Consider the following 55,766-nt stretch of genomic DNA (forward strand, 5'->3'; position numbering starts at 1 on the left):
CACCGGCGGCGCCGGCGGCACCGGCGGCCGCCACCGCGGCTCCGGCGGGGGAGGCGCTCCCCGGCGCGTCGTCGGCCGCAGCCGTGGTGCGGTCGGGGGCCGGGGTCTCGACCCGGGACACCCGGACCAGGCCCGACAGCACGGTCATCGGCTCGGCCGGGGCGGGCGCGTCGGTGTCGTCGTCGGCTCCCGGCACCTCGAGCACGGTCGCGGTGACGCCCGTGACCGTCCGCTCGACCCAGGTGCCGGCGCCGGCGGCCCCGACCTCGACCGGACCGTCGGCGGTCTCGAACGTCGCGCGGGCGGCGCCGCGGACCACGACGCGGGTCGCGTCGTCGGTGTCGGCCACGAGCAGGAAGCCCGGGAGGTCGCGCAGACCGGTGGCGATGAGGGCGTCGAGCACCTCGTCGAAGTCCGCGCCGTCGTCGAGCAGCTCCCACAGGGCCGCCACCCGTCGCTTCTCGGTCGGCGGCAGCAGGACCGCGGCGGCCTCGCCGAAGATCCCGAACCACGCGCCCGGCAGGTAGGAGCGGCGTCCGCTCTCGTCAACGCTCACGGCAGTGCCCCCAGCTTCTCGTGCAACGACTCCCGCTGACGCTCGGCGTCGTAGGAGCCCTCGTCGTCGTCCCATCCCACCACATCGACGACCACCGCCGTGGCGTTGTCCGTGCCTCCCGCCTCGACGGCGGCGGCGACCACCCGGTCGGCCGCGTCCCGGGGGTCCTCGGCGGCGAGCAGGATCGCCTCCAGGGTGGCGTCGTCGATCAGGCCGCTGACCCCGTCGGAGCACAGCACCAGCCGGCGCGCGGCCCCGAGGGGCAGCAGGAAGAAGTCGGGCTGGAGCGGCTCGGGCCCGCCGAGCGCGCGCGTCACCACGTGCCGCTCGGGGTGGCGGGCCGCCTGCTCGTCGGTGAGGCGCCCGGCGTCGATCAGCTCCTGCACCACGGAGTGGTCGACGCTGACCTGGTCGAGGCGCCCCTCGAGGAGCTTGTAGACCCGCGAGTCCCCGAGGTTGGCCAGGAGCCACTTCGGGCCCTCGTCGTCCTCGACGACGAGGGCCACGACGGCGGTGGTCCCGGCGTACCAGGGTCCCGGCACGTCGGCGCGGGCGCCGTAGTCGCGGATCCGCTCCTGCGCGGCCTGCAGGGTGTCGCTGACGGCGGCGGCGCCGCGGCGCGGGTCGTAGCCGGCGTCGGCGAGCCGCTCGAACTCCTCGACGACGATCCGGCTGGCCACGTCCCCGCCGGCGTGACCGCCCATCCCGTCGGCGACGACGAACACGGGCGCCGCCGCGAGGTAGGAGTCCTCGTTCACCTCGCGGACCAGCCCGACGTCGGTGGCGGCGCCGAAGTGCAGCCGCACGCCGCTCACGTCGGCCTCGCTACCGTGGTGAGGATGTCCACCGAGCCCCCGTCAAGCGCCGGCCGCACCCTCGCGGACCGGCTGCGCTCCTGGCCGCCCGAGCGGCTGGCGCGGCTGATGGGCGAGCGCACGGACCTGGGGACCCCGGTCCCCGCGGACTCCGGCCAGCTTGCGTCACGGGCGGCCACCCGAACCTCCTTGCTGCGTGCGCTCGACCTGCTCACGTCGGCCGAGCTCCTGGTGCTGGATGCCCTCGTCGTGCTCGGCGAAACCTCCGAGGACGACCTGGTGGCGACCATCAACGCAGATCCTGCCGCGACACGGGCGGCGGCGCACCGTCTCGAGGACCTCGCCCTGGTCTGGGAGGCCCCCCAGGGGCTGCGTCCGCTCACCGCGGTCGTCGAGCTCGTCGCGTCCGGCGCGGCGGGGCCGGGCAGCGGGCTGCTGCCCGTCTCTGTCCCCCGGACCCCGCCCGCCGACGTCGAGGCGGCGCTGGCCGGGTTGTCCCCCGAGGCCGACCGGGTCGTCCGGGTCGTCGACGCCCACGGCGGGCGCGGCACCACGCAGGGTGCGGGCACCGGCGGTCCGACCGACGAGGACGGCCCGGTCGCGGAGGCCCTGCGGGCCGGCGTCCTCCGCGTCGCGGCCCGGGAGCGGGCGTCCGGCACGGTCGAGCTGCCCGGCGAGTACGGGCTGGCCCTGCGGGGCGGTCGGACCACCACCTCGCCGGTCGACGTGGTCCCGGCGCTGGACCTCGGCGAGCGCGAGCAGCGCCTCGTCGACCGGACCGCGTCCGGTGCCGCGGCCGAGTCGGTGCGCCTGGTGGAGGCCGTGCTCGAGGCCTGGGGCACCGACCCGCCGTCGGTGCTGCGCAGCGGCGGCCTCGCGGTGCGCGACCTGCGGGCCACGGCCCGCGACCTCGGCACCGACGAGACCGTCACCGCCCTGCTGCTCGAGGTCGCCGGGTCCGCCGGCCTGCTGGCCCAGGGCGCCGACCGCGGCGGGGACGCGGCCTGGCTGCCCACCCCGGCGTACGACGCGTGGACGGCGCGCACGACCGCGCAGCGCTGGTCCGAGCTCGCCGCGGCCTGGCTCCGATCCTCGCGGGTGCCGGGGCTCGTCGGCTCCCGCGACTCCGCCGGCAAGGCGTGGAACGCGCTGGTGCCGGAGCTGTCCAGCAGCCTCGCCGTCGAGACCCGCCGCGCCGCGCTGGCCGAGCTGGCGGCCCAGGACGAGGGCGCCGTGCTCGTCGAGGTCGAGACGCTGGTCGCCCGCGTCGGGTGGCTGCGCCCGCGCCGGCCCCGCCTGCGCGAGGACCTCGTGCGGTGGACCCTCGCCGAGGCCACGACCCTCGGCCTGTGCGCCCTCGGCGGGATCGCGGGCCCCGCCCGCGCGCTGCTGACGGACGGCCCCGACGCCGCGGCGCGCGCGCTCGACCCGCTGGTGCCGCCGCCGGTCGAGCAGGTGCTGGTGCAGGCCGACCTGACCGCCGTCGCGCCCGGCCCCCTCACCGCCGAGGTGGCCCGCGACCTCGGGCTGGTGGCGGACGTGGAGTCCTCCGGCGGCGGCGGCGTGTACCGCTTCACCCCCGCCTCCGTGCGCCGTGGCCTCGACGCCGGCTGGAGCCGCGACGAGGTGCACGACTTCCTCGCCCGCGTCTCGGCGACCGGGGTGCCCCAGCCGCTGTCGTACCTCGTCGACGACGTCGCCCGCACCCACGGCCGGGTGCGGGCCGGTCGCGCGTCGGCCTTCCTGCGGGCCGACGACGAGGCCACGCTCGGCGAGCTCCTCGCGCTCTCGCGCACCGCCTCGCTCGGCCTGCGGCGGATCGCGCCGACGGTGCTGGTCACCGACGTCGAGATCGACGAGCTGGTCCTGACGCTGCGCGACCTCGGCGCCTCCCCCGTCGTCGAGGCCCACGACGGCACGGTGCGCGTCGTGCGTCCCGACCGCCAGCGGGCCCGGGTGCCGCGGACCCGCCCGGCGGGTCAGGCGGGCTCCCCCGGGGCCGGCGCCGCGCCCGGGGAGACCGACGCCGTCGCCGAGCGCGAGCGGTGGGAGGCGGCCGCGCAGGCGGTGCGGGCCGGTGACGCCGCCGCGGCGCAGCGGCCCGCGGGGGTCGCCCCGCTCTCGCCCAGCGGGAGCCTCGCCGCGCTGCGGGAGGCCCTCGAGGCCGGGGTGTCGGTCCACATCTCCTACGTCGACTCGCACGGCGCCAGCACCCAGCGCCACGTCCGTCCCCGCAAGGTCGAGGGCGGCACCCTGACGGCCTGGGACCACCGCGTGGCGGCGCCCCGGACCTTCGCGGTCCACCGGATCACCGCGGTCGCCCGGTCGCGTGAGGACGCCGCGCCCAGCGGTTCGTAGGCTTGGCGGGTGAACGACGGCCCCCTGATCGTCCAGTCGGACAAGACGCTGCTGCTCGAGGTCGACCACGAGCGCGCGAGCGAGTGCCGCAAGGCGATCGCCCCCTTCGCCGAGCTCGAGCGCAGCCCCGAGCACGTGCACACCTACCGGCTGACGCCGCTGGGCCTGTGGAACGCCCGCGCCGCGGGCCACGACGCCGAGCAGGTCGTCGACGCCCTGATGGAGTTCTCGCGCTACGCGGTCCCCCACGCCCTGCTGGTCGACGTCGCCGAGACGATGGCGCGCTACGGGCGGTTGCGCCTCGACAAGCACCCGCTGCACGGTCTGGTGCTGACCACCACCGACCGGCCGGTCCTCGAGGAGGTGCTGCGCGCCAAGAAGGTCGCCGGGATGATCGGCGAGCGCCTGGACCCCGACACGGTCGCGGTCCACGCCTCGGAGCGCGGCAACCTCAAGCAGGCGCTGCTCAAGATCGGCTGGCCCGCGGAGGACTACGCGGGCTACGTCGACGGCGAGGCGCACCCGATCGCCCTGGAGACCGCCGACTGGCAGCTGCGTCCCTACCAGGAGGAGGCCGCCGAGTCCTTCTGGCACGGCGGCTCGGGCGTCGTGGTGCTGCCCTGCGGCGCCGGCAAGACCCTCGTGGGCGCGGCCGCGATGTCGCGGGCCCAGGCGACGACCCTGATCCTGGTCACCAACACCGTCTCCGCGCGGCAGTGGAAGGACGAGCTGGTCCGGCGCACGACGCTCACCGAGGACGAGATCGGCGAGTACTCCGGCACCGTGAAGGAGGTCCGTCCGGTCACGATCGCGACCTACCAGGTGCTGACCACCCGCCGGAAGGGCGTCTACCCGCACCTCGAGCTGCTCGACGCCCGCGACTGGGGCCTCATCGTCTACGACGAGGTGCACCTGCTCCCCGCGCCGATCTTCCGGATGACGGCCAACTTGCAGGCACGCCGACGCATCGGCCTGACCGCCACCCTGGTGCGGGAGGACGGCCGCGAGGGGGACGTGTTCAGCCTGATCGGCCCCAAGCGCTACGACGCCCCCTGGAAGGACATCGAGTCGCAGGGCTGGATCGCCCCGGCGGACTGCGTCGAGGTGCGGGTCTCCCTGCCGGACGCCGAGCGGCTGGCCTACGCCACCGCCGAGCCGGAGGACCGCTACCGGCTCGCCGCGTGCACGGCCCAGAAGACCCGGGTCGTCAAGGAGCTGGTGGCCCAGCACCCGGCGGCGCCGACGCTGGTGATCGGGCAGTTCATCGACCAGCTCGACGAGCTCGCCGCCTCCCTCGACGCCCCCGTCATCAAGGGCGAGACCTCGGTCAAGGAGCGCCAGCGCCTGTTCGAGGCGTTCCGCTCCGGCGAGGAGCGGCTGCTGGTGGTCTCGAAGGTCGCGAACTTCTCCATCGACCTGCCCTCGGCCGAGGTCGCCATCCAGGTCTCCGGCTCCTTCGGCTCGCGGCAGGAGGAGGCCCAGCGCCTGGGCCGGCTGCTGCGCCCCAAGACCGACGGGCGCACCGCCCGCTTCTACACGGTCGTCTCGCGCGACACCGTGGACGCGGAGTTCGCCGCCAACCGGCAGCGTTTCCTCGCCGAGCAGGGCTACGCCTACCGCATCGTCGACGCCGAGGACCTCCCCCGGCTCGAGCAGTAGCCGCCCTGGCAGGATCGCGGCATGGCGCTGGGTGCGGTGGCGGTGTTCTGCGGGTCGAGCCCGGGCACGGACCCGGCGTACGCCGAGGCGGCCCGGCTCGTCGGCCGGACCCTGGCCGAGCAGGGCACCACGCTCGTCTACGGCGGCGGCCGGGTGGGTCTGATGGGCGTCGTCGCCGATGCGGCCCTGGAGGCCGGCGGCGAGGTCGTCGGGGTGATCCCGGGCGGGCTGTTCGCGGCCGAGGTCGCCCACACGGGTCTCACCCGCCTGCACGAGGTCGGCTCCATGCACGAGCGCAAGCAGCTCATGGCCGACCTGGCCGACGCGTTCCTCGTGCTGCCCGGCGGCGCCGGCACCCTCGACGAGGTCGCCGAGCAGTGGACCTGGGCCCAGCTGGGCATCCACGACAAGCCCAGCGGCTTCCTCGACGTCGGGGGCTTCTGGCGGCCGTTGCACGCCATGCGCGAGGCCATGCTCGAGGCCGGCTTCGTCGCCGCCGACGCCGCGGGCGTGGTCACCTTCGACGCCGACCTGACGTCGCTCCTGGCCCGTCTCGCGCGCCCCGCCCGCGGTCCGGTCTAGACCGTTCCGCTCCTCCGCGGATCCGGTCCCATCCGATGACCCGGGTGGCTCCGAATGCCCTGTGGCCCGGATCACCCACCACCCGTGCGCGCGTGCGCCCGGAAGACGGAGGAACCATGAGCGACACCAGCAGGAGAAGCTTCATCGCCGCGGGGGGTGTGGGCGTGGGAGCCCTCGCCATCACCGGCGCCGGCGCGTTCACCGCGTCCGCGTCCGCGTCCGCGACCCCGAGCGCGGACCGCGCCAAGGAGCGCGTCGTCGCGTTCGTCCCCGACCACACCACCGACGAGCTGCACCTGCTCGTCGACGAGCGCGAGGTCGTCGTGCACGACCGCGACCTCGTCGTCCGCCTCCTCAACGCCGCCGGGAGCCGCTGATGTCCAGCCACCGCGAAGCACCGGAGATCAGCCAGGACCCGGCCGCCGACAACACCGACGTCTACGCGTTCGTGTCGCCGGACAAGCCGGACACCGTCACGATCATCGCCAACTTCCTGCCCCTCCAGCAGCCGTACGGCGGCCCGAACTTCTACGAGTTCTCCGACGACGTCCGCTACCGCATCCACATCTCCAACCAGGGCACGGCCCAGGGCGACCTCATCTACGAGTTCCTCTTCGAGACCACCGTGCGCAACCCGGACTCCTTCCTCTACAACACCGGGCCGATCGAGACCCTGGACTCGGAGAACTGGAACCGGCCCCAGACCTACACGATCACCAAGATCGAGAACGGGCGCCGCAGCGTCCTCGGTCGCGGGCTCCCGGTCCCTCCGGTCAACGTCGGTCCGCGCAGCACCCCGAACTACGGGGAGCTGGCCCGCTCCGCCCGCCGCCTGCGCAACCGGACCTGGTTCTTCGCCGGCCAGCGCGCGGACGCGTTCAACGTCGACCTCGGCAGCATCTTCGACCTCGGCGCGCTGCGTCCGTTCAACGAGGCGCACCTGATCCCGATGGCCGCCATGGACGGCGTCAACTCCGTCCAGGCGACCAACGTGCACTCGATCGCGATGCAGGTGCCGATCGACATGATCACGCGGTTTAAGAACCAGCCGACCAACCGGTTCAGCCCCCACGCCACCGTCGGCGTCTGGGCCACCGCGTCACGCCGCCAGTCCCGCATGCAGGACCCGGCGACCGGCACGTCGGTCGGCACCGGCCCCTGGGTGCAGGTGTCCCGGCTCGGCAACCCGCTGGTCAACGAGGTCCTCATCCCGATGGGCCAGAAGGACCGCTGGAACGCGGGCCGTCCGGCGGCCGACGCGGCGTTCCGCGAGTACGTCGACTCCCCGGAGCTGGCCCGGCTGCTGCCGGTGCTCTACCCGGACGTGTTCCCGAACCTCGCGGCCTACGACAAGCCGCGGGCGGACCTGAACGCCATCCTGCACACCGGCATCCCGCGCGGGGTGGTGCCGGAGTTCCAGAACTTCACCGGCGCCACCCAGGCCGACATGCTGCGGCTCAACGTGGCCATCCCGCCGACCCAGCCCGAGGACCAGAACCCGTTCGGCGTGGTCGGCGGCGACCTCGCCGGGTTCCCCAACGGCCGTCGGGTCAACGACGACATCGTGGGCATCGAGCTGCGCGCCGTCGCCGGGGTCACGATCCCGCTGGTGGACCCGGAGTACACGCCGGACGAGACCGCCTCGCAGCTCACGGACGGCACCCAGTCCGCGGCGCCCGGCACCGACTCGTTCCCCTACCTGCAGGACCCGAGCGGGGGCTACCAGACCCGTCCCGGGACGGTCGACGAGGGCGAGAACTGATGTCCGGCGCCGGCGCGGTGGAGAACCCGCACGCCGGCACCGGCTCGGTGCTGCTCGACATCGGTGGGGACGTGGGCGCGCTGGTCGTGCACGTGCCGGAGTCGATGACCGGTGACGAGATCGAGATCCACCCGGCGGGCACCGACCTGGCCGCGCTGCGCGAGCCGCACGACCACGGGCACGGGCACGGGCACGGCCATGACCACGGGCACGCGCACCACCAGCCGCACGTCGCGGTGGTGCAGCGGCCGACGGCCTCCGGGCCCCGGCCGAGCCTGGTCTACCCCGAGGTCACCGAGGGGTCCTGGGTGCTGTGCCCGGTCGGCGGGACCGAGGCGGTCCTGACCGCCGAGGTCCGCGGTGGTGCGGTCACCGAGGTGAGCTGGCCCGCCTGACGGCGGGCCGAAGGCTGCGGACCCCCGCCCGGGTGGGGCGGGGGTCCGTACGCTCGGACGACATGGACGCGATGCGCGACCGGCTCGGGCGGATGATCTTCGACCGCGTCGCCGGACCCGACGGACCCCAGCAGCGATCACGGATCCACGACACCCCCGGACCGCGGTGGTTCGAGCCCGGCAGCCCGATCCACCAGGTGCACGGCGACGCCTCGATGTTCATCGGCGGCATCCGCGCCGTGCTCCTGCAGACGATGCACCCGGTCGCGATGACCGCGGTCAGCGAGAACTCCGGCTTCCGCGTCGACATGTGGGGCCGGCTGGCCCGGACCAGCACCTTCCTCGCGGTCACCACCTTCGGCCCGGCCCGCCACGCCGAGCAGGCCGTCGCCGCGGTGCGCCGCATCCACGACCGCGTGCGGGGCACGATGCCCGACGGCACGCCGTACGTGGCCTCCGACCCGCACCTGCTGGCGTGGGTGCACGCCGCCGAGGCCGAGAGCTTCCTGCTGGCCCACCAGGTCTACGGCGCCGAGCCCCTCGACCAGGCCGGCCGCGACACCTACGTCGCGCAGATCGGCGAGGTCGGCGCGCGGCTCGGGGTCGTCGACCCGCCCTCGACCGAGGCCGAGCTGACGCAGGTGCTGGCCGACTTCCGCGGCGAGCTGCGCGGCACGACCCACGCCCGGGAGGCCGTGCGGCACCTGATCTGGCACCCGGACCTCCCGCTCGCCGCGCGGGCGCCGTACGGCGTGCTCATGGCGGCCGGGATCGGCCTGATGCCCTGGTGGAGCCGGCTCCCGCTGCGGCTGCCGCTGCTGCCCGTCACCGAGCGGACCGCCGTGCGCGGGGCCGGCGAGCTGGCCACCCGCACCATCCGCTGGGCGATGTCGCCGCGCGAGGTCGCCGTGGCCGACCCGGTGCACCCGGCCTCGTGAGCGCCGCGCCCGGGGCGGGGGCCCACCCGCACTGGCCGCTGCCGGGGGCCGCCCGCCTGCGCGACGAGCTGCTCGCGGCGTGGGGGGCGACGGACCGCGGCTACCACGACCGGCGGCACCTCGCGGAGGTGCTCGCCCGCCTCGACGAGCTCGCCGACGCCGGGGAGCCCTTCGACCCGGTGACGGTGCCGCTGGCCGCCTGGTTCCACGACGCCGTCTACGCGCGGGGCGCCGACGACGAGGCGCGCTCCGCGGCGTGGGCCAAGCGCGCCCTGACCGACCTCGGCCGGGAGGGCCCCGGCACCGGCGGCGCCGCGGAGGTGGCACGGCTGGTGCTCCTCACCGCCGCGCACGCCCCCCGCCCCGACGACACCGACGGCGCCGCGCTGTGCGACGCCGACCTGGCGGTCCTCGCCTCGACCCCGCGCCGCTACGCCGAGTACGCCGCCGACGTGCGCGCCGAGTGGGCGCACGTGTCCGACGCCGACTTCGCCGCCGGGCGCGCCGCCGTGCTGCGCGACCTCGTGGCACGGCCCGTCCTGTTCACCACCTCCCACGCCCGCCGCACCTGGGAGCGCACCGCCCGCGCCAACGTCGCCGCCGAGCTGGCCCGCCTCGCCCGGCCCGGGCCGGCCTGACGCCGACGGCCGGGGTCAGCCCCGCGGGTCCGCCGGGCGTCGCGCGAGCCGCCCGCGGGGCGTGAGGGTCCCGGCGTCCCCGTCGAGCGCGACGGTCGCGCCGAGCAGCAGCGCGGCGCTGTCGGGCTCGTGGCCGAGCGGGAGGTCCGTCACGACCGGCACCCCGAGCGCGCCCAGCTCGTCGCGGACCAGGGCCCGCACCTCGTCGGGGTCGCCGCAGTCCGTCAGCTGGCCCACGGCCACGCCCAGGACGCCGTCCAGCCAGCCCGAGCGCCGCAGCTGCGTCAGCGCACGGTCGAGCCGGTAGGGCCGCTCCCCGACGTCCTCGAGCAGCGCGACGGCCCCGCGGGCGCCCAGGACGCCGGGCGCACCGGCGCCGGCGGCCAGCACGGTGAGGTTGCCCCCCACCACCGGGGCGAGGGCAGTCCCCGGCGCCCCGGGCCGGCCCTGCATCGGCGCCGCCACCGCACCGGTCACCACGGCGCGCAGCGCCTCGCGGGCCGTGGGCCGCAGGCCGGGCAGGGAGGCCACCCCCGCGCCGTGGACGCCGGCCAGGCCGAGGCGGGCGCCGAGCACCTGGTGCAGGGCGGTCACGTCGGAGTAGCCCACGAGCAGACGCGGGCCGGCGTCCGCCATCGCGTCCAGGTCGAGCCGGTCGAGGACCCGGTGGCTGCCGACCCCGCCGCGGGCGGTCCACACGGCACGCACCTCGGGGTCGCACCAGGCGTCGACGAGGGCGTCGGCGCGCGCCTCGTCGGTGCCCGCGAGCCAGGGCGACCGTGCGGGGGGCAGCGACGCGGGCGGACGCACCCGCAGGCCCCACGCACGCAGGATCGCCGTGCCGGCGGCGACGCGCTCGCCCGACGCCGGACCGGCCGGTGCGACGACGGCGACCAGGTCGCCGGGCGCGAGCGCGGGCGGGGCGAGCAGCGGCGCGCGGGCCGGCGCGGTGGTGCTCACCGCGCCAGGTCGTCGAGGAGCAGCCGGAACGAGCGCACGAGGCCCGCGTCGACGTAGGCGCGCGGGGAGCCGCCGGGGCGCACCTCCGCGCCGAGGTGGAACTGCCGGACGCCGGCGCGGAGGAACCACGGCAGCTGCTCGGCCAGCAGCCCCGTGCCGGGCATCAGGACCGCGGCGGTCGCCGGGTCGTCGCGGGCCGCGGCGAGCAGGTCCTCGAAGCCGGCGCCGAGCCCGCGCGGTGAGCCGGCGGACCAGATCGCGTCGAGGCCGGGCAGGCCGCGGGCCCGGCGCAGCGAGCGGCGGGGGTCCAGCGTGGCGTCCACGGCCCGGTGGAACGTCCAGGGCACCTCGGGGAGCCGTGCGACGAGCTCCGCGCAGGTGGCGGTGTCGACCTCGAGGTCGGCGTCGAGGAAGCCGAGCGCGAAGCCGGCGGCCCCGCGGGCGACGTAGTCCTCCCCCAGGCCGACCAGCCGGGCGGCCTCGCCACCGGTCGTCGTCCAGGAGTCGTTCAGGCGCAGGACGACCCGGACCGGCACGCCGTCCGCGGCCCGGCACACGCCGGTGAGGGCCGCCGGCTCCGGCGCCAGCTCCTCGGCCCCGACGAGGAGCAGCCGGTCGGCACCTCCCTCGAGCGCGCCGGGCACGTCCCGCTCGTGGTGGACCGCCACCTCGAGCAGCGGGGCGTCGGCCATGGCGACACCCTAGGGCGCGACGCCGGTGGCGACGGGCTGCGACGCGGTTGCCCGGCGCGTCATGATGGGAGCCGTGGAGGATGTCGTGCTCGAGTCCCGGGCGTTGGTGCTCGCGGACCTGGAGGCCCGTCGGATGGCCGACCCGTTCGCGGTCTCGGCCCTCGAGGACGCCGTGGCCTCGCGCCGGTGGTGGGTCGAGCAGTGGCCCGAGGGGGCGGCGTACGTCGCCGGCCTCGTGGCCCAGGACGTGCAGGACGCCCTCCTCGACGACGTCGGCCGCTGGCCCGTCTGCGAGGGGTGCGACGACGCGCCGACCCACCCCCTGCACATCTCCCCCGAGCTGGGCGGACCCGACCCGGTGTGGGTGTGCGAGGAGACCGGGTCGGTCGTGGCCGCCCTCGGCGGGCTCGCCGCCTGGACCCCGCCGCCGCGCTAGCGGCGGCGGCTCACCACTCGGCGGGGCTGCGCGACCAGTGGGTGTAGCGGTCGGCGCGGTACAGCGAGCGCGCCGCGACCACCGGGCGTCCGGCCGCGAGGCAGCGACGGGCCACCCGCAGGACGGGGGCGGCGCGCGAGATGCCCAGCTGCTGCGCCTCCGCCGGGCTCGCGAGGTCGGCGGCCACGGAGTCCTCGGAGGCCACGGGGCGCAGCCCGCGGGCGGCGAGGGCGTCGAAGAGGCTCGTCGGCGGCCGGGCGGGGTCGAAGTCCGGCAGCGCCGCGACGGCGAACCAGGCGTCCTCGACGGCCATCGGGCGCGCGTCCGCGAGACGCAGCCGCCGCCAGTGCCACACCTGGTCGGTCGCGGTGATGCCGAGCGCCCGGGCGACCCCGGCGGAGGCGGGACCGGCCTGGGCGTGGAGGGTGCGCGAGTCGGCCGCCATCTGGCGGTGGCGCATCTCCTCGGTGAAGCTCCGCAGGCCCCCGGCGGCCTCGCGGCGCTCGGCCACGAAGGTGCCGCGTCCCGGGACGCGGTCGAGCAGGCCCTCGGCGACCAGCGCGTCGAGCGCCTGTCGGACCGTCATCCGGGCCACCCCGAACCGGGCGACCAGCTCGCGCTCCGAGGGCATCGGGGCGCCGGCGACCAGGCCCTCCGCGAGGCTGCGGACGAACTCCCGGACCTGCACGTGCTTGCGCGAGCGGTCGTCGGTGACCCGGGGACCCGGGAGTCCCACCGCGGCCGTGGTCCGCTCGGGCAGCGTGTGCGTCATGAGCAGACCGTAGGCGAGCGCGCGGCGGATCGCGCCGAACTTGCACGTCTCTTGCGCCATTGCTGAGCCGTCGGCGAGAACACCGTTCTCCGAACACATGTTCGACGGATTCTGCTACCGTGACGACGTGGACGTGCAGGGTTCCCTCTTCGCCGAGGCGCCGGCCGACCGACGCCCGGCCCCCGAGCGCCGCGTGCTGTCGTCGGGCGCCTGGATCGACGTCGCGCGGTCCTGGCTGACCGAGCCGGACGGGGTGTTCGACGCGCTGGTCTCACGGGTCCCCTGGCGCGCGGAGCGGCGCGAGATGTACGACCGGGTGGTCGCCGTGCCGCGGCTGCTGCACACGTACGGCGCGGGCGAGGCCCTCCCCCACCCGGCTCTGCTCGCCGCCCGCGAGGCGCTCGACGCGCAGTACGCCGCGGAGCTCGGCGAGCGGTTCGCGACGGCCGGCTGCTGCTTCTACCGCGACGGGCGCGACTCGGTGGCCTGGCACGGCGACCGCATCGGGCGCGGCGCCACCCACGACACGATGGTCGCCATCGTCAGCGTCGGTGACCCCCGGCGGCTCGCGCTGCGCCCCCGCGGCGGCGGGCCCTCGATCGCGGTGGAGATGGGCCACGGCGACCTGGTGGTCATGGGCGGCAGCTGCCAGCGGACCTGGGAGCACGCCGTGCCGAAGGCCGCCCACGCCGGGCCGCGCGTCTCGGTGCAGTTCCGCCCGCGCGGCGTCCTCTAGCGCCGGGCCCGACCCACCCGACGACAGCGACGCCGGCCCCCCGTGGCGAGACGGGGGACCGGCGTCGGGGTCAGGCTACCGGCGTCGCACGATCCAGAGGATCAGGGCGAGGACGCCGAGGCCGCCGGCGAGCTGCGGCCCGTAGGAGCGGAGCAGGACCGGCAGCACCGTCGCGCCGAGGTCGAGCGCCTCGTCGTCGGCGGCCTTGTGCGAGCCGCCGGCCGGCCCGGGACCGGTCCCGGGTCCCGCCGAGGGCCCGGGGGCCGCCGCGAGCCGCTCCTGGGTGTCCGCGCCGGCGCGTGCGTCGGCGGCGGCGACGGGCTGCGGCGCCGGCGACGTCGCGGAGGCGTCGGCCCCCGAGGCGTCGGCCCCGACCTCGGTCACGGCCTCCGGCTCGGCCGCGAACTTGCCCTCCAGGCACTCGACGAACTTGCCGAGCAGCTTGTCGGACACGTCCTGCATGACCCCCCGGCCGAACTGCGCCGGCTTGCCGGTGATCTGCAGGTCGGTGACGACGTTGACCACCGTCGCGTCGGGCCCGGACTCCCGCAGCGTGGCGACGACGTCGGCGCCCGCCGTGCCGTTGCCGCGCTTGTCCTTGCCCTTCGCCGCGATGACCATCTTGTGGGCGGCCTGGTCCTTCTCGGTGAAGGTCCCGGTGCCGGAGTAGACCATCGCGATCGGCCCGAGCTTGACCTTCACGGTGCCGTTGAAGGTGTCGCCCTCGACCGACGTCACCGCGGCGCCCGGGAAGCACGCGCCCACGGACTCGATGTCGTCCAGGACCCGCCAGGTCTCGTCGATCCCGGCGGGCACCGTGAACTCGTGTGTCAGCTGCACCCGATCACGCCCCCGCGGCGGCCAGGACGGCCCGGCGGGTGAGGACCCCGGCCAGGTGGCGGCGGTAGTCGGAGTCGCCGTTGAGGTCCGCGGGCGGGTTCGTGCCCTCGGTGGCGTGCGCCGCCGCGGCGGCCACCGCCTCCTCGGTCGCGGGCTGACCGACGAGGGCCTGCTCGACCGCGCGGGCGCGGATCGGCGTGTTGCCCATGTTGGTCAGCCCCACCCGCGCCTCGGCGATGGTCCCGCCCTCGGCGCGGACCGCGGCGGCGACCGCGACGATCGGCCACTGGTGGGCGACGCGCACGAACTTCTCGTAGTGCGCCCCCCAGCCGGTGTGCTTGGGCACCCGGACCTCGGTGAGGATCTCGTCCTCGCCGATCGCCGTCTCGAAGAGGTCGACGAAGAACTCGTCGGCGTCCACGGTGCGGGTGCCGGACGGCCCCGCGATCACGAACTGCGAGCCCAGGGCGATGGCCGGTGCCCCCAGGTCGCCGGCGGGGTCCGCGTGCGCCAGGGCGCCGCCGAACGTGCCGCGGTGACGGATCTGGGCGTCGGCCAGGTGGTCGACGGCGCGGGAGATCAGCGCGGCGTGCTCGGCGACCAGCGGGTCCTTCTGCACGGCCGCGTGCGGGGTCATCGCGCCGATGACGATGGCGTCGCCGTCGTCGCGCACCCCCCGCAGCGCCTCGATGCGCCCCAGGTCGATGATCATCTCGGGGGCGTTCAGCCGCAGCCGGAGCACCGGCAGCAGGCTCTGGCCGCCCGCGATGATCTTCGCCTCGTCGCCGTGCTCGGCCAGCGCGGAGACGGCCTCCTCGACGGTGGTGGGGGCGAGGTAGTCGAACTGTGCGGGGATCATGCGCCCGCTCCTTCCGTGCTGGCGGTGCCGGCCTCGTCGGTGTCGAAGTGCGGCATCGCCGCGCCCTCGGTGGCGGGGCCGCCGGTGCCGGCCCCCTGGATCGCCTTCCACACCCGCTCGGGCGTGCACGGCATCTGGATGTCGTTGACCCCGAGGTGGCGGATCGCGTCGACGACCGACCCGACGACCGCCGGGGTCGAGGCGATGGTGCCCGCCTCGCCGACGCCCTTCGTGCCGAGCGTGTTGGTGATCGAGGGGGTAGTGGTGTGGTCGATCTCGTAGTTCATCGTGTCGGCCGAGGTGGGCAGCAGGTAGTCCACGAACGAGCCGGACACGAGCGTGCCGGCCTCGTCGTACACCGCCTCCTCCCACAGCGCCTGAGCGATGCCCTGCACCAGACCGCCCTGGACCTGGCCGGAGACGATCAGCGGGTTGATCACGTTGCCGATGTCGTCGACGCAGACGTACTTGCGCATCTTCACGGCACCGGTCTCGGTGTCGACCTCCATGGCGCACAGGTGCGTGCCGTGGGGGTAGTTGAAGTTGATCGGGTCGTACGTCGCCTCGGAGTCGAGGCTCGGCTCCATGCCGTCGGGCAGGTTGTGCGCGGTGAACACGGCCGAGGCGATCTCACCGATGGCCAGCCCCTGGTCGGTGCCCCGCACCGAGAAGCGGCCGGCGGAGAACTCGATGTCCTCGACGGAGGCCTCGAGCAGGTGGGCCGCGACGGGCTTGGCCTTCTCGATCACCTTGTCGGTGGCCTTCACCAGCGCCTCACCACCGACGACCAGCGACCGCGAGCCGTAGGTGTCGAGGCCCTTGGAGGCGATCTGGGTGTCGCCGTGCAGCACCTCGACGTCGTCGAAGGACACGCCCAGGCGGTCGGCGACGATCTGGCTGAACGCCGTCTCGTGGCCCTGGCCGTGGGCCGAGGCGCCGGTGACGACCTCGACCTTGCCGGTGGCGAGCATCCGCACGGTCGCGGACTCCCAGCCGCCGGCGCCGTAGTTGAGCGAGCCGAGCACCCGGGAGGGGGCCAGGCCGCACATCTCGGTGAAGGTGGAGATGCCGATGCCGAGCTGGACGGTGTCACCGGCCTCGCGGCGCCGCTTCTGCTCGGCCCGCAGCTCGTCGTACCCGAACATCTCGAGGGCCTTGGCGGTCGCGGCCTCGTAGTTGCCGGTGTCGTACTCGAGACCGGCGACGGTGGTGAACGGGAACTCCTCGTGCTTGATCCAGTTCTTCTCGCGCAGCTCGATCGGGTCCATCCCGATCTCCGCGGCGAGCTCGCTCATGATCCGCTCGATCCCGTACGTCGCCTCGGGACGGCCGGCGCCGCGGTAGGCGTCGGTCCACGTCTTGTTGGTCAGCACGGTCTGGCAGTTGAACTGGTACGCCGGGAACTTGTAGATCGCGTTGAACATGAACGCGCCGAGCACCGGCACGCCGCCGCCGACGAGGGACACGTAGGACCCGAGGTCGGCCAGCAGGTCGACCTTGAGGCCGGTCACCGTGCCGTCCTTCTCGGCCGCGAGCGTCAGCTTCTGCCACTGGTCGCGTCCGTGGTGGGCGGAGACGAGGCTCTCCGAGCGGGTCTCGGTGTACTTGACCGGCTTGCCGAGCCGGTTGGCCAGGCAGAAGGTCAGCCACTCCTCGGGCGTGGTCTGGAGCTTGCCGCCGAAGCCGCCGCCGACGTCGGGGGCGATCACGCGGATCTTGGACTCCGGCACCCCGGTCGTCGCGGCGAGCGCGAAGCGCAGGATGTGGGGGATCTGGGTGGCCGACCACATCGTGATCTGCTCGCCGGAGGGGTCGACCACCGTCGACCGCGGCTCCATGAAGGCGGGGATCAGGCGCTGCTGGCGGAACTCGCGCTCGATGACGACGCCGTCGGTGCGGGCCTTCTCGATGGCCGCCTCGACGTTGCCGCCGGTGCCGGCGCCCTCGGAGTCGAACTGCCAGAAGGCCGACTTGTTGGTGCCGAGCTCGGGGTGCGCGAGCACCTCGTCGGCCGCGGCCTTCTTGAGGTCCAGCGCCGCGGGGAGCTCCTCGTAGTCGACGTCGACGAGCTCGGCGGCGTCGCGGGCTTCGGCCTGCGTGCGCGCGACCACGACGGCCACGATCTCGCCGGCGAAGCTGACGCGGTCGGCGGCCATCGGCAGGTGGGTGGGGGTCACTTGGTCCTCGGTGATGGCCCAGGCGTTGATCAGCACGCCCTGGCTCTCCCCCAGGTCCGCGGCGGTGAAGACGCCGACGACGTTGGTCGCGGCCTTCGCCTCGGAGGTGTCGATCCCCGTGATCCTCGCGTGCGCGAAGGGGCTGCGCACCATCGCGAGGTGCAGCATCCCGGGCAGCGTGATGTTGTCGGTCCAGCGGGTGCGGCCGGTGATCAGCCGCTGGTCCTCCTTGCGACGGCGGTCGCGCCCGATCTCGGGGGCGACGTCGGGACGGTCCTCGAGCGTGGTCACGCGGTCACTCCTTCGGTCTGCCCGGACGCCTGCTTCACGGCGCGGACGATGTTCTGGTAACCCGTGCAGCGGCACAGGTTGCCCTCGAGGCCCTCACGGATCTCGGCCTCCGACGGGGTCGGGTTCTCCTCGAGCAGAGCGACGCTCTGCATGATCATCCCGGGGGTGCAGTAGCCGCACTGCAGCCCGTGGCAGTCGCGGAAGGCCTCCTGCACGGGGTGCAGGACACCGTCGGTCGCGAGGCCCTCGATGGTCTTCACCTCGCCGCCGTCGGCCTGCACCGCGAGCACGTTGCAGGACTTCACGCTGGTGCCGTCCAGGTGGACGGTGCACGCCCCGCAGTTGGACGTGTCGCACCCAACGACCGTGCCGGTCTTGCCGAGCTTCTCGCGCAGGTACTGCACGAGCAGCGTGCGGGGTTCGACGTCGTCGGCGACCTTCGCGCCGTCGACCATCATGGTGATCCTGGTCATTCGCACCGCTCCCTGGGGTCAGCTCCGTCGTGTGACGTGGGTTACGCCAGCGAACCTAGGTCCGCGCGGTTGGCGGAAGGTTGGGGCCGCCGGGGTCCGGGCGCGGCGTCCGGCCCGGCCGGCCTCAGAGGTCGCGCGTGGCGGCGAGGCGGCCCTTGAGCAGGGGCACGGCCGGGTGCGTGGGCCCGCCGTCGCGCCCGACGACGGCGAGGCAGTGCTCGACCACCTCCGCGTCGTACGGCGCGCGCTCGGCGTAGCGCAGCACGGCGTCGGGGTCGGGGCTCGCGAGCAGGGCCTCGCGCACGGCGACGGCGACGTACTCGGCGAGCTCGGTGAGGGCCGGCGAGTTCGTGCCGGGCAGCAGGTCGCCGCCGTACGCCTCGACGGCGTCGGCGACCCGGCCGGCGCGGATCAGGGCCAGCACGTGCTCGACGTCGGTGCTGACCGGCATGAGCAGCTTGTAGGGCCGCGACGCGAGCTGGCCGCCGAGGGCGGAGCGCAGGTGCGAGACCTCGGCCTTCAACGTCGAGAAGGTGACGCCCTGGTCGCCGTAGACGAGGGCGTGCAGCTGCTCGAGCGAGAGGCCCTCGGGGTGGAGCGCCAGCAGGGACAGGATCTCGGTCTGGCGGCGGTTGAGGAGCAGGCGCTGGCCGTCGAGGCGGATCTCGGCCGTGCCGAGCAGCGTCAGCACGAGGCCGGGGTCACCCGTGTCGTCGGGGCCGCGGCCCGCCGTCGGGTGGTGGGCGGAGCGCGGGATCGCGGACTCGATCAGCCGGGCCATGACCCGGGCGGTGGCGAGGCCGATCGGGTGGGTGCGGTCCCAGGTGGTCGACAGGTCGATGACGCCGAGCCGACGCCCGCTGACGGGGTCGACGACGGGGGCGGCCCAGCAGACCCAGCTGTGGACCAGGGGCGCGTAGTGCTCGGCGCTGAACACCATCGACGGCTGGGACAGCCGGTTGGCAAGGTCGAGCGCGTTGGTGCCGACCGAGGCGTCGTCCCACCGGCCGCCGGGCACGAAGTTGACGCTCTCGGCCTTGCGGCGCATCACGCGCCCGCCGTACGTCCACAGCACACGGGTGTCGGGGTCGGTCACGGCGAGGACGAGGTCGCCGTCCTCGGCGGTGCGCCGCAGCTCGTCCTCGACGGACTCGACGGCGACCTGCAGCGGGGAGTCCTTCCACAGCGAGCTGGTCTCGTCCTCGTCGGCGAGCGGGGCCTGCTCGATGTCGAGGCTGACCTGCGAGGAGCGCTGCCAGCTGCCGAGGATCTCGGGACGCACCAGCGGCTCCGCGGAGTCGCCGTGCTCGACGAAGCTGGTCCACGCGCTCACCGTCGCCCGACGCCGGTCGGTGAGGTCGGTGACGGACGCGTGCGTGGGCTCGAGCGGCGCGTTCACGTGACCTCCTGAGTCGCCCCGGCGTGACGTGGCTCACGGTAACCGACGACACCGAACGACCCCCGGGCCGTCCACCGCGCCGGTGACGGCCGGGCACCCGACTCGGCGCCCGGACGGCGCACACAGGTGCCGACTCGCGGGGGCTACCGGGCGGCGTCGGCGTGGATGCGGCCGTCGGTGGCGGCCAGGCGTCGCCCGGAGCCGCCCCAGCGGGAGGCGACGATCTCGGCGGCGATGGAGACGGCCGTCTCCTCGGGGGTGCGGGCGCCCAGGTCGAGGCCGATGGGCGAGGACAGCCGGTCGATCTCGTCGTCGCCCAGGCCCTTCTCGCGCAGGCGCTCGAGCCGGTCCTCGTGCGTCCGACGGGACCCCATCGCGCCGACGTAGCCCACCTCGGGCAGCCGCAGGGCGACCTCCAGCAGCGGCACGTCGAACTTCGGGTCGTGGGTGAGCACGGTGAGCACCGTGCGGCCGTCGACGCGGCCGGCGTCGACCTCGCCCTGCAGGTAGCGGTGGGGCCAGTCCACGACGACCTCGTCGGCCTCGGGGAAGCGGGTGGCGGTCGCGAACACGGGGCGGGCGTCGCAGACGGTGACGTGGTAGCCGAGGAACGAGCCGACGCGCGCCACCGCGGCGGCGAAGTCGATCGCGCCGAAGACCAGCATCCGCGGCTTCGGGGCCATGGCCCACACGAAGACCCGCATGCCCTCGCCGCGCCGCTCGCCGTCGGGGCCGTAGCCCAGCACCTCGCTGCGACCCGCCGCGAGGAGGCCGAGCGCGTCGTCGCGGACGGCGTCGTCGGCGCGGGTGCTGTCGAAGGAGCCCCGGACGTCGACCTCCTCCCCCGGCGCCCCGGGGCGCAGGAACATCCGGCGTCCGACCAGGGCGGGGTCGGGGTGCTCGATGACGACGGCGACGGCGACGGGGCGCCCGGCGTCGACGTCGGCCTTGACCTCGGCCAGCTCGGGGAAGGTCTCGCGCGAGACCCTCTCGACGTAGACGTCGAGGATCCCGCCACAGGTGAGACCGACGGCGAAGGCGTCGTCGTCGGAGACCCCGTAGCGCTGGAGCGACGGTGCGCCCGAGGCGACGACCTCCTGGGCCTCGGAGTAGACCGCGCCCTCGACGCAGCCGCCGGAGACCGAGCCGACGGCCGTGCCGTCGGGGCCCACCAGCATCGAGGCGCCCGGCGGGCGCGGCGCGGAGCGGAACGTCGCGACGACCGTCCCGACCCCGACCGTCTCGCCGGCCTCCCACCACGCGACCAGCTCGTCCAGCACCTCACGCACGGGCGACCACCTCCACCAGCTCGGCGTACGTCGCCAGCGAGTGGCCGGCGAGGAAGTCGTCGACGTGCGGGAGCACGGCCTGCACGCCGCGCTGCACCGGCTCGTAGCCCGCCTTGCCGCGGTGCGGGTTGACCCACACGACGCGGTGCGCGAGCCGCTGGAGCCGCGCCACCTGGCCGGCGAGCAGGTCGACGTCGCCGCGCTCCCAGCCGTCGGAGGCGATCACGACGACCGCTCCGCGCGCGAGCCCCGCCGCGCCCCAGCGGTCGGTGAAGGCCTGCAGCGACTCCCCCAGCCGGGTCCCGCCGGACCAGTCGGGCACCGACTCGCCGGCCGCGACGAGGGCGCGCTCGGGGTCGGCGTGGGCCAGCGCGCGGGTGACCCGCGTGAGCCGGGTGCCGACGGTGAAGACCTCCACGCCGTACGACGCCCCGGCCGGGCAGGCGGACACGAAGCGGTGGGCGACCCGCAGCAGGGCGTCGGCGTAGCCGCTCATCGAGCCGGACACGTCGAGCAGCAGCACGACCCGGCGCGGCTTGGTGCCGCGGCGGCGCCAGGAGATCTCGGAGGGCTCCCCCATGCGGCGCAGGCTGGCGCGCAGGGTCGCCGGGGCGTCGACCTCGCCGCGGTGCCAGGCCCGGTGCCGTGCCGTGCGACGTCGCGGCACGCGGCAGCGCAACGTCGCGAACATCGCCTCGAGGCGGGCCTTCTCCGACGGCTCCAGGGTGGCGACGTCGCGGTGGCGCAGCACCTCGGCCTCGCTGGCCCGGGCGCGGATCACGTCGTCGGTCATCTCGTCGCCGCCGCCGTCGCCGTCGGTCTCCGGGACCTCGGTCAGCCGGGGGGCGGGCCGCTCCTCGCGGGGGCGGCTGCGGGGGAGCTCGCCGCGGGGGTCGAACCACGTGTCGAAGACCTGGTCGTGGCGGTCCAGGTCGGCCGGGCCGCCGCACAGCGTCGCGTGACCGGCTCGGCGCACGCCCTCGGGGTCGCCGGCGTCGAGCAGGGCGACGGCCTCGAGGTAGCCCTGGGCGCGGTCCATGGTCACCGCGACCCCCGCCGCGCGCACCGCCCGGGTGAACCCCAGCAGGACCTCCTCGCCCGGGTGACGGACGGGCGCCGACGTGGTCATGCCGCGAGCATGCGGTCCAGGGCGGTCCGCACGCGGTCGGCGTCCTCGCGGTACTTCACCAGCGCCCCCACGGTGCGGGCGGCCGACTCGAGGTCGAGGTCGGTGGTGCCGAGCATCTGCAGCGCGCGGGCCCAGTCGAGGGTCTCCGCGACGCCCGGCGGCTTGAGCAGGCCCGCGCCGTCGCGGAGCCGCTGCACGGCGACGACGACCTGGCGGGCGAGGGCCTCGGCGACCTCGGGGGCGCGGGAGCGCACGATCTGGACCTCGCGCTCGAGGCCGGGGTGGTCGATCCAGTGGTAGAGGCAGCGGCGCTTGAGCGCGTCGTGGAGGTCGCGGGTGCGGTTGGAGGTGAGCACGACGACGGGCGGGACGGCCGCGGTGACGGTGCCGAGCTCGGGGATCGTGACCTGGTAGGTGGACAGCACCTCGAGCAGGAAGGCCTCGAACTCGTCGTCGGCGCGGTCGACCTCGTCGACGAGCAGGACGGCGGGGGCCTGCTGCAGCGCGGCGAGGACGGGTCGGGCGAGCAGGAACCGCTCGTCGTACAGGCCCTGCTCGGCCTCCTCGGCGCTCGCGCCCCCCGCCGCCTCCAGCGCGCGCAGGTGGAGGATCTGGCGGGGGAAGTCCCAGTCGTAGAGCGCCTGGGTGGCGTCGATGCCCTCGTAGCACTGCAGCCGCACGATCGGCAGCTCGAGGCTGGTCGCGATCGCCTCGGCCAGCGAGGTCTTGCCGGTGCCGGGCTCGCCCTCGAGCAGCAGCGGACGTCCCATCCGCAGCGCGAGCCAGACCGTGGTGGCCAGGGAGTCGTCGCCGACGTAGCCGGTGGCGGCGAGGCGGGCGGTGAGGTCCTCGACGCTCTCGACCCCGCGGGCGGCGTCGGAGGGCGTGGGGACCGTGCTCGACGGCGAGGGAGCGACCTGCATCACACCAGCGTAGTCACGCGCAGGTTTCCCGACGGTTGGTCAGGTGCGCGGCCCGGCCCGGTGCGCCGCTCACCGGGAGTCGACGTCGACCCCGCCCGCGAGGTCGCCGCACTCGACCAGCGCGGGCGGGTGGGTGCGCAGGTAGTCGCGCGCCCCCCGGTCCCCGTCGGCCCGTGCGCCCGCGCCGGCGAGGTGCGCGCGACCGAGCAGCACCGGGTGGCCCGGCACCCCGCCGTACGCCGCGCGCCGCAGGCTGGTGGTCGTCAGCGGCTCGGCGAGCACCCGGGCGACGACGTCGGCGCCGACGTCGGGCAGGTCGACGAGGTGCACGAGCACGGCGACGGGGTCGTGCGGGACCGTGGCGGCGAGCCCCGCGGCGAGCGAGGCGCCCATCCCCGCGGCCCAGTCGTCCGCGACCACGACGGCGACGTCGTCCGGGACGCGGGCGCGGGCCTCGTCGGCGGCGGCGCCGAGCACCACGGTCAGCGGCGCGCAGCCCCCGTCGCGCAGCGCGGCCAGGCTGGCGACGAGCCAGTCGTCGACCAGTGCCTTGGGGCGACCCATCCGGCGCCCCGCCCCGGCCGCGAGCAGCAGGCCGTGGGCCGGGCTCACCCCGGCTCCCCGTCGTGGGACGGGGGCGGCGGGGGCGACATGACGACGGTGCTGCCGACCGCGATCTCGCCACCCGCCAGCACCCGGCACACGGCGCCGGCCCGACCGCGCCGCAGGGCGTGCTGGGCGTCGGGACCGATCGTGTCGTCGAGCAGCTTGCAGGGCGCGGCGACGCGGACGACCTCGAGCTCGACGGCGTCCGCACCCTCGCCGACGGTGATCCGGCTGCCGGGGGCCGTGGGCACCTCGCCGTCCTCGACGGTGAGGTTGCGCCGGGTCAGCGCCGACGCGATGGGCGCGCCGTACCGCTCGGCGGCGTCGTCGAGCTGGCTGCGGCTCTGCACGCTGACGTGGCGGTGCCGGGTGCCGTGGTAGCGGTCGCCGACCAGGCCCTTGCCGGTCTCCGCGGTCACGCGCTCCACGCTGCGGGTGGGCAGCCGCCGACCCTTCGCGAGGTGGATCTCGGCCACGCGGGTCGTCTCGCTCACGCCGCCCCCATCCGGGCGGTCAGGAAGGCGTCGGTGCGCTCGATCATCGAGCGCCAGCCCGCGTAGAAGGTGTGGCCCTCGTCCGGGTAGGTCTCGAGCCGCGCGTCGACCCCGGCCCCGGTCAGGGCCCGCTGGGTGGCGTCGGCCCACGGCGGGGGGCAGGTCTCGTCGAGCTCGCCGTGCAGGGCGAGGACGGGCTCGGTGATCCGGTCGAGGTACGTGCGGGGCGAGAGCTGGCGGTAGGGCTCGGGGTTCGTCTCCGGCGGGCCGCCCAGCTCGGCGTAGAGCTCCGCCGCCTCGTCGGGCCGGCCGGGCTCGGTGAACTGGCGCAGGTTGTCGACGTAGTCGGAGCTGACGCTGGCGTGGACCACGGCGGCGTCGACCAGGCCCGGGGCGATCACCAGCGCGCTCAGCGTCACCCCGCCGCCCATCGACCGGCCGACCATGCCGAGACGCTCGTCGTCGACGTAGGGCTCGCGGGCCAGGGAGCGGACGGCGGTCACGGCGTCGCGGGCGTAGCCCAGGCGCGACTCGAGGTCGAGGTCGGAGGCGGGGTCGCTGCCCGCGTGGCCGCGGTAGTCGGTGTGGAGCACGACGTAGCCGGCCCGGGCGAGGTGGTCCTGCTCGCGGGCCATCCCCTGCCCCGGGGAGTAGGCGCTGGGCTCGATGTAGCCGTGGTTGAGGACGACCCCGGGGAAGGGCCCCTCGCCGCGCGGGCGGAGCAGCACCCCGGAGACCGTCAGGCCGCGGGAGCGGTAGGTGACCACGGAGCGGGTGTAGGCGTCGGTGGTCTCGAGGACCTCCCCGCGGCGCAGGCGGCTGCCGCCCAGCTCGCCCCGCGCCTCCTCGCGCATCACCGCCGGCAGGGAGACCGGGCTCGCGACGGGGGGCAGGTCCGTGCCCGCGTCGGGGCCCGGCTCGGCGTCCGTGCCGGCGCCGGGGCCCGTGCCGGTCGGCTCGGCGGCCGGGGCGCTCGGCGGGGCGCTCGGCGGGGCGGTCGCGCCGCGCGGCTCCGCGGGGGCGTCGGCGCTGCAGGCGGTCAGGGCCACCAGCAGCAGGGCCGTCGGGCCGAGGCGTGTCCGCAGCACCTGTTCACTGTACGGGTGGCTCACGCACGCAGGACCTCGTCGACGACCCCCGAGGACAAGACCTGCGCCTCCTGCGGGCGGCGCATCGAGTGGCGCAAGAAGTGGGAGAAGGACTGGGACGCGGTCCGCTACTGCTCCGACGCCTGCCGCCGTCACGGCGTCACGGACACCGACCGTGCGCTGGAGGCCTCGATCCTCGACCTGCTCGCGCAGCGCAAGGGCGGCGCGACCATCTGTCCCTCCGACGCCGCCCGCGCCGTCGGGCCCGCCGACGACGAGGGCTGGCGCGAGCTGATGGAGCCCGCCCGCCGCGCGGCCCGGCGCCTGGTCGCCGCCGGCGAGGTCGTCGTGACCCAGAAGGGCTCCGTGGTCGACCCGTCCACCGCGAAGGGCCCGATCCGCATCCGCCGCGCCTGACCCGGCGTCAGCGCAGCAGCCTGCGCACCAGCAGCGCCAGGTCGTCGGCGGCGGCCGCCACGTCGCCGGTGGGGGCGACCGCGTGGCTGACGAGGAGCCGGACGACGCTCTCGACGAGCACCCCCGACAGCCGGGGCCCCAGGTCGGGAGCGCGCCGGCGTACCCAGGCGCCGAACAGCTCGACGCCCGCGCTGAGCAGCGGCTCGCCACGGGTGGTCAGCAGCGGGAGCAGCCCGTGGTCGCCGTCGGCGCCGCCGAGGACCGCCTGCAGCAGCGGGTTGTCGTGCGCCATGGTGAGCGCCAGCGCGGCCGCGGCGCCCACCGCGGCGTCCGGGGCCTCGGCGGGGTCGGCCTCGAGCCGGTCGGCGACGGCCGCGAAGAAGGCCCCGGTCTCGCGCTCCACCAGGGCGCGGCCGAGGTCGTCCTTCGTGCCGAACTCGCCGTGCAGCGTCTGACGGCTGGTGCCGACCGCGGCCGCGACGGCGCCCATCCGGACCGCGCCCCAGCCCCGGTCGAGCACCGTCGCGCGGGCCACGTCGAGCGCCAGGTCGCGCAGCTGCTCCCGCACGCGGGCGCGCCCGTCGGCGCGCAGGTCGGCCGCCGTCGTGGTCACGTCCGGATGCTACCGGTCGGCGACATCCCACCCCTGACGTCGTCGTCCCTTGACAGAACATTGATTCTGTCAGAACGTCGGGCCATGACGACCGAGGCGATCCCCCGCGAGCAGCGGCCCTACGACCCGGCGGACCTGTCCGGCCTGGCGTTCTGGTCGACGACCGCCGCGGAGCGTGAGCGGACCTTCGCCGAGCTGCGTGCCGAGCGGCCGGTGTCGTGGCACCGCCCGGTCGCGAACGGGCTCTTCGAGGACCCCAACGACCAGGGCTTCTGGGCGGTGGTGCGCCACGAGCACGTCGTCGAGGTGACGCGTCGCCACGACGACTTCCTGTCGGGTGAGGGCATCGTCTTCGAGTCGATGCCCCAGGAGCTGCTGGACGCGGGCCAGGGGTTCATCGCGATGGACCCGCCCCGCCACACGCGCGTGCGGCGGCTGCTGGCGTCGGCGTTCACCCCCCGCCAGATGCGGCGCATCGAGGACCGCATCACCGCCAACTCCGCCCGCATCGTCGACGCCGTGGCGGACGAGCCGGAGTTCGACCTCGTCGCCCGGGTCTCGGCCCTGGTGCCGATGCACAACATCTGCGACATGGTCGGCGTCCCCGACGAGCACCGCCGCACCATCGCCCACGAGGCGCAGTTCGCCGGTGGCTGGCGCGACGAGACGCTCCTCGACGGCGCCGACCCCCTGACCCGGCTGCTCGAGGCCGCCGGGACCATGCGCGAGGTGTGCTTCGCGCTCCTCGCGGAGCGACGCGCGGCCCCGGTCGCCGAGCGCCCCGACGACCTGCTCACCGCGCTGGTGGCCGCGGAGATCGACGGCGAGCGGCTGAGCGACGACGAGATCGTGTCCTTCTTCGGGCTGCTCATGGTCGCCGGCAACGACACGACCCGGCAGGCGATCAGCCACGGCACGCGGCTGCTGACCGAGCACCCCGACCAGGCCGACTGGCTGCGCGAGGACCTCGACGCACGCCTGCCGACCGCGGTGGAGGAGGTGCTGCGGGTCTCGACGCCGATCATGACCTTCCGTCGTACGGCGGCGCGGGACTGCGAGCTGGCGGGGCAGCGGCTCACGGCCGGCGACAAGGTGGTCCTGTTCTACGCCTCGGCCAACGCCGACCCCGCCGTCTTCGCGGACCCGCTGCGCTTCGACGTCGCCCGCTCCCCCAACCACCACCTGGCGTTCGGCGGCGGCGGCATCCACCACTGCCTCGGCCTCCAGCTCGCCCGGCGCCAGCTGCTGGCGACGTTCCGCGAGCTGCTGACCCGCCTGCCCGACCTCGAGGTCGTCGGCGAGCCCCGGCTCGGCACCGGCAACTTCTTCCACGCCGTCACCCGGATGACCGTGCGCCACGGGCGGGGGGGTCGCGGCATGAGGATCGCCCACGACGAGTCGCGCTGCGCCGCGACCGGGATCTGCGAGTCGCTCGCCCCCGACGTGTTCGAGGTCGGCGAGGACGGCTGGCTCGTCGTGCTCGAGACCGAGCCCGCCGAGCACCGGCGTGCGGCGGTCGCCGAGGCGTGCGCCGCCTGCCCCACCGGGGCCCTCGTCCTGGAGGGCTGAGGGGCAGGCCCCGCCTCAGGCCTCCGTGCGCCGCAGACGGCCGTCGAGCTCGGTGGCCTCGATCTGGCGCTTCAGCAGCGCGAGGCGGAAGAAGTCGTCCTTGGGGCGGGCGCGGAACTCGTCGGCGTGGTCGCGCACGAACCCGGCGAGGTCGGCGATGCCGTCGCCGATCGGGCGCATCCGCACGTCGGGCACGAGCCGGCCGAGCTTGGCGAACGAGACCCGGTAGTCACGCAGGTCGGGCGAGGGGTCGGCGACCTGCACCTCGACGCCCGCCGCCTGCGCGACGAGGTCCGCGGCCTGCCGCACGGTGATCGTCGCCTCGTCGGAGCCGACGTTGACGATCTCGCGGCCGACGCGGTCCAGCGGCGCCTCCAGCAGGGCGCGGGCGGCGATCGCGATGTCGCCGGCGTGCACGAACGGGCGCCACGAGGTGCCGGCGCTGCGCATCGAGACCGCCCCGTGGACGACCGCGTCGTAGGTGAACTCGTTGATGGCGAGGTCGAGCCGCAGCGCGGGCGAGGGGCCGTAGACGGTGGCGTTGCGCAGGATCACCGGCGTCAGGCCGGGGCGCTCCACGCCGAGCAGGTCCTGCTCCACGGCGACCTTGCAGCGGGCGTACGTCGTGAGCGGCGTGGTCGGTCCGTCCTCGTCGACGATCGTCTCGCCCGTGGCGCCGTAGACGCTGCAGGAGGAGAAGTAGACGAACCGCTCCACCCCCGCCTCGGCCGCGAGGTCGGCGAGCCGGACGGAGGCGCGGTGGTTGATCTCGACGGTCAGGTCGCTGTCGAGCTCCCCGAGGGGGTCGTTCGACAGCTCGGCGAGGTGCACCACGGCCTGCTGGCCGGCGAACGGCGCGGCGTCCAGCTCGCGGGTGTCGGCCTGCCGGGCCATCGGGGCGCCGGCCTCGAGCAGGCCCGCGCGGTACAGGCCCGCGTCCAGGGTGGAGACCTCGTGCCCGCCGCGCTCCAGCTCCGTCACCAGCAGCCGCCCCAGGTAGCCGTCGGCCCCCGTCACCAGCACGCGCATCCGCTCATCCCTCCGCCGGTCCGGGCGGCGCCCGGGTCCGGGCCGAGGCTAGCGGTCGGCGGGCCGTCGCCGCCGTCGTTCGGACGCGGCCGAGCCGGACGGGCGGCGGTGGCTCAGGCCAGCAGGTCGGTGCGGGAGAGCCGGTCGGCGGCGTGGCGGACGGCGGCGAAGTCGACGTCGGCCCGCGTGGCGATGTCGACGAGCGAGGTGGCGCCGTCGGCGTAGGCCAGCACCCAGAGCATCGCCATGACGGCCTCGTTCGCGGCCTGCCCGCCGGTGGTCGGGTAGAGGCCGCGCTTGCCGAGCTGGGGCTCGCCGTGCGGCTGGAGGTTGCGCGGCGTCGCGTCGTTCTCCAGCACGTCGACGACCTCCAGCAGGGCCGCGAACGCGTCGGCGAGCTCCGCGGGCCGCACGTAGGAGAGGTCGTCGGCGGAGGTGTGGTACTCCGGGTACTCGTTGTGCGGGGTGCGCGAGAGCCGCGCGAAGGGCAGGTCGAAGCCGAGCGCGTTGAACTGCCGCTCGTCGTAGCCCCACGGCGAGTAGTCCCGCTGCTCGCCCCCGCGCCGGGCCACCACGTGCCCGACCGCGCGGTCGACCTCCCGGTCGCCCCGGCGGCTGCGCTTGTGCACCAGCGGGCCGGGCCCGCCCAGGCCGGTCAGCACCAGGCCGTGACGGATCCGCTCGCGCCCCTCGACGTTCTGCGCGAGCCAGACCACGGAGCCGACGGTGCCGGGCGCGAACAGGAAGCGGTAGGTCCAGCGTCGCCGCCCGAGCCCCGCGAGGGTGCGGGCGAGCTCGGTGGCCAGCACCAGGCCGGACAGGTTGTCGTTGGCGATCGACGGGTGGCACAGGTGCGCGGTGACCATCACCTCCTCGTCGGTCTCCCCCGGCACCACCAGCTCGCCCCAGGTCAGCTCGCCGGGCCCGAGGTCGGCGTCGACCACCACGTCGTACGGCGCGGTGAACTCGCCGGCCTCCATCCGCTCCAGCAGGCGGTGGGGCAGGCAGAAGCCCCAGCGCCGGTGGTAGTACGACGTCCGGTACGGGATCCAGTCCGGGTGGTCGGGCAGGGTGTGCAGGTGGCCGCGCATCTCCTCCAGCGACAGCGTCGCGCGGACCGGCGTCGAGTAGCCCACGACGTGCAGGGTGTGGTCGTCGGTGTCGACGACGACCCGTCCGTCGGCGTCGGTGATCGTCGCGCGGCGCAGGCTCCACTCGTCGGTGACCGTCCAGTCGTAGGCCTGGTAGCCGGTCGGCACGGAGTGCCGCTCCAGCGGCGCCACCGCGTCGAGCAGGTCGAGCGTCGCGCGCACGCCGTCTCCGGTCAGGCTGCGCGGGACCGGGTAGAGCTCGGCCATGCGGGCGTGCATCGACTCGCCGAGCGCGGCGAGGTCGACCTCGCCGGCCCGCACCGCGTCGACGAGCCCGGCGACCCCGCCGTGCCCCTGGGTCCCGGCCACGCCGGTCACGCGCCGTCCAGGTCGGGCAGGCGCCGCGGGTCCGCGGTCGCGCGCAGCGCGGGCGCCACCGGGCGGCCGCGCAGCAGCCCGTCGGTGCTGCCCTGCTCCAGCGCCCGGGCGTACGACGGGAGGGTGGCCTCGACGGCCGCCAGCGTGACGGCGAGGTCGTCCTCGGTGTGGGCCGCGGAGACCACGAACGACTGGCCGAGCACCCCGTGGGTGAGCAGCCCCTGCAGGAACAGGGTGCGGAACGCCTGCGACGGCGCGCCCGTGTGGTCGCGCGTCGCGAACACCAGGCACGAGGGCCGGCCCAGCGCGACGACGTGGTCCGCGAGCCCGGCGGAGGCCGCCAGCGCGTTGACGCCCGCGGCCAGCGCGGCGCCCCGGCGCTCCATCGTGGCCACCACGTCGGCGCCGAAGCCCCCGTCGTAGGCGTCGGCGACGGCGAGGTAGGCGGCCAGCCCGCTGACCTCGGGGCCGTGGGTGGTGGAGAGCAGGAAGGTGCGCGCGGCGTCGGTGCGCAGCCCGCCGAGCTCCATCAGCTCGCGCCGCCCGGCCAGCGCCGAGACCGCGAACCCGTTGCCCAGCGCCTTGCCCCACGTCGAGAGGTCCGGGGTCACGCCGTACACCTGCTGGGCGCCGCCCGCGGCCCAGCGCATCCCGGTGATCATCTCGTCGAGCACCCACACGCAGCCGTCGCGCGCGGTGAGCGCGCGGACGCCCTCGAGGAAGCCCGGCTCGGGCTCGGCGAGGGCGGTGGCCGCCTCCATCACCACGCACGCGACCCGGCCGGCGTGCTCGGTGAGCAGCGCCTCCAGGGAGCCGAGGTCGTTGTAGCGGAACCCGACCGTGCGCGCGCGCTCCGCGTCCCCGATCCCGGCGCTCATCGGGGTGGTGCCGATGAACCAGTCGTCGGTGGAGAAGAACGGCTGGTCGGTGCAGACCGCGACCAGGTCGCGGCCGGTCACCGCCCGCGCCAGCCTCACCGCGGCGGTGGTGGCGTCCGAGCCGTTCTTGGTGAACTTCACCATCTCCGCGCCCGGCACCTGGGCCACGAGCCGCTCTGCGGCCTCGAGCTCGGTCACCGAGGGGCGGGAGAAGCTGACGCCCGCGCGGGCCGCGGCCGCGACCGCGTCGGCCACCGGCGCGTAGCCGTGACCCAGCGTCACCGAGCGCAGGCCCATCCCGTACTCGACGAGCCAGCGACCGTCCGCGTCGAGGACCCGCGCCCCCTCGCCGCGCACGAGGACCGGCGCCATGTCCTCCGGGTACTGGTCGGAGCCGCGGGCGTAGGTGTGCGCACCGCCCGGCACGACCCGGTGCAGCCGCTCCTGCAGCGCGGTGGAGCGGGCGAAGGACGCCGTCACGTGCCCTCCCCGGGACCGGGAGCGAGGTCCAGCAGCACCTTCGCGGCGCGGAACGCCTCGGCGTAGGGCGCCCGGCACTCGATGCCACGCAGCCGCATCAGGCCGCCGAAGGTCTCGGCGTCCCACCAGTCGCGGGCGAGCTGGGAGGGGAAGCTCGCGTCGAGCAGCTCGAGCTTGCGACGCATGGTCGTCGCGTCCACGCCGACGTAGTGGCTCATCGGACCCAGGTCGCCGTCCCACTTCGGGATCTCGTAGTGCAGCACGAGCGCGTCGCGCCACACCGTCGGCACGAGACCGCCGACCAGCCGGTGGTCCTGGTGGGCGTCGTCGGTCCGCGGCGCCAGCACCACGTCCGGCGCGGTACGACGGGCGAGGTCCTCGAGCGTCTCCTTCACCGCCGCCCACGCCGCGGGCAGGCGTCCGTCGGGGAGGTCGTGCACCTCCACCTCGGCGTCCGGCACGAACCGCGGCAGCGCCGCGCGCGCCTCGGCCTCGCGGGGGCCGCCGGCCCCGGTCAGCACCACGCCGCGCACCCGCACGCCCGGCCGCCGCGCGAGCCGCAGCAGCGTCGCACCGCACCCGATCTCGACGTCGTCGGGGTGCGCGCCCAGGCACAGCACCTCCAGCGGACCGTCGGGCAGCCGCAGACCCAGCACCTCAGCCGCCCTCCCCGGCCGCCGGCGACTCGACGTCGACGCGCGGCACCTCGCGCCCCGGCGTGGTCGACCGGGGGCGCCACAAGGTCCACGGGCTGACGCCGTGGCGGTACTGCTCCTCCAGCGCCGAGCGCTCCTTGAGGGTGTCCATGGGCGCCCAGAACCCGTCGTACTCGACGGCGCGGATGCGGCCCTCCGCGGCCGCCCGCACGCACGCGTGCATCACCAGGTCCTCGCCCTCGCCGAGGTAGTCGAAGATGGACTGGCGGAAGACGAAGTAGCCGCCGTTGATGCGCATGTCCATGTCCGCGACCGCGGTCAGGCCGGTCACCCGGCCGTCCTCGATCCCGACGACGTGGAAGGAGTCCTGCGGCTTGACGGTGAGCATCGAGCCGACCGCGTCGGAGGCGGCGAAGCCCTCCACGATCTCGTCCATCGGGGCGTCGGTGAGCACGTCGCCGTAGTTGGCCAGGAACATCTCGTCGCCGTCGAGGTGGTGGCGCACCCGGCGCAGGCGCTCCCCGATCGCGGCGTCGATGCCGGTGTCGGCGAACGTGATCGTCCAGTCGCTGATGTCGGTCGAGAGCATCTCGATGTCGCGGCCGCCGTTGCGCAGCACGAAGTCGTTGGACCGGGTCTCGCGGTAGTCGAGGAAGTAGTCCTTCACCGCCTGCGACCCGTGGCCCAGGCAGAGGATGAACTCCCGGTGCCCGAAGTGGGCGTAGTAGCGCATCACGTGCCACAGCACCGGCCGGCTGCCGATCGGCATCATCGGCTTGGGCAGCGACTCGGGCCCGGTGCGCATCCGCATCCCCAGCCCGCCGCAGAACAGCACCACCTTCACGGCGCCACCTCCCCGTCCGCTGCCGCACGGTCCGGGACCGTCGGCGGGAAGATCTCCAGGTCGGGCACGAAGACCACGAGCTGGCCGCCCCAGTCGGCGACGTACGACAGCTGCGCCGAGATCTCCGCGCGCAGGTTCCACGGCATGACCACGACGTAGTCGGGCCGCTCCGCGGCGAGCCGGTCGACGTCGTGCACGGGGATGTGGGTGCCCGGCAGGAACCGGCCGTGCTTGAACGGGTTGCGGTCGACCGCGAAGGAGATCTGGTCGCGCTTCACGCCCGCGTGGTTGAGCAGCGTGTTGCCCTTGCCGGGCGCGCCGTACGCCGCCACGCTCCTGCCGCGCCGCGAGCAGTCGACCAGGAACGACACGAGGTGGTCGCGCACGCGCGCCACCTCCGCGGCGAACCCCGCGTGGCCCTCCAGGGTGTGCAGCCCGGCGGCCTCCTCGTCGGCCAGCACCTTCGCCACCGCGGCCGACGGCTCGCCCGCGTGCTCGGTGGGCGTCGACCAGGTGCGCAGGGACCCCCCGTGGCTGGGCAGCTCCTCCACGTCGACGACCGTCAGGCCCGCCGTGGCGAGCACGCGCTGCGTGGTCAGCAGCGACACGTAGGAGTAGTGCTCGTGGTAGATCGTGTCGTAGGCGCGGCCCTCGATGAGGCGCAGCAGGTGGGGGATCTCGATCGTCAGGGTGCCGTCGTCCGCGAGCAGCTCGCGCAGCCCGGCGGTGAAGTCGACGATGTCGGGCACGTGGGCGAAGACGTTGTTGGCGACGACGAGGTCCGCGCGACCGTGCCGGGCGGCCACGTCCGCACCGGTGGCGCGGCCCAGGAACGTCACCTCGGTCGGCACCCCGGCGGCGACCGCGGCCTCCGCGACGTTGGCGGCGGGCTCGATGCCCAGGCAGCGCACCCCGCGCTCGGCGACGTGGCGCAGCAGGTAGCCGTCGTTGCTCGCGACCTCGACCACGAAGGAGTCCGCGTCGAGCCCCAGCCGCTCGGCCGCGGTCGCGACGAACGCCCCCGCGTGGCGCACCCACGAGTCGGAGTAGGAGGAGAAGTAGGCGTAGTGGCTGAAGATCTCGTCCGGCGGGATGTAGGCCGGCAGCTGCACCAGCAGGCACTCCGCGCACACCCGCACGTGGAGCGGGTAGAAGGTCTCCCCCGCGTCCAGCTCGTCGGCGGTCAGGAACGTCTCGCACGGCGGTGACATGCCGAGGTCGACGAAGGTGTGCGTGAGCTCGGCGGAGCACAGCCGGCACCGGGGCGCGGACATCAGGGGCCTTCTTCCGTCGGGGCCCGACCGGGCCGGGTGGACCTATAGTGACGGGCGCCGGGTCGGGCTGTCCGGCCCATCGCGAGATGGACGAGGAGCGTGCCGTGGACGTCCGCCCGACCGCGATCGCGGGTCTGCTGGAGCTGCGCCCCACCCCGCACCGCGACCACCGGGGCTTCTTCTCCCGGACCTTCGACCTCGCCGCCGGGCTCGAGGCCGGGATCGACGGCCGCGACTTCGTCCAGGACAGCCTGTCGCGCTCGGCGTACGGCGTCCTGCGGGGGCTGCACGTGCGCACCGGCGCCGGCGAGAACAAGCTCGTGCGCTGCTCGTCGGGCCGCGTGTACGACGTGGTCGTCGACCTGCGTCCCGGCTCGGCGACGTACCGGCACTGGCTCTCCTTCGACCTCGACGGGGACCTGCAGAACTCGATCTACGTGCCGGCGGGCTGCGCCCACGGCTTCCAGGCCCTGACCGACCCCGCCGACACGGCGTACCGCATCGACCGCGAGCACGCGCCGGGCGAGGACCTGACGATCGCCTGGGACGACCCGGAGCTGGCCATCGACTGGCCGCTGCCGGTCACGGCGATGTCGGAGGCTGACCGCGCGGCTGCGCCGCTGAGCGCGTCCGCCGAGGGGCTGGCGCGGATCGCTCCCGCCTGAGCGCGGGCCGGCGGCGCTGCTCACCGGTGTCCTGGGGCAGGCGGTGGGAGATCCACCGCTCGAGGCGCGCCTTGAGCGGGTGCACCGCCGCGAGCAGTCCCGGCGCGACGTGGAGCGCCACGAGCACCAGCAGCACCCGCGGGGTGCGCCGCTGCCGCGCGGCGTCGCGGACCTCGCGGCGCGCGTCGGCGACCTCGCCGCGCGCGAAGTGGTACCGGGCGCGACGCAGCGCCTGGTGGTAGCGCAGGCGGCGCACCGTGCGGTCCACCAGGGCGGCGACGCGGGCGTCGTCGGGGTGACGTCGGGCGTGCGCGAGGAAGCTGTTGACCAGGGCGTGCTCGAAGGCGGCCACGCTGCTGGGGTGACGCGACAGCGAGTCGTCACGCACCCGGTAGCGGGCGAGCCGCCGCGGGCTGACCCACACCTCGTGATCCGCGACCAGCCGCAGCCACACGTCGACGGACTCGTCGACGTCCGGCTCGGTCGAGCCGTAGCCCCCGACGGCCCGCCAGGCGCTGCGCCGCACCAGCGCCCCGTAGTAGGGGATGCGGCCGTCGAGCAGGTCCGCGAGCCCGAGCCGCTCGCCGTCGCCGGCGGGCAGACGCATCCCCACCGAGCGCATGTAGCCCCGGCCGTGCGGGCGGTCACGGCCGTCGGAGAACAGGTGCGCGTCGCAGCCCACGACGTCCGCACCGGGGTGGTCGCGCAGGAAGGCGCGCATCGAGGAGACGAACTCGGGCTCGAGCTGGTCGTCGCTGTCCAGCGGCACCACGAACTCGCCCGTCGCGACCGCCGCCGCGGCCTCGAGACCGCCGACGTAGCCGGCGTTGTCCTGCCGGACCAGGCGGACCCGCGGGTCCTCGTCGGCCACGCGGGTGACGATCGCGGCCATGGCGTCGGAGGGGCCGTTGTCGACCACGACGAGCTCCCAGTCGCCGTCGAGCTGGGCGCGCACCGACGCGATGGTCGCCGCCACGTAGTCCTCGGTCCGGTACGCCGTGGTCAGGAAGCTGACGAACGGCGCGCGCGAGCGCGGCGTGTCCCCCATGTCGTCCCCCTGTGGCCGGTCGCTCGCCCCGTCACCAGGCGATCGCGTGGTAACGGTGACCGAGCGAGCGCCGCGTGTCCATGGGCAGACGCACAAGATCCACGACCTGCACGTCGTCGCGCAGGCCCTCGAGCGCTGTGAGGGTCTGCTCGTCGCGGCTGCCGACGATGACGGTCCCGCCGTGGGCGGCGACCTCGCCGGGGTCGTCGACCAGCACCTGCGCGAGGTGCGGCAGCCGGTCGTCGACGAACGCGCGGTTGGCGCCGAGCAGGCGCGCCAGCACGAGCACGCTGTCGTGGACGCGCACGTCGTGGCCCTTGCCGATCAGCCGCTCGACGAGCTCGACCAGCGGGCTCTCCCGCAGGTCGTCGGTGCCCGCCTTGAACGTGAGCCCGAACATGCCGATGCGCCGGTGGCCGAGGCCGACCACGGTCTCCACGGCCCGGTCGACGTGGGCCTCGTTGGAGGGCAGCACGTGGTCCAGCAGCGGCACCGTGACGTCGCGCGAGCGCGCGACGTGGGTCAGCGCGCGGACGTCCTTCGGCAGGCACGAGCCACCGAACGCGTAGCCCGGGCGCAGGTAGGCGCCGGAGATGTTGAGCTTGGTGTCGGCCAGGAAGATCTCCATCACGTCGTGGGAGTCGACCCCCAGCGACGCGCACACGGCCCCGACCTCGTTGCCGAAGGCGACCTTGAGGGCGTGGAAGCTGTTGTCGACGTACTTGGTCATCTCCGCGACGCCGATCGGCACGGCGAACCGGGGCCCCGGCAGCCCGTCGTACAGGGCCATGACGTCGGCGCCGGCGCGCTCGTCGCTCTGACCGACGACGGTCTTCGGCGGGTCGTGGAAGTCGCGGACGCTGCTGCCCTCGCGCAGGAACTCCGGGTTGACGCAGACCCCGAAGTCGACGCCGGCACGCTTGCCGGACAGCTCCTCCAGGATCGGGACGAGCAGGTCGGTGCACGTGCCGGGCAGCATCGTCGAGCGGTAGACGACGGTGTGCCAGGCGTCCTCCGTGGCCAGCTTGGTGGCGAGCGCGGCGCCGATCTGCTCGGTCACGCGCTCGAGGTACTCCGTGGACAGCCGACCGCCGCGGGTCGACGGCGTGCCGACGCACACCAGCGAGACGTCGGTGTCGTGGACCGCCTGCGCCAGGTCGGAGGTCACGCTCAGGCGCCCGTCGCCGACGACCTCGGCCACGACGTCGGCGATGCGCTCCTCGACGATCGGCGAGACCCCCTGCGCCAGCAGCGCGGTCTTCGCCTCGTCGACGTCGACCCCGACGACGCGGTGCCCGCGCTCGGCGAAGCACGCGGCCGAGACGCACCCCACGTAGCCGAGGCCGAAGACGCTCAGACGGGCACGTTCCGTGCGTCCCGAGTCCATGCCCCGGAGGCTAGCGGGCGATCCCCGGGGGCCGTGGCGTGATGGCCACATCGGTCACCCGGCGCCTCCCGCCCGCCCACCAGACGACGCGCGCGACGTCGCCGTCGACCTCCACGACCGGGGGCCGCAGGTCCCCGGCACCCGTGGCCGGGTGCAGGTGGGTGGCGACGACGAGGGGGCCCGTCCCGGTCGCGGTGGTGCCCAGCAGCGGCGCCGGCTCGCGACCCTCCAGGCGGCGCGAGACCCAGCCACGGTGGGTCGCGGGGTCGCCGACGACGACGGTGTGACGCAGCGGGGCGGTCGCCGCGGCGGCGAGCGCGAAGAGGGCCTCGGCGCCGTCGGTGACGAGGTGACCGCCGGCGACGACCTGGGCCTGCAGCCCGGGCGCCAGGGGCCAGGCCACGCCGGCCGTGTGCTCGCCGGCGGCGCGCAGCACGTCGACGACCAGGAACCCGCCGCCGGCGTCGGGCGGCGCCTCCACGTGCCGCCGGTGCACGACCGGGTCCTCCAGCCGCGTGTAGCCGTCGTGCTCCGCGGTCACGACGCCGCGGTCGAGGTCGACGTCCACCTCGGTGACCTCCGCGCGGCGCGACCACAGGAACGCGCCGGCCATCACCGACTGGTCCTCGCCGTCGACGGTCACGGTGGCGTGGACCGCCGTGCCGCGGTGCACGCGGCGCCACGCGGGGTGGCCGTAGTAGCTGCCGGTGCCGGGGTCGACCACCCGGTCGCGCCCGCCGACGCTCCAGGTCACGGCGAGCGCGTCGGCGTGGCCGTGGGCGGCGATGGCGAGGTAGCCCAGCGGGCCGGTGTCGACGGTGACGCGCTCCCCGGCGGCGGGGCGCAGCACGACCAGTCCCCCGTGCGGGGCGTGGAAGGAGCCGGCGTCGCGGGCGGCGTCGGGCAGCAGGCCCGTCGGGCCGGGGGTGCCCGTCGTGGCCGCGGCGACCCAGCGCGCGGTCAGGCCGGCACCGGGCGGCAGGTCCGCGGGCGCGGCGCCGTACGCCGCAAGGACGTCGAGGTGGTCGGCGATCGTGCGCACGGGCTCGGGCCCCAGCCGGAGCGCGAAGCCCTCGTCGTCGTCGCCGTAGCGGGGCTCGGGGTCGCCGCGCCCGACGAGGCCGGCGAGGTAGGTGCCGCTGCGGGTCAGCGCGTCGGTGAGCGGCGCGGGCACCGGGCGGCCGGAGGCTCGCAGCAGCACGGCCACGACGAGCACCAGCTCGGCGGTGAAGACCTGGTAGCCGACCGCCTGCTCGGCGCCGGCGCCGTCCGGCAGCACCTGCCGCCCGGCCTCGCGGACCAGGGCGTCGAGCGCACGGCCCAGACGACGCTCCGCGTCGGGGAGCTCGGGCAGCAGCAGGCAGGTCGCGGCGAGCCCCGCGAGCTCGCCGACCAGGTGGTTGTTGGCGGAGCTGTGCAGCGAGCGCTCCCGCCAGCACGCCCGGGCGGAGGCGTCGGCGACGACGACCACCCGTCGCAGCCGCTCGGCGGTCAGCAGCGGGCTGGTCCGCAGCCCCTGCAGCGCCACCAGCACCGAGATCATCCGCACGCCGGCCTCGAACGCGCCGCGCCACGCGATCCCGACGCCGACGGGGTTCGCGTCCAGCCAGGAGTCGAGCTGTGCGAACGCCTCGGCGGCCAGCTCGTCCCGCCCCGTGAGCAGCCACGCCTCGGCCAGCCACGGCAGGTGCTGGAGCCGGTTGAGCTCCCAGATCCACTTCACGTCGGCCGGCGCCGTGCGGTGGTCCAGGCGGCGTGCGGGGACACGGGGCCAGTCGTGCCCCGCGAGCGGGTCGTGGTGCCAGTCGACGGGGTCGGCGAGAGTCACCTCGGGGTGGGCGAAGAAGGCGAAGCGGTGCGCGGCGACGCGCTCGGCGGCCGCCAGGAGGTCCGCGGTCGCCGCCGGCGCGGTCGCGGCGATCGTGCCCGCGGCCCCGCGGTCGAGCAGCACCGGACGGTCCGTCGCGGTGCGGAACGCCGCCAGGGCGCGCTCCCACGACGCCGCGTCGGCGTCGTCGGGCAGGGCGCGCGCACCGGGGAGGCGCTCGCGCAGCGGATCGAGGCGCGGGGCGGCGGTCTCCACCGCCAGCCGGCGCATCCGCCAGGCGACCTCCGCCGGGCCCATCGCGCGCAGCCGCCGCGCGTACCACCCCAGCCGCCCACCGGCCATGCGCGCGGTCCCTCCCCGTCCTCGTCGGCGCCCTCGTCGGCGCCGTGGTCGGCGCCGTGGTCGATGCCGTGGTCGATGCCGTGGCGTCGCCGTCGTCGGCGCCCGGACCCTCGCCGGGTCCCGACCGGCCAGCCTAGAGCGGCGAGGCCCGGCGCGTCGGGGGGACGTGGAAGAGTGGGCGCGTGCCGTCGTCCGCACCGTTGAGCCTGCAGCACCGGCTGCGGACCGCCCACCCCCTCGCGCCCGGGATGCGGCGCACCCTGGCCCGCCTGGACCGGGCGTCCACCGACGAGGTGCGCGCCTTCCAGGAGCGGCGGCTGCGCGCGCTCGTGCGCTGGGCGGCCGCACGGTCGCCGTACCACCGGGCGTGGTTCGCCGAGCACGACGTCTCCCCCGCCGACGTCCGCACCCTCGCGGACCTCCCGCGGCTGCCGCTGCTGCGCCGCGCCGACCTCGTGGAGGGAGCCGAGCGGTTCCTGGCCTACCCCCGTCGGCTGGTGTGGCCCTCCCGCTCCAGCGGCACCTCCGGGAGCGTGGTCACCGTCTACCGCACCCCCGGCTCCTCGGCCTACGAGCTGGCGGCCCTGCAACGCCAGTGGGGCTGGTTCGGGGTGCCCCCCGGCGCCCGACGGCTCGCGATCCGGGCGGCCGGCGCCGACGCGTCGCAGGTCGCGGCCGGCGGCCCCGTGACCCGGGAGGTCCCGGGCGCCCGCCAGCTGCTGCTGTCCGGGTACGACGTGGCGCGCGCCGACCCGGCCAGGCTGCTCGCCGAGGTCCGCGCCTTCGCGCCCGACGCCGTCGAGGGGTGGCCGTCCGCGATCACCGCGCTCGCCACGCTGCTGCTCGAGCGCGGCGAGACCCTGCCGGTGCGGGCGGTGATCACCTCCTCCGAGGTGATGACCGCCGCCCAGCGCGAGCTGATGGGGGCCGCGTACGCCGCGCCGGTGGTGGACCACTACGGCCAGACCGAGCGCGTCACGCTCGCCGGCACCTGCGAGGCCGGGGGCTACCACCTCTTCGACGACTACGCGATCACCGAGCTGCTCCCGGTCCCCGGGGAGCGCGAGCGCTGGGAGATCGTCGGCACGCCGCTGCACAACTGGGGCTTCCCGCTGCTGCGCTACGCCACCGGCGACCTCGTGGGCCCGGCCCCGGCGGGCCCGTGCCCGTGCGGCCGGGGCTTCGCGCGGCTGGGCGCGGTCGCCGGGCGCGCCGAGGACGCGTTCACCTCGGCCGACGGGCGGCCCCTGCCGCTGCCCGGCACCGTGGTCGACGCGGTGCGGGGACTGCGGGAGGTCCAGATCGCCCAGCTCGCGCCCGGCCGCTTCGAGGTGCGCATGGTGCCCGGGGCCGGTGCCGGCGACGACGTCCTCGCCGCCGCCCGCGCCGACGTGCTGGCGGCGGTCGAGCGCTACTTCGGGCCCGGGCAGCAGGTGGGGTTCGCCGTGCTCGACCGGATCCCGCGCAGCGCCAGCGGCAAGCTGCGCCCCGCCGTCGTCGAGCGCGCCCCGTGACCTCGCCGCACGACCCCGCCCCCGCCGGCCCGGCGCCCGAGCCCGACCCGGAGCGGCCCGGTGGTGGGGGCCGCACGCTGCGGGAGCGCATCGGGCGGGTCGCTGCCGCGTCGGCCGCGGCCGTGGTGTTCGGCCAGCTGGTCTCGCTGGTCCAGACCGTCGCCCTGGCGCGGCTCCTCAGCCCGACCGAGGTCGGGTGGTTCGCCGCCGGGAGCGTGCTCACGGCGTTCGCCAGCAACGTCGTGGAGGGCGGGCTCCGGGCCGGCCTGGTGCAGCGCGAGGACCGGCTCGACGACGCCGCCGAGACCGTGTTCCGGGCGACCATCGTCAGCGGCTTCCTCACCATGCTGCTCGCCCTGGGCATCGCGCCGCTGGTCGCGCTGGTCTTCGACAGCCGCACCGCGGGGCTCGTCGCGGCGAGCATGGCCGGCGGGGTCTTCCTGTTCGCCTTCACGAACGTCCCGGAGGCGCTGCTGCAGCGCGAGTTCAGCGTGCGCCGACGGCTCGTCGTGGGCCCGGCCGTGGCGGTCAGCTTCGCGGTCGTCTCGGTCACGCTCGCGGCGCTGGGGCTCGGCGTGTGGAGCATGGTGATCGGCAGCTACGCCTCGACGCTGACCTGGGTGGCGACCCTGTGGTGGATCTGCGACTGGCGCCCCGGACGGGGCCGCGCGAGCCTGCCGATGTACCGCGAGCTCGTCCACTTCGGCTTCCCCCTGGCCCTGGGCCTGTTCGCCGAGCAGACCGAGAAGGGCGTGCAGGCGGGCGTGACCGGTCACGTGCTCGGGGCCAGCGGGCTCGGCCTGTTCCGCTACGGCGAGCGCATCGCGCAGATCCCCGTCGGCGCGCTCGTCGAGGTCAGCTCCGTCGCCCTCTTCCCGGCGTTCTCCCGGATCGCCGACGACGCCGACCGCTTCCGCCAGAGCTACCTGCGCGCCCTCGGCCTGGTCGTCACCGCCGCCGCCGGGGTCACCGCGCTGCTCGTGGCGATCGGCGAGCCGCTCGTGGTGCTGGTGCTCGGCGAGCAGTGGCGCGGCGCCGGCGTCGTGCTGGTGGCGATGGCCGGGCTCGGGCTGGGCAAGGCGTTCACCACGGTGAGCGAGGAGGCCATCAAGGGGGCGGGCCGCACCTCGCTGCTCAACTGGTACACCCTCACCGAGTTCACGCTGACGATCGCGCTGCTGCTGGCCCTCGTCGGCCCGCTCGGGCTGGTCGGCGTCGGCCTGTCCGTCTCGGTCACGGCGCTGCTCGTGGGGCTCACCGTCATGACGCTCGCGCGCCCGGTCGTGGGCGTCCGCTGGCGCGACCTCGCCGCGACCACCCTGCCCGCGATCGTCGCCGCCGCGGGTGCCGGCGACGTCACCCACCTCCTCGAGACGGAGCTGCTGCGCGCCGAGACCCACTCCGTGCTGCTCGGCCTCGCCCTGCTCGCGCTCGCCGGCCTCGTCATGCTCACGTCGTACGTCGTGCTGCTGCGGGTCCTCGCCCCCCGCGCCTACCGCGCCGCCTCCGACGTCGCCCTCACCGTCCTGCGCCGGCTTCGCCCCCGGCCCTGAGGCGGTCGGGCAGCAGGCGGCGCTGGCCCCGACCGCCGGCGAGATGGTGCTGGTCGACCTGTCCGACGAGACGCTCGCGGGGCGACGGCACGGGTGCGGGAGTCCTGCGACACCCCGGTCCGTGCCGTCCGCACCCGGGTCGACGACGCCACCGCGGCCGTCACCGAGATCGGCGCCTGCGACCTGTTCGTCTGCTTCCACGTGCTCGAGCTGGTGCCGACCGAGGCCCACGGTCTCGCGGTGCTCGACGCCGCCGCCGCGCTGCTGCGCCCGGGCGGGCTCGCCGTCGTCCGGCTCAAGTACGACGACGGAGCGCCGGGCACCGGAGCCGCCGCCGCGGCTACCGCCGCGACCTGGCCAACATGACCACCTACACCGTGCCCGACTCCTGGGGCCACGCGGCGGCCGCCGGGCTCGAGCCCCGCACGGTCACCCTCGTGCCGCGCAGCGACCTCGACGAGCGGTACGCCTACCTGTCGGCCACGCGGCCGGCCCCGGGCGGGCCGCCCAGCAGCCGCTCGTAGAACCCCAGCAGGCGCCGGCGGGACTCCGCCCACGACAGCTCGTGCTCGACGCGGGCCCGACCCAGTCGGCCCATCTCCTCGCGCCGGGCCGGGTCGTCGAGCAGGTCGGCGACGGCACCCGCGAAGCCCTCGACGTCGTCGTCGGGCACGTAGACCGCGGCGTCCGCCGCCGAGACCCGCGCCTCGACGAGGTCGAAGGAGACGATCGGCCGGCCCATCGCCATGTACTCGACGACCTTGTTCATCGTCGAGACGTCGTTGAGGGGGTTCTTCGGGTCGGGCGAGAGGCAGACGGTCGCCGTCGAGAGGCAGCGCTGCACGTACTCGTCGGGGACCCGGCCGGGGAACTCGACGACGTCGTCGAGGCCGAGCTCGCTGCTCAGCGCGCGCATGTCGGCGAGCGCGTCGCCGGCGCCCATGAACACGCAGTGGAAGTCGTCGCGGCCCCGGGCGCGCAGCGCCGCCACGGCCCGCAGCGCGTAGTCGACGCCGTCCTGCGGCCCCATCACCCCCAGGTAGGCCAGGAGGTGCTCCTTGCCGCGGTGCAGCGACGGGTCCGGGTCCCGTCGCACGAACCGGTCCAGGTCGGGCCCGGAGCGCACGACCTCGATCCGGTCGGCCGGCACCCCGCCGCGACGCCGGGCCACGTCGCGGTAGCTCTCGTTGGTCGAGATCACCCCGTCCGCGGCCGCGAAGGTCAGCCGCTCGACCAGGCGGGTCGCCCAGTAGAGGGCACCGCGACGGGCGTCGTCGAAGCGCGACAGGAACAGCTCGGGCACCAGGTCGTGGTGGTCGAAGACGAACCGGGCGCCGCGCGGCCGCAGCACGAGCGCGACGAGGAACAGCAGGTCCGGGGGGTTGCAGGCGTGCACCACGTCGACCGGGCCCTCGCGACGCACCCGCAGCGCGAGCCGCAGCGTGTGCCACAGCGCGAGGGCGTACTCCCGTGGGTAGCCGAGCGCGCCCGCCGTCGCGGGCCGCAGCGGGTAGCGCAGCACCCGGATCCCGTCGACGTCCGCCTCGGGCTCGGTGTCCTGGGTCGTGCCCCGCGGGCAGATGACCGTGACGCGGTAGCCCGCCTCGACCAGCGCGCGACTCTCCTGCGTCACCCGCCGGTCCAGCGGGACGGACAGGTTCTCCACCAGCACCAGCACGTGCGGTCGCCGTGTCATCGGTCCTCCTCGGTCCCCCGGCCCCCGCGGCGGGCGAGCAGCCCGACCACGAGGTCCTCGTAGCCGCGAGCGGTGCGCTCCACGGCGAAGTCGTGCTCGGCGCGCACCCGTGCAGCGCGCCCGGTCGCGAGGCGTCGGTCCTCGTCGGCGGACAGACCCACCAGGGCGGCGGCCAGCGCGCCGGTGTCCCCCACGTCGACGAGCACGCCCTCGCGGCCGTCCTCGACCAGGTCCGCGAGCGCCCCGCAGCGCGTGGCCACCACGGGCACGCCCGCGGCCATCGCCTCCAGGACCGTCAGCGGCGCGGCCTCGTGCACCGACGACAGGCAGGCCACGTCGAAGCCGGGCAGCAGCGCCCCGACGTCGCGCCGCACGCCCGCGAACAGGACGGCGTCGCCGATCCCGAGCCGTACGGCGAGGGCGCGGAGCTCGGCGTCCCGCTCACCGCCGCCGACGACGACGAGTCGCGCCCGGGGCACGGCGGCCCGCACCGCCACGAACGCCTCGAGGAGCACGTGGTGGGCCTTCTGCGCGCTCAGGCGCGCCACGATCCCGACCACGAAGGCGTCGTCGGGCAGGCCGAGCGCGGCCCGCGCGGCGGCACGGTCGGCCGCGGTCGGGGGCGGGGCGAGCGGGATCCCGTTGGGCACCACGACCTCGCGCGTGCGGCTCCAGGGCCGGGCGCCGACGCCCTCGTGGCGGTGGAGGTAGTCGCCCTGGCTGGGCGCCAGCAGCACCAGCGCCGAGACCCCGCGCAGCGTCGCGACGGTCGAGGGCGGCAGCACCCGGCCACCGAGGGGCACCAGGTCCATGTCGTGGGCGGCGACCAGCACGACGCGGACACCGGCCAGGCGCGCCGCGATGCGGCCGAGCACCAGCGAGGCCCGGTGGTGGTGGGCGAGCAGGACCGCGTCGGTGCCGGAGGCGCGGAGCGCGCGGACCAGCCGCGGCAGCGTGCGCACGTCGAACCGGCCGCTGCGCCCCAGGGCCCTCACCCCGACGCCCGCGGCACGGAAGTCGCCGGCGAGCGGACCCTCCTCCCGCAGGCACACCAGCGACGGCGTCACCCGGGAGCGGTCCATCGCCCCGAACGCCCGCAGCGTGACGATCTCGGCGCCCCCGACCGCGGTCGTGTCCATGACCGCGGTGAGGCCGACCGGCCGTGCCGGGGCGGGCGGTCCCGGCGACCCGTCCGGGAGGCCCACCACCGCGGCGAGGGTGTGCTCGAGGTCGGTGACGTTGCGCGCCAGGGTGAAGTGCTCCTCCACGCGCGTGCGTGCGGCTGCGCCGTAGGCACGGCGCCGCGCCGGGTCGGCGAGCAGCTCGGCCACCCGTCGCGCCAGCGGCTCGGGGCGTCGCGACGGGACGACGTGGCCGGTGACGCCCTCGACGACGATCTCCGCGACCCCGCCGACGTCGGTGGCCACCGCCGGCACCCGGGACGCCATCGCCTCGAGCAGGGAGACCGGGAAGCACTCGACGGTCCACGAGGACAGGACCACGACGTCGCTGGCGGCCAGCACCTGCGGCACGTCGGTGCGGTGGCCGGCGAAGACCACGCGGTCGCCGAGCCCCAGCTCGACGGCGAGCCGCTCGAGGTCGGCGCGCCGCGCCCCGTCGCCCACGACCAGGAACCGCGCCGCGGACACCCGCCCCGCGACCTGCTGGGCGGCCCGGAGGAACAGCTCGTGGTCCTTCTCGGGGCGCAGCGCCGCGAGGATCGTGACCACGAGGTCGTCCGGCCCGAGCCCGAGCCCGGTGCGCACCGCGCGCCCGGCCGCGGCGTGCTCGGGGCGGCCGAACGCCTCGACGTCGACGCCGTTGTGGACGATCCGCACCTTGCGCGCGGGGTGGCGCAGCTCGCCGGTCAGGTAGGCGACCTGGGCGCGGGCCACCCCGAGGTAGACGTCGGTAGCGGGCTCGAGCGCGGCGTCGACGACGGTGCGCACGCGCCCCCGGGGCTCGGTGTCGGAGCAGTTGTGGACCCACACCACCCGGTGCGGCACCCGCGCCAGGACGGCCGCGAGCCGCCCCACGGTCTCGGCGCTGTAGCCGCGGCAGACCACGACGTCCGCGCGGGTGCGGCGCAGCTCGCGGGCGAGCGTCCAGACGCTGCGCAGCACCTGCCGCTTGGCGTGCCGCAGCGCTCGGGCCGGGGCGAGCGCCGCGGCCTCGTCGTACAGCGCGCCGGGCTCGCCGAGGCACACGACCCTGCCCTGCAGCCGCGCCGGGTCGGCGCCGCCCAGCACCGAGACCAGGTTGCGCTCGGCCCCGCCGGCGGCGAGGTCGGGCACCACGAAGGTCGCCCGGACGGGGCGGGTCGTCATCGGTCGCTCCGGCCGGTCAGCTCGCGGTAGAGCGCGTCGAGCCGGCGCGAGGTCACGGCCACGTCGAAGTGCTCCAGCACCCGGGCGCGGGCGCCGGCGCCGAGCCGCTCGCGGGTGGCGGGGTCGCCCAGCACCTCGACGAGCGCGTCGGCGAGGGCCGCGACGTCGTCGGGTGGCACCAGCCGGCCGCTGGTGTCGTCGACGAGGTCCGGCAGGCCGCCCACGGCGGTGGCGACGACCGGGCGCGCGTGGGCCATCGCCTCCAGCACCGCCATCGGGTGGCCCTCGGCCCGCGAGGGCAGCACCAGCACGGCCGCGCCGTCGAGTAGGCGCGCGACATCGTCGGGTCCCACCCACCCGGGGGTCTCGACGACGTCGCCGAGGCGTCGCGCGGCCACCTGCCGGCGCAGGCCGTCGAGGTCGCCGTCGCCCGCGACGACCAGCCGGGCGTCGAGGCCCGGCAGCCGCGCCCGGACCTCGGACCACGCGTCGACCAGCACCGGCACCCCCTTGTCGGCGTGCACGAGCCCGAGGAACAGCGCGACGGGCGGCGCGCCCGGTGACGCGATGACCGTCGCCGGCGGCACCACGGCGTTGGGCACGACCTCGATCCGGGCCCCGGGCGCGATCCGGCGCAGCTGGGCGGCCCACCCCGCACCGAGCGCCACGACCACGTCGGCGGACTCCAGGGTGTGGCGGATCCACCGCCGCAGCCAGCGGGGCGCGGCGTCGTGGAAGTCGGCGAACCCGCCGCCGTGGACGTGGACGACGACCGGCACCCCGCGGCGGCGGGCGAGGAGCGCGAGCACGGACTTGCGCGCGAAGCTGCCGCGCGAGGCGGTGTGCAGGTGCAGCAGCGCCGGGGGCCGCACCGCGAGGCGCAGCCCGACGACGACGAGGCTGCGGGCGAACAGCGCGAGCCTCGCCACGGCGGAGCCGTCGGTGTGGGTGGCGACGTGCCGGATCCCCCACGTCGACCACAGCGGCGTGGCGCGCACGCTCCGCACGTACGACGCGACGCCACCGCGGGTGGTCGTCGCGGTCGAGGCCCAGAGCACCCCGCGCCGCCTCACCCGACCACCGTCGCGGCGGCCGCAGCGGTCCCGGGCTCCCGGGTCGCAGGCCCCCGGCCCTCCTGCTCCGGGCCCGCACCCTCCTGGCGGGCCCCGGCGGAGCGGCGGCGCCACCAGCAGTGGCCGATCGCCGAGCCGGCGAGGGTCATCACCATCAGGTTGGTGACGTCGAACAGGCGCTGGTCGACGGTCGCGCCCGTGACCAGCCACGACACCAGGGCCAGCAGCGCCAGCGTGGCGTAGTCGCGTCCGCCGACGTCGCCCGCGGCGCCCCCCGGCACGTCGTCGGACTGCGGCGGGGTGCGTCGTACGGCGTGCACGAGCCGGGCGGCGACGAGGCCGACGACGCCGAGCCAGAGCGCGGCGCCCACGAGGCCGAGCTCGGCGGAGATCCCGAGCAGGTCGAAGTGGGCGGCGAGGCCGTAGCCCCGCTCCCACGGCACCTCGGGCGTCAGCTGCCGGTGGTGGTAGGTGTTGACCGAGGGGAAGCGACCGATCCCCCACCCCAGCAGCGGCCGCTCGCCGGTGGCCCAGATCGCGGTGGCGTTGATGTTGAGCCGGTCGAGCAGCTCGTTGGAGCTGGTGACGCCGCCCGCGGAGCGGTCGTCGCTGGTGAACGTCGACCAGTTCACGGCCACCCCGACGGCCCCGGCGGCCAGCGTGAGCACGAACCCGGTCCGCCAGCCCCGGGCGACGACCGCGCCGAGGAGCACGACGACGGCCAGGCACAGCCAGGCCGAGCGGGTGTAGGTGAGCAGGACGCCGTAGGCGCAGGCCGCGGCGACGACGGCGGCGGCGACCCGCACGCCGCCGCGCACCGCGGTGCGGGAGGCCACGAGGACCGACGCCAGGTAGCCGAGCACGAGCACCAGCCCGTGGACCACCGGCTGGTAGACCACGCCGACCGCGCGGCCGGGCCACTCCGGGTGGCCCAGCGCGTACGACGGCCACACCAGCGCGGCGGGCCCGTGGAACTGCAGGATGCTCACGAGCGCCGAGTAGCCGCCGATGCCCATCAGGAGCACCACCAGGGTGCGGACCGCCCGCTCGCGGCCGAGGCACGCGACGCCGACGAGGAGCATGGTCAGGGGCATGACGGTGCCGATGAGCACGAAGCGCCACACCTCGATCTCCCCGCCGTACGTCGGGTAGACCGCGTCGTAGGTGTGCGGCAGGACCATCGAGAGCACGTTCCAGCCGACGTACGCCGCGACCAGCAGCCCGAGGCCGCGCAGCGGCGGGACCGGGCCGCCGCGGGTGCGCCACCACAGCCCGACCGCGAGCAGGACGCCGCCGTAGGCGAGCACGAAGGGGTCCGTCGGCAGCGGGCCCGTGGGCACGGCCAGCCGCAGGAACGCCGCCACGAGCAGGTACGACGTGGCCACGACCGGGCTGGCGAGACCGGCCGCGACGGCGACGAGGCCCACCACGCCCACCACGAGCAGGACTCCGAAGGCGTCGGGCACGACGACCACGGCGCCCGCGAACCCGAGGGCGAGGACGGCGAGCACGGCCAGCTCCGGGCCCGCCGCGCGCAGGCGCGCCGGAACCACCGTGCGCGTCGCGGGGGTCATCGCGAGGTGCCGCGCCGTCGCCGCCGACCACCCAGGAGCACCGCGAGGACCACGCCGAGCAGCAGCCCGCCGACCAGCCCCAGGCCGACGTTGCGCACCACGCTCGGCGCCTCGGTCGCGACGCCCGCGTCGAGCTGGAGCTCCTGGAGCTGGTCGGTGCGGTCGGCCTCCAGCCGGATCAGCTCGGTGCGCAGCGCGTTGACCGTGCCGGAGTCGTCGCCGTCGGTGCTCCGGCGCGCGTCGATGCGGTTCTGCAGCTCTGCGATCTTGGCCTCCTGCTCGGTGGCCCGGACGTCGTTGATGTCGGCCTGGAAGGCCCGCGCCGCCGCCGCCGCGGAGACCCGGGCGACCTCGGGGTCGTCGGCCGTGGAGGAGATGACGAGGATCGGGCTGGCCGCGGCGGCACGGGCGGACAGCTCCACCGGCTCCTCGACGCCCGCGTCGTCGAGCAGCTGCGCCTGGTAGGCGGCGTCGTCGAACAGGTCGACGTAGCCCTGGACGAGCACGGCGTCCTGGTCGGGCGAGCGGTTGTTGGAGCTCACGATGAGCGAGGAGCGGCCGGTGTAGGTCGTCGGGGTCAGCACCGTGGCCGCGACCGCGGCCGCGAGCGCCAGGACCACGACGGCAAGGACGAACCAGCGGTGACGCGACAGGTCCGACGCGACCGCCGCGACCGGACCCCGGTCCTCCGGGCTCTCCTCGCGCACCACGTGCACCTCCCCTGGCTCGCCGTCGCGCTCACGACCGTGCCGGCGGACCCCCCGCTGCGCACCGCGCCCATCGTAGGCACCGGGTGGGACCCGGCGCCGGGGAGTCGCGAAGTCCGCGTCGGAGGGCCGGTGGCCTAGTCGGCGACCTCGGTGGGCAGACCGATGTCGCGGTTGCCGGCCCACGGCCGGACCAGGTCGTAGGTCTCGTGGCGCTGCGCGTAGGCGAAGCAGCCGGAGTCGACGTAGGCCTGCAGGCCCTCGTCGGTGCGGGTCACCGCGAAGTTGATCGCCCGACCCTCGGTCACCGGCGACTCGGCCGCCCACTGGGGCGAGCAGGCGTAGTCGGTGAAGAAGGCGACGCCGGTGTCGTGGTTCTCCACGAAGCCGCCGTCGGCCAGCGCGTTGCCGTGCTGCTCGGGATCGGGGTAGCCGCCCCCCGCGCCGGCGAGGTCGCCCGCGGTCCACGTGCCGTTGACCACGACCACCAGCCCGTGGGCGTCCGCGACCCGACGGAAGGTGCGCGTGAGCGCGATCGCCCCGTCGCGGTAGGCCTGCTGGGCCTCGGGGCTCCAGGAGTCCCAGTCGATCTCCGGGAACCAGGAGCGGGAGCCGACGTCGTCGGCGAACCAGCCGGCCATCCGGGGGTTCTCGGCGACCATCGTCTCCAGGACGCACGGCAGCTTGTCCTGCAGCACCGACCCGACCCGGAAGTCCGCGAGCGAGCCGTAGTCGTTGGCCACCGGCGAGCCCGGCCAGTCCGGTACCGCCGGGCCGCAGGCCGAGGCCCCGAGCAGCAGCCGGTGGTAGCGGCCGTAGGCGTTGTCGATGACGGGGTCCAGGTAGAGCAGCACCGACCCGCCCGCCCGGGAGACCTCGGCGAACGCCGGGTCGTCGAAGTTGTCGCGCCCGGCGACGACCAGCCCACCGGGTCGCGCGTAGGCCTCGACGCCGGCGGTGTCGCCGTACACGAGCGAGGCCGGCTGGGTCGGCGAGCCGTCGGCGACGACCTCGGGGGCGGTGTCGTCGGGGCCGCCGGGCCCACCACCCGGCAGGGCCCCGCAGGCGCTGAGCGCGAGCACGAGCACCGTCAGCAGCACGCCGCGCGCGCGGGGCACCGGCCTGCTCATGCCTCGATCGTAGGTCGGCGCCCCAGGTCCGGACGCCCGCCGGAGGCGGCGCTCAGGGGCGGGTGACGCGGTGCGGGAGACCGGTCGGGCGGAACCGGCCCCAGACCCGGGCCCGCTCGTAGGTCGTCTGGGTGGCGGCGAAGGCGTAGCAGCCGCTGCGGGCGAAGGCCCGTCGGTCGGCGTCGGTGGAGGCGATCGCGAAGTTGAACTGCGTGCCGCGGGTGACGCTGGAGGCGTTGGCCCACTGCCGGGCGCAGGGGTAGGTGCGCCCCCAGAAGGCGTCGGGCCGGTGGTGCTCCGCGATCGTGCCGTCGGCGAGGGCGTTGCCGGACGCGGACGCCGTCGGGTAGCCGCCGCCCTTGCTGTGCACCGATCCGCCCTCCCAGGTCCCGTTGACGAGGAAGACGAGGCCGTGGCGGTCCGCGACCCGACGGAAGGTCTTGGCCGCGGCGATCGCGCCGGCCCGGTAGGCCTGGCGGTTGCGGGCGCCGAACGCGTCCCAGCTGAAGCCCCGGAACCACGAGCGGGAGCCCAGGTCGTCGGCGAGGAAGCCGGCGATGTGGGGGTTCTCGGCGACGATCCGGCGCAGGACGCACCCGAGCTTGCGCTGGACGACCGAGCCGGGGCGGAAGTCGTTGAGGCGGCCGTAGGAGTTGGCCCGCCAGTCCCCGGGCCAGGCCCGCGTCGCCGGACCGCACACCGAGCGACGGTTGAGCATCGCGTGGTAGCGGCCGTGGTCGTTGTCGATGACGGCGTCGAGGTAGACCAGCACCGTGCCGCCGCGGCGCGAGACCCGCTTCATGGCGGCGCTGCCGTAGTTCTCGCGGCCCGCGATCACCAGCGCCCCGCGCTCGGCGTACGGCGCCGCGGCCCCCGGGTTGCCGTAGGCGACGAGGGCGGGCTGGGTGAAGGAGTTGTCGACCTCGGCGGCGGCGGGTGCGGCGGGCGCCGCGGCGAGCAGCGCCCCCGGGAGCGCGAGCAGCAGGGCACGGACGAGCCAGGTGCGGGCACGGGTGCCCGAGGGGGTCGTGCTGGGCATGGTGTCTCCGAGACGCTGGGGGGTGAGCGCGACCCTACGTCAAGGAATCCTGGTCGTCCCCGCAAGAAAACCTCAACATCGCGTTCACCCCCGGTCGCCCGGCCCGCCGTTCAGCCGCGCCCACCGACCTTGTGAGGCAGGCCGGTCCAGCGGAACGGGCCCCACACCGGCGCCCGGTCGTAGGCCTGCTGGGTCGCGGTGAAGGCGTAGCACCCGGTCGCGGCCAGCTGCCGGCGCACCGACTCGTCGCGGGTCACGGCGAAGTTGAACGCCATGCCCCTGGTCGTGGCGGACGCGTCGGCCCACTGCTCGGCGCAGGGGTAGGCGCGGCCCCAGTAGCCGTCCGCCTCGTGGTTCTCGGCGAAGGCGCCGTCGGCCAGCGCGTTGCCGTGCTGGGACGCGACGGGGAAGCCGCCCCCGGCGCTCTCGAGGCTGCCGCCGCCCCAGGTGCCGTTGACCATGAACACCAGCTGGTGGCGGTCCGCGACGCGGCGGAAGGTGCGCGACAGCTCGATCGCGCCGTCGCGGTAGGCCTGGCGGTTGGCGGCACCGAACCCGCTCCAGCTGAAGCCGCCGAACCAGGAGCGCGAGCCGAGGTCGTCGGCGAAGAAGCCGCCGATGTGGGGGTTCTCGGCCACGATCGTCTCCAGGACGCACTCCATCTTGCGCTGCACGACGGAGCCCGGGCGGAAGTCGTTGAGCATGCCCCAGTCGTTGGCCCGCCAGCCGCCCGGCCAGGCCTGCGTCGGGCCGCCGCAGCTCGAGGCGGTGTTGAGCAGCTGGTGGTAGCGGCCGTAGGCGTTGTCGATGACGGCGTCGAGGTAGACCAGGACGGTGCCGCCCGCGGCCGAGACGCGCGTCATCTCGGCGGAGTCGTAGTTGTCGCGACCGGCGACGACCAGCGCGCCCTCCGCCGCGTAGGACGCGACCTCGCGGGGGTGGCCGTAGGCCACGATGCCCGGCTGCGACACCGAGTTGTCCATCGCCCGCGGCGGCTCGGGCTGCGGCTCCGGCTGCGGCTCGGGCTGCGGCTCCGGCTGCGGCTCCGGCTGCGGCTCCGGCTGCGGCTCGGGCTGCGGCTCGGGGGTGACGCGGACGACGGTGCGCCGCACCACGTGGTTGGTGACCGCGACCCGGCTGCCGCGGGCGGCGGCGCGGACGGTGAGGACCGTCCGGACCCCCGCGGTGCCCTCGGGGACGTCGAGCTCGGCGCCGACCGTGCGCCAGCCGAGGGGGCCGGTCAGGAACCGTCGGCTGTCGGCCTCGCCGAGCGTCGCGCCCGAGGCGTCGCGGAAGGTCGCGGACAGGGTGGTCAGCGCGCCCCGCGAGGTCCGGACGTCGGCGGAGACCAGGGCCCGGGCGGCGTCGACGAGGGGGGCGTCGGGGAGCGCCACGGTGACCCCGCTCGCCCGGACCCGGGCCGACGCGGCCCAGCGGGCGCCGCGGTGGGGCCGGACCGCCGTGCGACGCAGGGAGGCGACGCCGGCGACGGGGCGGTAGCCCGCCCGGCCGCGGTCGAGGCGCGGGTTCGGGGAGGCGTTGCGCTCGTCCGCCGGCGCCGCGGTCGTCGTGCTCGGCGCGGGGCCGGTGGAGGGCACCACGGCGGGGACGGCCGCGAGGGCCGGGGCGGCGCCCAGGGCGAGCGAGGCGACGAGCCCGGCGACGAGGCCGGTGGCGCGGCGTCGGGGGCGCGCGGGCAGGGCAGGACGAACCGACATGGGTGCTCCGGGGCAGGCGAGGAGGGGGAGGCGCGGCGGCCGCGGGAGGGGCTGCGCCCCCGGCGGGAGAGGTCCGCGGAACTTCAAGGAACACTCAAGAATGTAGGTCGGTCGGCGCCGGGGCGCGGGGGAATCGCGAAACTCGTCGGCCCGTCTCAGGGCAGCAGGCGCACCGCGCTGTCGAGGAAGGTGCGCCCCATCGCCGTCGCCCCGAAGTCGACGACGTGCAGCCCGGTGCTGACGCGCTCGAGGAAGCCCCACGCCTCGATCCGCGCGGGGTCCGTGCCGGTGCGCTCGCCGAGCCGGGCGCACCACCCGGCGACCAAGGCGCGGGGGTCCTCGCTGCGGCGCACCCGGTGGGTCCACTCGCGCACCAGCACGCCCAGGTCGTACGCCGGGTCGGCCCGCACACCGTCGGGGTCCACCAGCGCCCAGCCCTCGCCGCGGCGCAGGACGTTGGCCGGGTGCGGGTCGCCGTGGCAGGGCACCCAGCGCCCCGGGTCGTCGGTCGCCGCGAGGTCCCTGGCGAGCGTGAGCGCGTGGTCGCGCACCGCCGGGTCGCAGACCCCGGGGTGCCGGGCGTCGGCCTCGCGGACCAGCGCGGCGAGCACGACGGCACGGCTCCGCGGCCCCGGGGTGACGGCGGCGTCGCCGGCGTCGGCGGTCCCTGCCGGCACCGGCACCCGCCAGGCGGTGCGCAGCAGGTCGGCCACCACGTCGAGGACCTGCTCGGGCGGCAGCAGTGCGGCGTCCAGCGACGGCCCGAGTGACTCGAGCAGCAGGGCGGGACTGCCGTCCGCTCCCCCGTCGTGCGCGAGCAGGCGGACGTAGCCGCGGCCGTCGGCGGCGGCCAGCACCGCGGCCTCCCGGGCCAGCGCCGCCTCCTGGCCGGGCAGCGCGACCTTCACGACCCGCTCGTCGCCCCCGCCCGTGCGGCCACGCACGACGTACGACGCCGACCCGCCGGGCAGCCCCCGGCCCAGCTCGAGGTCCCAGGCGGCGGCGAGCTCTCCGAGACGACCGGGCAGGGCCTCCACCCACGCCGCGCCCACGTCGCCCAGACCGGCGACCCGCGCCCGGACGAGCGGCTGCAGCCGGGGCGCGGAGGTCACCGGGCGAGTCTCGCGCACGGGATGCTTGACCCTCACACGGTGTCAGGCGGTCCGCTGAGGGGGTCATGTTGAACATCGGAGAGTTCGCCCGACTGGCCGGGGTGTCCGTGCGGATGCTGCGGCACTACGACCAGCTGGGCCTGCTGCGACCGCACCGCGTCGACCCCCACACCGGCTACCGCTCCTACACCGCCGCCCAGCTGGACCGCGCCAACCACCTCGTGGCGCTGAAGGACCTGGGCTTCGGGCTGGACCGGGTCGCCGAGCTGCTGGAGGCCGACGCCTCGGGCGGCGACCGGGTGGTCGCGCTGCTGCGGGAGCGACGGGACGAGCTGCGTGCGCAGATCGCGGTGGACCGCGGTCGCCTCGCCCGGGTCGAGGCGCGGCTCTCCACGATCACCAAGGAGCACGAGATGACCACGACCCCGACCTACACCGAGACGTCGCTGCCCGCGCTGCGACTCGTCCAGTCCTCCGCCCACGTGGCCGACATGGGCGCCATCGAGGCCGAGATGGGCCTGATGTTCGGCCGCGTGAACGAGGCCGTCGCCGCGGCCGGCGCCACCCGCACCGGACCCGGCGTCGCCCACTACACCGAGGAGGACGAGGGGCTGCGCGCGGCCGCCGCCGAGCAGGTCGACGAACCCGTCGCGGGCCTCGAGAGCGCCGACCTGCCGGCCGTGGGGCGCGCCCTCGCCACGACGTACGACGCCGCGGACCTCTCGGGCATCGCCGGCGCCTGGCAGTCCCTGGTCACCGAGGTCGAGCGTCGCGGCCTGACCCCGCGGGGCACCTGCCGCGAGGTCTACCACGCCACGCCGTACGAGCCCGGGGGCACGCGCTGGGTCGTCGACCTGCAGCAGCCCGTCGGCTGACCCCGACGCCCCGCCTCGGGCCCCGGCGGCGCTCCCGGCCGCACCGGCACGCGACAGGACCCCCCGCCGCTGAGGCGGCGGG

General features: G+C 75.7%; 53 protein-coding genes. 18 read left to right on the forward strand and 35 right to left on the reverse strand.

Annotation, left to right across the window (positions count from 1 at the left end):
* The coding region (locus ABD158_RS10890; protein WP_344007035.1) for a hypothetical protein at nucleotides 1–556 on the reverse strand (556 nt) is incomplete at its 3' end.
* Nucleotides 553–1,371: a PP2C family protein-serine/threonine phosphatase gene (locus ABD158_RS10895; RefSeq protein ID WP_344007038.1), complete on the reverse strand. Its 819-nt coding sequence runs from the start codon at nucleotides 1,369–1,371 to the stop codon at nucleotides 553–555. The genes ABD158_RS10895 and ABD158_RS10890, both read right to left, overlap by 4 nt.
* Nucleotides 1,372–1,395: 24 nt before the next feature.
* Between ABD158_RS10895 and ABD158_RS10900 the strand changes: the two genes are divergently transcribed.
* The 8 genes from ABD158_RS10900 (at nucleotide 1,396) to ABD158_RS10935 (ending at nucleotide 9,703) form a co-directional block, all read left to right on the forward strand.
* Entirely contained in the window at nucleotides 1,396–3,729 is a 2,334-nt protein-coding gene (locus ABD158_RS10900; RefSeq protein ID WP_344007040.1) for a helicase-associated domain-containing protein, read from the forward strand.
* Nucleotides 3,730–3,738: 9 nt separating this feature from the next.
* The gene (locus ABD158_RS10905; RefSeq protein ID WP_344007042.1) at nucleotides 3,739–5,388 is read left to right on the forward strand and encodes a DNA repair helicase XPB; all 1,650 of its coding nucleotides are present in this window, start codon (nucleotides 3,739–3,741) and stop codon (nucleotides 5,386–5,388) included.
* 21 nt (nucleotides 5,389–5,409) lie between these two features.
* Nucleotides 5,410–5,970, forward strand: coding sequence for an LOG family protein (locus ABD158_RS10910; protein ID WP_344007044.1), 561 nt, complete (start codon nucleotides 5,410–5,412; stop codon nucleotides 5,968–5,970).
* 116 nt (nucleotides 5,971–6,086) lie between these two features.
* The gene (locus ABD158_RS10915) at nucleotides 6,087–6,347 is read left to right on the forward strand and encodes a hypothetical protein (RefSeq protein ID WP_344007046.1); all 261 of its coding nucleotides are present in this window, start codon (nucleotides 6,087–6,089) and stop codon (nucleotides 6,345–6,347) included.
* Nucleotides 6,347–7,732: a DUF4331 domain-containing protein gene (locus tag ABD158_RS10920; protein WP_344007048.1), complete on the forward strand. Its 1,386-nt coding sequence runs from the start codon at nucleotides 6,347–6,349 to the stop codon at nucleotides 7,730–7,732. The genes ABD158_RS10915 and ABD158_RS10920 overlap by 1 nt, the downstream gene beginning before the upstream one ends.
* Nucleotides 7,732–8,127: a hypothetical protein gene (locus ABD158_RS10925; protein ID WP_344007050.1), complete on the forward strand. Its 396-nt coding sequence runs from the start codon at nucleotides 7,732–7,734 to the stop codon at nucleotides 8,125–8,127. Before ABD158_RS10920 ends, ABD158_RS10925 begins: the two co-directional genes overlap by 1 nt.
* 62 nt (nucleotides 8,128–8,189) lie before the next feature.
* Nucleotides 8,190–9,065: an oxygenase MpaB family protein gene (locus ABD158_RS10930; RefSeq protein ID WP_344007052.1), complete on the forward strand. Its 876-nt coding sequence runs from the start codon at nucleotides 8,190–8,192 to the stop codon at nucleotides 9,063–9,065.
* Nucleotides 9,062–9,703, forward strand: coding sequence for an HD domain-containing protein (locus ABD158_RS10935; RefSeq protein WP_344007054.1), 642 nt, complete (start codon nucleotides 9,062–9,064; stop codon nucleotides 9,701–9,703). The genes ABD158_RS10930 and ABD158_RS10935 overlap by 4 nt, the downstream gene beginning before the upstream one ends.
* A gap of 15 nt (nucleotides 9,704–9,718) precedes the next feature.
* On the opposite strand, the gene ABD158_RS10940 is transcribed toward ABD158_RS10935, so the two are convergent.
* Entirely contained in the window at nucleotides 9,719–10,663 is a 945-nt protein-coding gene (locus ABD158_RS10940) for a S66 peptidase family protein (RefSeq protein ID WP_344007056.1), read from the reverse strand.
* The gene (locus tag ABD158_RS10945; RefSeq protein WP_344007058.1) at nucleotides 10,660–11,355 is read right to left on the reverse strand and encodes a copper homeostasis protein CutC; all 696 of its coding nucleotides are present in this window, start codon (nucleotides 11,353–11,355) and stop codon (nucleotides 10,660–10,662) included. The genes ABD158_RS10940 and ABD158_RS10945 overlap by 4 nt, the downstream gene beginning before the upstream one ends.
* A 64-nt stretch (nucleotides 11,356–11,419) precedes the next feature.
* Between ABD158_RS10945 and ABD158_RS10950 the strand changes: the two genes are divergently transcribed.
* Nucleotides 11,420–11,791: a hypothetical protein gene (locus ABD158_RS10950; RefSeq protein WP_344007972.1), complete on the forward strand. Its 372-nt coding sequence runs from the start codon at nucleotides 11,420–11,422 to the stop codon at nucleotides 11,789–11,791.
* Nucleotides 11,792–11,801: 10 nt separating this feature from the next.
* Here the strand turns inward: ABD158_RS10950 and ABD158_RS10955 are convergent, their stop codons facing one another.
* On the reverse strand, nucleotides 11,802–12,563 hold the full coding sequence (locus ABD158_RS10955; RefSeq protein WP_344007060.1) for a GntR family transcriptional regulator: 762 nt from the start codon (nucleotides 12,561–12,563) through the stop codon (nucleotides 11,802–11,804).
* Nucleotides 12,564–12,690: 127 nt separating this feature from the next.
* On the opposite strand from ABD158_RS10955, the gene ABD158_RS10960 reads away from it, so the two are divergent.
* Complete coding sequence (locus ABD158_RS10960) at nucleotides 12,691–13,299, forward strand: alpha-ketoglutarate-dependent dioxygenase AlkB (protein WP_344007062.1); 609 nt, start codon at nucleotides 12,691–12,693, stop codon at nucleotides 13,297–13,299.
* A gap of 75 nt (nucleotides 13,300–13,374) precedes the next feature.
* Here ABD158_RS10960 and ABD158_RS10965 read toward each other — a convergent pair whose 3' ends face one another.
* The 11 genes from ABD158_RS10965 to ABD158_RS11015 form a co-directional block, all read right to left on the reverse strand.
* Entirely contained in the window at nucleotides 13,375–14,139 is a 765-nt protein-coding gene (locus ABD158_RS10965; protein WP_344007063.1) for an SRPBCC family protein, read from the reverse strand.
* A 4-nt stretch (nucleotides 14,140–14,143) separates the two neighbouring features.
* Nucleotides 14,144–14,998, reverse strand: a complete 855-nt coding sequence (locus tag ABD158_RS10970) for an FAD binding domain-containing protein (RefSeq protein ID WP_344007065.1) — start codon at nucleotides 14,996–14,998, stop codon at nucleotides 14,144–14,146.
* Nucleotides 14,995–17,466 carry a xanthine dehydrogenase family protein molybdopterin-binding subunit gene (locus tag ABD158_RS10975; RefSeq protein WP_344007067.1) on the reverse strand — a complete coding sequence of 824 codons (2,472 nt, stop codon included), beginning with the start codon at nucleotides 17,464–17,466 and terminating at the stop codon, nucleotides 14,995–14,997. The genes ABD158_RS10970 and ABD158_RS10975 overlap by 4 nt, the downstream gene beginning before the upstream one ends.
* On the reverse strand, nucleotides 17,463–17,939 hold the full coding sequence (locus ABD158_RS10980) for a (2Fe-2S)-binding protein (protein ID WP_344007069.1): 477 nt from the start codon (nucleotides 17,937–17,939) through the stop codon (nucleotides 17,463–17,465). Before ABD158_RS10980 ends, ABD158_RS10975 begins: the two co-directional genes overlap by 4 nt.
* A gap of 124 nt (nucleotides 17,940–18,063) precedes the next feature.
* Complete coding sequence (locus ABD158_RS10985; protein WP_344007071.1) at nucleotides 18,064–19,338, reverse strand: transcriptional regulator; 1,275 nt, start codon at nucleotides 19,336–19,338, stop codon at nucleotides 18,064–18,066.
* A gap of 143 nt (nucleotides 19,339–19,481) precedes the next feature.
* Nucleotides 19,482–20,627 carry an XdhC family protein gene (locus tag ABD158_RS10990; RefSeq protein WP_344007073.1) on the reverse strand — a complete coding sequence of 382 codons (1,146 nt, stop codon included), beginning with the start codon at nucleotides 20,625–20,627 and terminating at the stop codon, nucleotides 19,482–19,484.
* Nucleotides 20,620–21,756 (reverse strand): vWA domain-containing protein, encoded by a 1,137-nt coding sequence (locus tag ABD158_RS10995; RefSeq protein WP_344007075.1) that lies wholly within the window; start codon nucleotides 21,754–21,756, stop codon nucleotides 20,620–20,622. The genes ABD158_RS10990 and ABD158_RS10995 overlap by 8 nt, the downstream gene beginning before the upstream one ends.
* A complete protein-coding gene (locus tag ABD158_RS11000; protein ID WP_344007077.1) occupies nucleotides 21,753–22,679 on the reverse strand; it encodes an AAA family ATPase in 927 nt (308 codons plus the stop codon). The genes ABD158_RS10995 and ABD158_RS11000 overlap by 4 nt, the downstream gene beginning before the upstream one ends.
* Before the next feature lie 69 nt (nucleotides 22,680–22,748).
* Entirely contained in the window at nucleotides 22,749–23,291 is a 543-nt protein-coding gene (locus ABD158_RS11005) for a nucleotidyltransferase family protein (protein ID WP_344007079.1), read from the reverse strand.
* The gene (locus ABD158_RS11010; protein WP_344007081.1) at nucleotides 23,288–23,779 is read right to left on the reverse strand and encodes an MOSC domain-containing protein; all 492 of its coding nucleotides are present in this window, start codon (nucleotides 23,777–23,779) and stop codon (nucleotides 23,288–23,290) included. Before ABD158_RS11010 ends, ABD158_RS11005 begins: the two co-directional genes overlap by 4 nt.
* Complete coding sequence (locus tag ABD158_RS11015) at nucleotides 23,776–24,867, reverse strand: alpha/beta hydrolase family protein (protein ID WP_344007083.1); 1,092 nt, start codon at nucleotides 24,865–24,867, stop codon at nucleotides 23,776–23,778. Before ABD158_RS11015 ends, ABD158_RS11010 begins: the two co-directional genes overlap by 4 nt.
* A 15-nt stretch (nucleotides 24,868–24,882) precedes the next feature.
* Here ABD158_RS11015 and ABD158_RS11020 point away from each other — a divergent pair, with 15 nt between their 5' ends.
* On the forward strand, nucleotides 24,883–25,284 hold the full coding sequence (locus tag ABD158_RS11020; protein WP_344007085.1) for a DUF3253 domain-containing protein: 402 nt from the start codon (nucleotides 24,883–24,885) through the stop codon (nucleotides 25,282–25,284).
* Nucleotides 25,285–25,291: 7 nt separating this feature from the next.
* Here ABD158_RS11020 and ABD158_RS11025 read toward each other — a convergent pair whose 3' ends face one another.
* Nucleotides 25,292–25,897 (reverse strand): TetR/AcrR family transcriptional regulator, encoded by a 606-nt coding sequence (locus tag ABD158_RS11025; RefSeq protein WP_344007087.1) that lies wholly within the window; start codon nucleotides 25,895–25,897, stop codon nucleotides 25,292–25,294.
* Nucleotides 25,898–25,981: 84 nt separating this feature from the next.
* Here ABD158_RS11025 and ABD158_RS11030 point away from each other — a divergent pair, with 84 nt between their 5' ends.
* Nucleotides 25,982–27,466 carry a cytochrome P450 gene (locus ABD158_RS11030; RefSeq protein WP_344007089.1) on the forward strand — a complete coding sequence of 495 codons (1,485 nt, stop codon included), beginning with the start codon at nucleotides 25,982–25,984 and terminating at the stop codon, nucleotides 27,464–27,466.
* A 15-nt stretch (nucleotides 27,467–27,481) separates the two neighbouring features.
* On the opposite strand, the gene ABD158_RS11035 is transcribed toward ABD158_RS11030, so the two are convergent.
* From ABD158_RS11035 to ABD158_RS11060, 6 genes are all read right to left on the reverse strand, one after another.
* Nucleotides 27,482–28,495, reverse strand: coding sequence for an NAD-dependent epimerase/dehydratase family protein (locus ABD158_RS11035; protein ID WP_344007091.1), 1,014 nt, complete (start codon nucleotides 28,493–28,495; stop codon nucleotides 27,482–27,484).
* A 113-nt stretch (nucleotides 28,496–28,608) separates the two neighbouring features.
* Entirely contained in the window at nucleotides 28,609–29,955 is a 1,347-nt protein-coding gene (locus ABD158_RS11040; protein WP_344007092.1) for a DUF4910 domain-containing protein, read from the reverse strand.
* A 5-nt stretch (nucleotides 29,956–29,960) separates the two neighbouring features.
* The gene (locus ABD158_RS11045; protein ID WP_344007094.1) at nucleotides 29,961–31,322 is read right to left on the reverse strand and encodes a glutamate-1-semialdehyde 2,1-aminomutase; all 1,362 of its coding nucleotides are present in this window, start codon (nucleotides 31,320–31,322) and stop codon (nucleotides 29,961–29,963) included.
* The gene (locus ABD158_RS11050) at nucleotides 31,319–31,978 is read right to left on the reverse strand and encodes a PIG-L deacetylase family protein (protein WP_344007096.1); all 660 of its coding nucleotides are present in this window, start codon (nucleotides 31,976–31,978) and stop codon (nucleotides 31,319–31,321) included. Before ABD158_RS11050 ends, ABD158_RS11045 begins: the two co-directional genes overlap by 4 nt.
* Before the next feature lies 1 nt (nucleotide 31,979).
* Nucleotides 31,980–32,822, reverse strand: a complete 843-nt coding sequence (locus ABD158_RS11055) for a glycosyltransferase family protein (protein WP_344007099.1) — start codon at nucleotides 32,820–32,822, stop codon at nucleotides 31,980–31,982.
* Nucleotides 32,819–34,096, reverse strand: coding sequence for a methyltransferase domain-containing protein (locus ABD158_RS11060; protein WP_344007101.1), 1,278 nt, complete (start codon nucleotides 34,094–34,096; stop codon nucleotides 32,819–32,821). The genes ABD158_RS11055 and ABD158_RS11060 overlap by 4 nt, the downstream gene beginning before the upstream one ends.
* Nucleotides 34,097–34,200: 104 nt before the next feature.
* Here ABD158_RS11060 and rfbC point away from each other — a divergent pair, with 104 nt between their 5' ends.
* Nucleotides 34,201–34,761, forward strand: a complete 561-nt coding sequence (rfbC, locus tag ABD158_RS11065) for a dTDP-4-dehydrorhamnose 3,5-epimerase (protein WP_344007103.1) — start codon at nucleotides 34,201–34,203, stop codon at nucleotides 34,759–34,761.
* Here the strand turns inward: rfbC and ABD158_RS11070 are convergent.
* Genes ABD158_RS11070 through ABD158_RS11080 form a run of 3 tightly spaced genes read right to left on the reverse strand, consistent with a single transcriptional unit; the run spans nucleotide 34,679 to nucleotide 39,366 of the window.
* Nucleotides 34,679–35,809 carry a glycosyltransferase family 2 protein gene (locus tag ABD158_RS11070; protein ID WP_344007105.1) on the reverse strand — a complete coding sequence of 377 codons (1,131 nt, stop codon included), beginning with the start codon at nucleotides 35,807–35,809 and terminating at the stop codon, nucleotides 34,679–34,681. The two genes, rfbC and ABD158_RS11070, sit on opposite strands and share 83 nt — an antisense overlap.
* Before the next feature lie 31 nt (nucleotides 35,810–35,840).
* Nucleotides 35,841–37,196: a nucleotide sugar dehydrogenase gene (locus ABD158_RS11075; RefSeq protein WP_344007107.1), complete on the reverse strand. Its 1,356-nt coding sequence runs from the start codon at nucleotides 37,194–37,196 to the stop codon at nucleotides 35,841–35,843.
* 10 nt (nucleotides 37,197–37,206) lie between these two features.
* Nucleotides 37,207–39,366, reverse strand: a complete 2,160-nt coding sequence (locus tag ABD158_RS11080; protein WP_344007109.1) for a heparinase II/III family protein — start codon at nucleotides 39,364–39,366, stop codon at nucleotides 37,207–37,209.
* A gap of 182 nt (nucleotides 39,367–39,548) precedes the next feature.
* Between ABD158_RS11080 and ABD158_RS11085 the strand changes: the two genes are divergently transcribed.
* The 4 genes from ABD158_RS11085 to ABD158_RS11100 all read left to right on the forward strand — a co-directional run bounded on the left by ABD158_RS11085 (nucleotide 39,549) and on the right by ABD158_RS11100 (nucleotide 42,957).
* Nucleotides 39,549–40,880: a phenylacetate--CoA ligase family protein gene (locus ABD158_RS11085; RefSeq protein ID WP_344007111.1), complete on the forward strand. Its 1,332-nt coding sequence runs from the start codon at nucleotides 39,549–39,551 to the stop codon at nucleotides 40,878–40,880.
* Nucleotides 40,877–42,433, forward strand: a complete 1,557-nt coding sequence (locus ABD158_RS11090; protein WP_344007113.1) for an oligosaccharide flippase family protein — start codon at nucleotides 40,877–40,879, stop codon at nucleotides 42,431–42,433. Before ABD158_RS11085 ends, ABD158_RS11090 begins: the two co-directional genes overlap by 4 nt.
* A 93-nt stretch (nucleotides 42,434–42,526) precedes the next feature.
* Nucleotides 42,527–42,799: a hypothetical protein gene (locus ABD158_RS11095; protein WP_344007115.1), complete on the forward strand. Its 273-nt coding sequence runs from the start codon at nucleotides 42,527–42,529 to the stop codon at nucleotides 42,797–42,799.
* Nucleotides 42,796–42,957, forward strand: coding sequence for a hypothetical protein (locus tag ABD158_RS11100; protein ID WP_344007117.1), 162 nt, complete (start codon nucleotides 42,796–42,798; stop codon nucleotides 42,955–42,957). Before ABD158_RS11095 ends, ABD158_RS11100 begins: the two co-directional genes overlap by 4 nt.
* Here ABD158_RS11100 and ABD158_RS11105 read toward each other — a convergent pair.
* From ABD158_RS11105 to ABD158_RS11145, 9 genes are all read right to left on the reverse strand, one after another.
* Nucleotides 42,903–44,129, reverse strand: a complete 1,227-nt coding sequence (locus tag ABD158_RS11105) for a glycosyltransferase family 4 protein (protein ID WP_344007119.1) — start codon at nucleotides 44,127–44,129, stop codon at nucleotides 42,903–42,905. The two genes, ABD158_RS11100 and ABD158_RS11105, sit on opposite strands and share 55 nt — an antisense overlap.
* Nucleotides 44,126–46,456: a glycosyltransferase gene (locus tag ABD158_RS11110; RefSeq protein WP_344007121.1), complete on the reverse strand. Its 2,331-nt coding sequence runs from the start codon at nucleotides 46,454–46,456 to the stop codon at nucleotides 44,126–44,128. Before ABD158_RS11110 ends, ABD158_RS11105 begins: the two co-directional genes overlap by 4 nt.
* The gene (locus ABD158_RS11115) at nucleotides 46,453–47,529 is read right to left on the reverse strand and encodes a glycosyltransferase family 4 protein (RefSeq protein ID WP_344007123.1); all 1,077 of its coding nucleotides are present in this window, start codon (nucleotides 47,527–47,529) and stop codon (nucleotides 46,453–46,455) included. Before ABD158_RS11115 ends, ABD158_RS11110 begins: the two co-directional genes overlap by 4 nt.
* Nucleotides 47,526–49,103, reverse strand: a complete 1,578-nt coding sequence (locus ABD158_RS11120) for an O-antigen ligase family protein (RefSeq protein WP_344007125.1) — start codon at nucleotides 49,101–49,103, stop codon at nucleotides 47,526–47,528. The genes ABD158_RS11115 and ABD158_RS11120 overlap by 4 nt, the downstream gene beginning before the upstream one ends.
* Entirely contained in the window at nucleotides 49,100–49,810 is a 711-nt protein-coding gene (locus ABD158_RS11125) for a hypothetical protein (protein WP_344007127.1), read from the reverse strand. Before ABD158_RS11125 ends, ABD158_RS11120 begins: the two co-directional genes overlap by 4 nt.
* A gap of 137 nt (nucleotides 49,811–49,947) precedes the next feature.
* On the reverse strand, nucleotides 49,948–50,940 hold the full coding sequence (locus ABD158_RS11130; protein WP_344007129.1) for a hypothetical protein: 993 nt from the start codon (nucleotides 50,938–50,940) through the stop codon (nucleotides 49,948–49,950).
* A 52-nt stretch (nucleotides 50,941–50,992) separates the two neighbouring features.
* Nucleotides 50,993–51,979 carry a hypothetical protein gene (locus ABD158_RS11135; protein WP_344007131.1) on the reverse strand — a complete coding sequence of 329 codons (987 nt, stop codon included), beginning with the start codon at nucleotides 51,977–51,979 and terminating at the stop codon, nucleotides 50,993–50,995.
* A 110-nt stretch (nucleotides 51,980–52,089) separates the two neighbouring features.
* The gene (locus tag ABD158_RS11140; RefSeq protein ID WP_344007133.1) at nucleotides 52,090–53,697 is read right to left on the reverse strand and encodes a hypothetical protein; all 1,608 of its coding nucleotides are present in this window, start codon (nucleotides 53,695–53,697) and stop codon (nucleotides 52,090–52,092) included.
* A 155-nt stretch (nucleotides 53,698–53,852) separates the two neighbouring features.
* Entirely contained in the window at nucleotides 53,853–54,809 is a 957-nt protein-coding gene (locus ABD158_RS11145) for a phosphotransferase (protein WP_344007135.1), read from the reverse strand.
* A gap of 65 nt (nucleotides 54,810–54,874) precedes the next feature.
* Between ABD158_RS11145 and ABD158_RS11150 the strand changes: the two genes are divergently transcribed.
* Entirely contained in the window at nucleotides 54,875–55,684 is an 810-nt protein-coding gene (locus tag ABD158_RS11150; RefSeq protein WP_344007137.1) for a MerR family transcriptional regulator, read from the forward strand.
* Nucleotides 55,685–55,766 lie beyond the last annotated feature (82 nt).

Origin of the sequence: Nocardioides lentus (assembly GCF_039529515.1) — a bacterium.
GTDB classification, from domain to species: Bacteria; Actinomycetota; Actinomycetes; order Propionibacteriales; family Nocardioidaceae; genus Nocardioides; species Nocardioides lentus.

What these genes read in the sequence shown, in the direction of transcription:
- ABD158_RS11080 (WP_344007109.1), bottom strand. Translation starts at nt 39,366, where the DNA reads ATGGCCGGTGGGCGGCTGGGGTGGTACGCGCGGCGGCTGCGCGCGATG.
- ABD158_RS11120 (WP_344007125.1), bottom strand. Translation starts at nt 49,103, where the DNA reads ATGACCCCCGCGACGCGCACGGTGGTTCCGGCGCGCCTGCGCGCGGCG.
- ABD158_RS10980 (WP_344007069.1), bottom strand. Translation starts at nt 17,939, where the DNA reads ATGACCAGGATCACCATGATGGTCGACGGCGCGAAGGTCGCCGACGAC.
- ABD158_RS10920 (WP_344007048.1), top strand. Translation starts at nt 6,347, where the DNA reads ATGTCCAGCCACCGCGAAGCACCGGAGATCAGCCAGGACCCGGCCGCC.
- ABD158_RS11130 (WP_344007129.1), bottom strand. Translation starts at nt 50,940, where the DNA reads ATGAGCAGGCCGGTGCCCCGCGCGCGCGGCGTGCTGCTGACGGTGCTC.
- ABD158_RS10900 (WP_344007040.1), top strand. Translation starts at nt 1,396, where the DNA reads ATGTCCACCGAGCCCCCGTCAAGCGCCGGCCGCACCCTCGCGGACCGG.
- ABD158_RS10930 (WP_344007052.1), top strand. Translation starts at nt 8,190, where the DNA reads ATGGACGCGATGCGCGACCGGCTCGGGCGGATGATCTTCGACCGCGTC.
- ABD158_RS11105 (WP_344007119.1), bottom strand. Translation starts at nt 44,129, where the DNA reads ATGACACGGCGACCGCACGTGCTGGTGCTGGTGGAGAACCTGTCCGTC.
- ABD158_RS11135 (WP_344007131.1), bottom strand. Translation starts at nt 51,979, where the DNA reads ATGCCCAGCACGACCCCCTCGGGCACCCGTGCCCGCACCTGGCTCGTC.
- ABD158_RS10970 (WP_344007065.1), bottom strand. Translation starts at nt 14,998, where the DNA reads ATGATCCCCGCACAGTTCGACTACCTCGCCCCCACCACCGTCGAGGAG.
- ABD158_RS11110 (WP_344007121.1), bottom strand. Translation starts at nt 46,456, where the DNA reads ATGACGACCCGCCCCGTCCGGGCGACCTTCGTGGTGCCCGACCTCGCC.
- ABD158_RS10915 (WP_344007046.1), top strand. Translation starts at nt 6,087, where the DNA reads ATGAGCGACACCAGCAGGAGAAGCTTCATCGCCGCGGGGGGTGTGGGC.
- ABD158_RS11030 (WP_344007089.1), top strand. Translation starts at nt 25,982, where the DNA reads ATGACGACCGAGGCGATCCCCCGCGAGCAGCGGCCCTACGACCCGGCG.
- ABD158_RS10955 (WP_344007060.1), bottom strand. Translation starts at nt 12,563, where the DNA reads ATGACGCACACGCTGCCCGAGCGGACCACGGCCGCGGTGGGACTCCCG.
- ABD158_RS11000 (WP_344007077.1), bottom strand. Translation starts at nt 22,679, where the DNA reads ATGCAGGTCGCTCCCTCGCCGTCGAGCACGGTCCCCACGCCCTCCGAC.
- ABD158_RS10910 (WP_344007044.1), top strand. Translation starts at nt 5,410, where the DNA reads ATGGCGCTGGGTGCGGTGGCGGTGTTCTGCGGGTCGAGCCCGGGCACG.
- ABD158_RS10950 (WP_344007972.1), top strand. Translation starts at nt 11,420, where the DNA reads ATGGGAGCCGTGGAGGATGTCGTGCTCGAGTCCCGGGCGTTGGTGCTC.
- ABD158_RS10945 (WP_344007058.1), bottom strand. Translation starts at nt 11,355, where the DNA reads ATGGCCGACGCCCCGCTGCTCGAGGTGGCGGTCCACCACGAGCGGGAC.
- ABD158_RS11100 (WP_344007117.1), top strand. Translation starts at nt 42,796, where the DNA reads ATGACCACCTACACCGTGCCCGACTCCTGGGGCCACGCGGCGGCCGCC.
- ABD158_RS11075 (WP_344007107.1), bottom strand. Translation starts at nt 37,196, where the DNA reads ATGGACTCGGGACGCACGGAACGTGCCCGTCTGAGCGTCTTCGGCCTC.
- ABD158_RS10995 (WP_344007075.1), bottom strand. Translation starts at nt 21,756, where the DNA reads ATGACCACGTCGGCGCCCGTCCGTCACCCGGGCGAGGAGGTCCTGCTG.
- ABD158_RS11060 (WP_344007101.1), bottom strand. Translation starts at nt 34,096, where the DNA reads ATGTCCGCGCCCCGGTGCCGGCTGTGCTCCGCCGAGCTCACGCACACC.
- ABD158_RS11140 (WP_344007133.1), bottom strand. Translation starts at nt 53,697, where the DNA reads ATGTCGGTTCGTCCTGCCCTGCCCGCGCGCCCCCGACGCCGCGCCACC.
- ABD158_RS11070 (WP_344007105.1), bottom strand. Translation starts at nt 35,809, where the DNA reads ATGGGGGACACGCCGCGCTCGCGCGCGCCGTTCGTCAGCTTCCTGACC.
- ABD158_RS10925 (WP_344007050.1), top strand. Translation starts at nt 7,732, where the DNA reads ATGTCCGGCGCCGGCGCGGTGGAGAACCCGCACGCCGGCACCGGCTCG.
- ABD158_RS11150 (WP_344007137.1), top strand. Translation starts at nt 54,875, where the DNA reads ATGTTGAACATCGGAGAGTTCGCCCGACTGGCCGGGGTGTCCGTGCGG.
- ABD158_RS11035 (WP_344007091.1), bottom strand. Translation starts at nt 28,495, where the DNA reads ATGCGCGTGCTGGTGACGGGGGCCGACGGCTACCTGGGGCGGCTGCTG.